Origin of the sequence: Nocardia sp. NPDC056064, from assembly GCF_042266925.1 — a bacterium.
GTDB lineage: Bacteria > Actinomycetota > Actinomycetes > Mycobacteriales > Mycobacteriaceae > Nocardia.
In genome coordinates this window covers 340224-395392 of sequence record NZ_JBHJWO010000002.1, presented here as the reverse complement: position 1 = coordinate 395392, position 55169 = coordinate 340224, and the positions used below count along the sequence as shown (strand labels likewise).

Here is a 55169-nt window from a genome sequence, read left to right as displayed (position 1 = left end):
GCTCATCGCCGAGGCGCACGATCGCGAGATCAAGGTCACGATGGATCTGGTACCCAATCACACCAGCGTCGAACATCCCTGGTTCACCGCGGCGCTGGAGGCCGCCCCCGGCAGCCCCGAACGGGCCCGCTACATCTTCCGCGACGGCCGCGGTCCCGACGGCGCCGAGCCGCCCAACAACTGGCCCAGCATCTTCGGTGGCCCGGCCTGGACCAGGGTCACCGAGGCCGACGGCACGCCCGGCCAGTGGTACCTGCACATCTTCGCCGCCGAACAGCCCGACCTGAACTGGGAGAATCCCGAGGTCGCCGACGACTTCGAGAAGACGCTGCGGTTCTGGCTAGACCGCGGCGTCGACGGGTTCCGCATCGACGTGGCGCACGGCATGGCCAAGCCCGCCGGGCTGCCCGACATGGCCGAGGTCACCACCCGGCTGCTGGTCAACGACGACGACGATCCGCGCTTCAACGACCCCGGCGTGCACGCCATCCACCGCCGCATCCGCACCGTGCTCGACGACTACCCGCACGCGGTGTCGATCGGTGAGGTGTGGGTCGAGGACAACATCCGCTTCGGCGAATACGTGCGCCCCGACGAACTGCACCTGGCCTTCAACTTCCGCCTGGCCGAGACCCCGTTCACCGCCGAGGGGGTGCGCGCCGCCATCACGCATTCGCTGGACGCGGTGAGTGCGGTGGGCGCCCCGCCGACCTGGACGCTGTCCAATCACGATGTCGAGCGCGAGGTGACCCGCTACGGCGGCGGCAAGGTCGGGGTGGCCAGGGCCAGGGCGATGATGATGGTGGAGCTGGCGCTGCCCGGCGCGGTCTTCGTCTACAACGGCGCCGAACTCGGCCTGCCGAACGTCGACGATCTGCCCGAGGAGGTCCTGCAGGACCCGGTGTGGGAGCGCTCCGGTCGCACCGAACGCGGTCGTGACGGCTGCCGGGTGCCGATTCCCTGGGAAGGCCGGACCCCGCCGTTCGGCTTCACCGAGGGCGCCGATTCCTGGCTGCCGATCCCCGCCGACTGGGCCGACCGCACGGTGGAATCCCAACTGGAGACACTGCATTCGACACTGTCGCTGTACCGGCTGGCCATCGACCTGCGCGGCACCCGGCCGGAATTCGCCGGCGACCGGATCGAGTGGTACGGCAGCCCCGACGGGGCCCTGGCCTTCCGCAGGCCGGGCGGGCTGATCTGTGTTCTCAACGCCACCGACGAACCGATCCAGCTGCCGCCGGGGGAGGTGCTGCTGGCCGCCGCGCCCGTCGTCGACGACCGGTTGCCCGCCAACGCGGCGGCCTGGCTGGTGTGAATCGGACAGGACACGCACGCCGAACCGATGACCGGAGGATGAACTACTACACAGCATCGTCTACCGTTGGACCGTGAGCATTCTCGAGACAGTGCTGATCTTCGTCGGCATCCCGGCCGCGATCTACTTCGCGATCGCGGGTTTGTCCTATCTCGGTAAGCCACTGCCCGGTGAGAAGCCGGCCCACTTCGCACTCGGGCAGAAGTGGACCCACTCGCCGGTGCTGTGGAGCGCTACCGACGAGGTGACCGCTGCTGCGGGTCACCACACCGCCGAGCCGCATGGCAGCCATGCGGCTCTCGAAGCCGCCGACGCGGCGCTGATCGGAGGCCGGGCAAGTGGCAAGTTCTGAGTGGCCCGCGGTGGTCGAGGCCGACCTGCCGCACGGTTCCGCGCTGACCAGCAGCGGCCGCGTCTCGGGTGTGCACGAGTCGGGCACCGTCTTCGACGAGGTGCCGTTCACCGACCGTGAGCGCATCATGCTCGACAACGCGCTCACCGAGGCGACCCGCGCGACCAAGGTGCGCTTCAACGTCTACCTGGGTGACCTGGGCGGCGACCCGGCCACCGGCGCCGACGAGCTGCTGCCGAACACGCCCGAGTCGGCCGACTCGGTGCTCATCGCCGTCTCGCCCAACCAGGGTGCGATCGAGGTGCGCTCGGGTGCGAACGTGGCCGAGCGGGCCAACGACCGCATCTGCCAGCTGGGCGTCACCGCCGCGCTGGCCTCGTTCCGCCAGGGCAACCTGATCGACGGCCTGATCTCGGCGGTGCGCGTGATGTCGGCCGCCATCGGCCGCTAGTTCCGCTGTTCCGCCACCCGGCGCGTTCACCTGCGAAGGTGAACGCGCCGTTGGTGTCTCGGCCGCCGGTGCGGCATCGAGTAGTCTGAGCGGCGGTTTACCGGCCGCGCGTGGCGGCCGGCGGTGGCGCTGGGGGGAAGATGCAGACAGGAATCGGTCGCGGGATCTCGGCGGTGGCGCTGGCCTGTGTGCTGGCCGGATGCGGGCAGGACGCGCCCGGCGTGGACGGGCCGGTGGCGGGTGCGCCGCGGGCGCAGTTCTACACCCCCACACCGGAATCGGTGCCGGGTGCGCGCGCGTCGGTGATCCGGGTCGAGCCGTTGACCGGAGCGCAGGCGGTGCCGGGGGCGCGCAACTATCTGGCGCTGTACCGCTCGGTGGACCGCACCGGCGCGACGGTCGCGGTGTCGGGCACGCTGGCCGTGCCCGAGGGCACGCCGCCCGCGGGTGGCTGGCCGTTGATCTCCTGGGCGCCCGGGACCAGCGGGGTCGCCGATGTGTGCGCGCCCTCGCGGTCGGAGGGTTCCTCGCCGAGTCGCGACGACCAGGCCCGCTGGATCGCCGCGGGCTATGCCGTGGCCAGGACCGACTACCAGGGCCTCGGCACCCCCGGTGACCACGGCTATCTGATCGGTGAGACCGAGCAGCGCGCGGTGGCCGATCTCGCCGTCGCCGCCCGCGCCATCGACGAGTCGGTGGGGTCGCGCTGGGTCGCCATGGGTCATTCGCAGGGCGGGCACGCGGCCCTGTTCGCCGCGAGCGCGTCGGCCGGGTGGGCACCGGACACGCCGCTGCTGGGTGCGGTCGCGCTGGCGCCGGTCTCGCATCTGGGCCAGCAGGTGCGGATGGCGAAGTGGACGGTGTCCAACCCGCTCGGCAAGGTCGGCGCGGGTGACCTGGCGGTGTACGTGCCGCTGCTGGTGCGCGGCGCGCAGACGGTCGTGCCCGTCGACCCGGGCCGGTTCCTCACCGAGCGGGCGGTGACGATGCTGCCCATCGCCGACTCCGAATGCAGTGCGGGCCTGCGTGACCGGAGCAAATGGGGCGGGCTGTCCACCAAGGACGTGTTCACCCGCGACGGCGACCTCTCGGCGCTGCTGGGGGTCCTCGACGACAACGATCCCAGCGGGCTCTCGTTCACCACCCCGGTGCTGGTGCTGCAGGGCCGCGACGACCTGACCGTGCTCCCGGCTTCGACCGACGCCATGGTCTCCGACCAGCAGAACAACGGCCAGGACGTGGACTACCGCAAGCTCGACGGCGTCGACCACAGCGAGATCGTGGCCGCCTCCTTCGCCGACGCCCTGGCCTGGGTGGACGCGCGGTTCGGCATCAGCCGCTGAGCCGGTTACGCCGAGAGCAGAAGAGCGCGGTGTTCGCGGGCCCGGGTCCCTACCCTCGGAGTATGGGCGAGCACAAGGGATTGCGTGTGATTCCGGGCCGACGCGAGCGGCGGCCGGAACCGCTGTGGCGCGAGGCGCTGGGCGAACACCTGCGCACGCTGCGACAGCAGCAGCGTTCCACCCTGGTGGACACCGCCGGACGGGCGGGGATCTCGCCACAGTACCTGTCCGAGGTGGAGCGTGGCCGCAAGGAGCCATCGAGCGAGATGATCGCCGCGCTGGCCGGTGCGCTGGGGACCTCGGTGGGTGAACTCGTCGGCCGGGTCGCCGAGACGATGCGCAGGCGCGCGGCCGTCCCCGCGGCGGTGGTGGTCGGCGGGGACCGCGCGATCGCCGCGCCGATGCCGATGGCGCCGCCGCGCGCGGTCGCCCCGAACGCGGTGTTGCTGGCCGCCTGAGCGGCCCTCTCAGTGCGCGTCGACCGAGTCGACGAGCCCGCGCAGCATGTCGACCAGGGCGTTGACCGGCATCTCCGGGTCGATCGCGCGCTGCACACCGAGGCCGATGCCGAGCGAGAGCATCTGCAGTGCCGCCTCTTCGGGCGAGGTCCGCAGGGTGACGCCCATCTGTTCGGTGTGGACCTGGATCAGGGAACCCAGCATCGCCGTGAGGGTGCGGCGGCGGGTGGCGAGTTCGGTGCGGACCTCCGGCAGGTGCCGGGTGCTGGTGGCGAATTCGACTTCCAGGGCCGTCCAGCCGACATCGCCGATGTTCTCGTCGGCCCAGCGGCCGAACCCGTCGATGCGCTCGCTCAGGGTGCCGGGTATCAGCACCGCCGCCGACAGTGACTCGGCGCGCTCCACGTGCACCACATCCAGCACGGCCAGCCCCAGCTCGTGCTTGGTGGCGAAGTTCGAGTAGACCGCGCCTTTGGAGAATCCGGCCGTCGCGGCCACCTTCTCCAGCGAGGTCACGTTGTAGCCGTCGGCCAGGAACAGCTGCTTGGCGGTCTCGACCAGCCGCTCGCGGGTGAGAGCGTGCGACTGCTTGCGCGACATCCTGGCCATGTGCGGGAGTTTAGCAAGTAGGGCTACCGCTGGAATTCAAATACCGTTAGTATCCGAATCATGACTACTCGACGTGGCCTCGCCATCGGATGCGGTGGCGTCCTCGGCTTCGCCTGGACCGCGGCCGCCCTCGCGGCGGTCGAACGCGCCCTCGACTGGGACGCGCGCACCGCCGAGGTCCTCATCGGCACCTCGGCCGGGGCGGAGATCGTCGCCGCGCTCGGCTCGGGCCGCACCCCCGCCGACCTGCTCGCCGCTCTCGACGCCGCCCCCGGCGCCGACCCGGTGCTCGCCCGGCACGTGGCGGTGGACCCCGGCAAGCTGCCCCCGCTCCCGCGCCTCGGGCTGCCCGGCCTCGGTCTGATCGGCGCGGGAGTCCGGCGCGGCTCGGCCTACACCGCGCTGGCCGGTCTGCTGCCGCTCGGCGGCGGTGACGCGGGCTGGCTGCGCGATTTCGGCCGGGCGCTGGCCGCCCCCGACGGCTGGGTGCGACACCCGGCCACCTGGTTGATCGCCGCCGACGCGGCTACCGGCGAACGCGTGGCCTTCGGTGCGGCGAGCTCGCTGCCGGCAGCCCGACCGGTCGCGGCGCAGTCCGCCGCCAGGGCTGCCGAGCCCGATGGCCGGATGCCCGCCGTCGCCCTCGGTGACGCCATCGCCGCGTCCTGGGCGATCCCCGGCTGGTTCCCGCCGGTGCGCATCGCCGATCGCGACTACGTCGACGGCGGCGCGGTCTCCTCGGTCTCGGCGGATCTGCTGGCTCCGCTGGAACTCGACGAGGTGGTCGTGATCGCCCCGATGACCTCGGCCGGTGGCGAGCCCGCCACCGGCGTTGACCGCGTCGAACGGCTGCTGCGCGCGCAGATGACCCGCGGTCTCGATCGCGAGATCGCCCAGCTGCGGGCGGCGGGCACCCGGGTGATCCGGGTCGAGCCCAGCGCCGTCGACCTGGCCGTGATGGGCCCGAATTTCATGGATATCGCGCGGCGCGCGGCGACGCTGGAGATCGCCCGCCGCACCGCACCCACCCGTGTCGCGGCGGCCGTCCGCGTGGCACACGAAGGAGTCACCCTGTGAGCAACCACCACGACGTGATCGTGATCGGCGCCGGTATCTCCGGTATCTGCGCGGCGATCAAACTGGCCGAGGCGGGCATCGACGACGTGCTGATCGTCGAGAAGGCCGAGACCTTCGGCGGCACCTGGCGCGCCAACACCTATCCGGGCTGCGCCTGCGATGTGCCCTCGGGGCTGTACTCGTTCTCCTTCGCGCCCAACAGCGAATGGTCGCGGCTGTTCGCGCCGCAGCCGGAGATCCTCGCCTACGTCGAGCGGGTGGCGCGCGAGCGCGGGCTGGCCGCGCGGACCCGCTTCGGTGTCGAGGTCACCGCCGCGCACTGGGCCGAGGACCGCTGGCGGCTGAGCACCAGCGACGGCGAGCTGACGGCGCGCTTCGTCGTCTCGGCCGCGGGCCCGTGGAACGAGCCGCGCTTCCCCGAGATCCCCGGCCTGGCCGAATTCCCCGGCGAGGTCTTCCACTCCGCGCGCTGGAACCACGACTACGACCTGCGCGGCAAGCGGGTCGCGGTGGTGGGCTCGGGTGCCTCGGCGGTGCAGTTCGTGCCCGCCATCGCGCCCGAGGTGGCCGAACTGCACCTGTTCCAGCGCACCGCGCAGTGGGTGCTGCCGAAGTTCGATCATCCGGTGCCCGAGGTGGAGAAGCGGGTGATGCGCCGGGTTCCGTTCGCGCACAAGGCGTTGCGCCGGATCGAGTACACGATCATGGAGGGGCTCGGTGTCGCGTTCCGGCATCCGCGCCCGCTCATGCAGACGGTGCAGGCCGTGGGCTCGGCGTATCTGCGCGCGGTGGTGCGTGATCCGGCGCTGCGCGCCAAGCTCACCCCCGACTATCTGCTCGGCTGCAAGCGGATCCTGTTCTCCAACAGCTACCTGCAGTCGCTGACCCGCCCCAATGTCGACGTGCACGCCACCGGCGTAGCCGAGTTCCGGGGCAGCACCGTCGTCGGGTCCGACGGCAGCACCGCCGAGGTCGACGCCGTCATCCTCGGCACCGGCTTCCACATCCTCGACACCCCGCTGGCCGACATCGTCTTCGGCGCCGACGGCCGCAGCATGGCCGAGCACTGGAAGGGCTCGCCGGAGGCGTACCTGGGCACGGTGACCACCGGTTTCCCCAACGCCTTCACCGTGCTCGGCCCCAGCCTCGGCACCGGTCATTCCTCGGCGTTCGCGATCCTGGAGGCCCAGGTGGACTACCTGGTGTCGGCGATCACCGGCGCCCGGCGCGCGGGCTGGTCGGTGCTCGACGTGCGCCCGCAGGTGCAGGCCGACTATGTCGACCAGGTGCAGGACGCGCTGGTGAGCACGGTCTACAACGCGGGCGGTTGCCAGAGCTACTACCTGGATGTCAACGGCCGCAACAGCTTCAGCTGGCCCTGGTCCACCGGCGAACTGACCCGCCGGGTGAGCGCCTTCGACCCCGCCGATTTCACCATCACCCACGAGGACAAGGACGCAGCATGAGCTACCCCCGGATCGACCTGAACGGTGCGCTCGTCGCGATCACCGGCGCCGCCCGCGGGATCGGCCTGGCCACCGCCAGGGATTTCGTCGCGGCGGGCGCCTACGTCGCGCTCGGTGACCTGGACGAGGCACTGGCCGTGCAGGCCGCCGCCGAGCTGGGTGACCGCGCGCTCGGCCACGCACTCGACGTCACCGACAAGACCTCCTACGCGACCTTCCTCGACGCCGCGGCCCGGTGGCGTGGCGGCCCGCTCGACGTGCTGGTCAACAACGCGGGCGTGATGCCCAACGGCGCGTTCCTCGACCAGTCCGACCGGATCGACCAGCTCACCATGGACGTCAACGTCTACGGCGTCATCCACGGCATGCGCCTGGCCCTGCCCGGCATGGTCGCGCGCGGCTACGGACATGTGGTGAACGTGGCCTCGCTGGCGGGCAAGTTCCCGCTCAAGGGCCTGGCCGTCTACAACGCGAGCAAGTTCGCCGTCGTCGGCCTGACCGCGGCGACGCGCCTCGAGATGGACGGCACCGGTGTCAGCGTGAGCGCGGTGCTGCCCTCGGCGGTGCGCACCGAGCTGAGCTCCGGCATCGACTACGGCATCCTGCCCGCCGTCGACCCGGAGGACATCGCCGCCGCCGTCGTGCGCACCGTCAGGACGCGGGCCGCCGAGACGGCCGTGCCGGGGTATGTCGGCCTGGCCGCCAATGCCGCCGGGCTGGTGCCCGAACCGGTGATGCGCGCGTTCCGCAAGGCCGCCCACGACGACGCCGCGATCACCCGCGTCGACGACAAGGTCCGCCGCGCCTACCTGGACCGCATCGAAAAGCAGTGAGGCTCACTCCCGTTCGTGCAGCACCCGGTCGACCAGCCCGTAGTCCAGTGCGGTCTCGGCCGTGAACACCCGGTCGCGGTCGGTATCGCGACGCAGGGTCTCCGGGCTCTGACCGGTGTGCTTCGACAGGATCGCCTCGATCGCCGCGCGCATGCGCACGATCTCGTCGGCCTGCAGGATCAGGTCCGGGATGGTGCCCTGACCACGGGTCGCGGGCTGGTGCAACACGATCCGTGTGTGCGGCAGCATGGCGCGATGCCCCGCGGCGCCCCCGGCCAGCAGGACGGCGCCGACCGCGATGGCCTGGCCGACACAGGTGGTGTGCACCGGCGCCTTGATGAAGCGCATGGTGTCGTAGACGGCGAGCATGGCCGACAGGTCGCCGCCCTCGCAGTTGATGTAGAGGCTGATCGGCTGGCCGGGGCTGTCGGACTCGAGATGCAGCAGTTGCGCGATGAGCGCGTTGGCGACCCCGGAGTCGATCGGGGTGCCGAGATAGACGATGCGTTCGCTGAGCAGGTGCGAGTAGATGTCGGTGATCCGCTCGCCCCCGCGATGCTGGGACACGACATTGGGGATCGTGTAGCTGGTCACGGTGCCTCCTCGGCTAGGTGGTGATACCGATGCGGTGACGGTGGGGGACGACCTGGTCGAAGGACTCGACGATGTGGTCGATGAAGCCGTAGTCCAGGGCCTGGGTGGCGGTGAACCAGCGGTCGTGCAGGGAGTCTTCGTAGACACGGTCGAAAGGCTGGCCGGTGTCGGCGGCGATCAGGCCGAGCACCGTGTCGACGGTGTAGCGCAGATCGTCGGCCTGCACCTCCACCTCCACCGCGCTGCCGCCGATGCCCGCCGAACCCTGGTGCATGAGGATGCGGGCGTGCGGCAGCGCGAAGCGGCGCCCCGGCGATCCCGAGGACAGCAGGAACTGCCCGGCGCTGCACGCCAATCCGAGCGCGAGGGTGGACACCTCGCACGGCACCAGGCGCATCACATCGCGGATCGCGAGCATCGAGGGCACCGAGCCGCCGGGGGAGTGGATCCACAGCGAGATCGGCGCCTCGGGGGATTGCGCGGCCAGGGTCAGCAGCTGGGTGATCAACAGCGTGCCGTTGTCGTCGTCGAGCGCGCCGTCGAGGACGAGAATCCGGCGGGCGAACAGTTGCTCGCGGGCCCGCCAGCTGAACATCGGGGTCTTGTCGTCGTGTGCCATGGCTCCACGGTGCCCCGCGCACAACAGAATTCGCCGCTCACGCTGCTCTCAGCAGATCCGCTGAGAGCAGCGTGAGCGGGTGGGTTCTACTTGGCGTCGAATTCCCGTGCGCGCAGGGAGCGTTCGATGCCCGCGCGGCCCTCGGAGACCAGGCGGTAGAGGGCGGGCGGGTGGTCGTCGGCGAGGAACTCGTCGGCCTTGGCCACCGCGTCCTCGCTGATCGCCCAGTGCGGGTACAGGCCGACGACGACGGTCTGGGCGACCTCGCTGGAGCGGCGCTCCCACACGGCGGGGATCTGGGCGAAGTACTTGTCCACGTACGGGGCCAGCAGCTCGCCCTGACCGGCCGGGGCGAACCCGCCGACGATGGCGCGGGCGGTGATGTTGGGCACCGAGTCGTCGCCCATCACGGTGTCCCACGCCTTCGCCTTGACCTCGGCGATCGGGCGCGCGGTGGCGGCGGCGGCCGCCTGCCGCTTGCCCGCGGCGGTGGGGTCACCGGCGAGTTCGGCGTCGATGGCGGGGGTGGGCAGCCCGTCGGCGTCGATCCGGCCCGCCGCGGCCAGCGCGGTGACGATGCGCCAGCGCAGGTCGGTGTCGACGGTGAGGCCGGCCAGCCCGGCGGCCGACGGGTCGGCGTCGAGCAGCGCGGTGAGCACCTCGGTGTGTCGCGGTGCCAGCTTCGCGCCGGTCAGGGCGTTGACGAAGGCGAGCTGATGATCCGACCCGGCCTCGGCCGCGCGGGCCAGCTCGAGCAGCCGGTCGGCGAAACCGGGCCAGCCCTGCTGCTCGGCCCATTCCGGATCGGCGTAGCTGCCGATGGCCGTGTTGGCCTGCATGAGCAGCCGCTGCACCACACCGATCTCGGTCTCGGCGCCGATCCCGCGCTGCACCAGCGCCACGAAATCGCGGGCCTTCATCTCGGCCTGGCGGGTCATCTCCCAGGCCGCCGACCAGGCCAGTGTGCGCGGCAGCGAGTCGGCGATGTCGCCGATGCGCCGCACCGCGACCTCCAGCGACTCCGGGTCCAGGCGCAGCGAGCAGTAGGTGAGGTCGTCGTCGTTGACCAGCACCAGCTGACCGCGCGGCGCCCCGACCAGCTCGGGCACCTCGGTGCGCGCGGCGGCGGCCAGGTCGAGTTCCACGCGCTGGGTGCGCACCAGCTTGCCGTCGACATCGTCGTAGACGCCGATCGCGATCCGGTGCACGCGGTGTTCCCCCGCGCCCGGCTCGGCGCCGTCCTGCACCACCGCGAAACTCTCGAAGGTGCCGTCGGCGGCCACGGTGAACTCCGGGCGCAGGATATTGAGGCCGGTGGTCTTGAGCCACTGCGCGCCCCAGTCCGACAGGTCGCGGCCCGAGGCCTTCTCCAGCGCGCGCAGCAGATCGTCGAACGTGGCGTTGCCGTAGGCGTGTTCGGCGAAGTAGTCGCGCAGCCCGGCCAGGAACGGCCGCAACCCGACATAGGCCACCAGCTGCTTGAGCACCGAGGCGCCCTTGGCGTAGGTGATGCCGTCGAAGTTCACCTCGACCGCGTGCAGGTCGGGGATGTCGGCGGCGATCGGGTGGGTCGAGGGCAGCTGGTCCTGGCGGTAGGCCCAGGACTTCTCGACGTTGGCGAACGTGGTCCAGGCGCTGGTGTATTCGGTGGCCTCGGCCTGGCACAGCACCGAGGCGAAGGTGGCGAACGACTCGTTGAGCCACAGGTCGTCCCACCACTTCATGGTGACCAGGTCGCCGAACCACATGTGCGCCATCTCGTGCAGCACGGTCTCGGCGCGGCGCTCGTAGGAGGCGCGGGTCACCTTGGACCGGAAGACGTAGTCCTCGAGGAAGGTGACCGCGCCCGCGTTCTCCATCGCGCCCGCGTTGAACTCCGGCACGAACAGCTGGTCGTACTTGCCGAAGGCATACGGCACGCCGAAGTTCTCGTGGTAGAAGGCGAAACCCTGCTTGGTCTCGGTGAACAGGCGCTCGGCGTCCATGTGGTCGGCCAGCGAGGCGCGGCAGAACAGGCCCAGCGGGATCTCGCCGTGCTCGTCGCGGTAGGAGTCGGTCCAGGTGGCGTACGGGCCCGCGATCATGGCGACCAGGTAGGTGCTCATCTTCGGCGTGGTGGCGAAGGTGTGGCGCACGACGGCGCCGACGCTGTGCTGCTGGGCGGTGGCGCCGTTGGACACCACCTGCCAGTCGGCGGGCGCGGTGGCCACGATGTCGAAGGTGGCCTTGAGGTCGGGCTGGTCGAAGCAGGCGAACATGCGCTTGGCGTCGGCGGTCTCGAACTGCGAGTACAGGTAGACCTTGTCGTCGGCCGGGTCGACGAAGCGGTGCAGGCCCTCACCGGTGTGCGAGTACTCGCAGTCGGCCTCGATCACCAGTTCGTTGTCGGCGGCCAGGTCCGGCAGCGCGATGCCGGTCGACTCGTCGTAGCCGCTGATGTCGAGCGGGTTGCCGTTGAGCACGGCCGAACGCACCTGCGCGGCCACCAGATCGACGAAGGTGCTCGCCCCGGCAGTCGCGGAGAAAGTGACGGTGGTCTTGGAACCGAAGGTGTCCGACACTTCCGACCCCGCGCCTCGCGGCTGGTCGGTGAGGTCGAGTTCGATCCGGTAGTTCCGCACGGCCACCGTGGCGGCGCGTTCGACCGCCTGGTCGCGGGTGAGATTCGGGGCGGACATAGATCTCCTTCGTCGTCGACGAACACGGCACGGGTCGTGCGTTCCGGTGGGCACCGGCGCGCACATCAGCGTCCACAATGCCACCTGCCGCCCACCGCCGCTCCCGGGTTCGCGCCGGACCCGGGAGCGGCCGCGCCAGCGCCGGGTCAGGCCACGGTGACGACCAGTTTTCCGAAGGTGCGGTCGGTGTCACCGAGGGCGTGTGCCTGCGTCACGTCGGCCAGCGGGAACACTCCGGCGATGGTGGGCGTGAGGGCGCCCGTGGCGAGGAGGTCGGCGATGGCGTTCATGCCCGCGTGGTCGGCCTCGACGAGCAGGGCGGCCACCCGCACGCCCTGCCGGTCGGCCGCGGCGCGTACTTCCTCGAAGCCGGTCGGCTTGATCGAGATCAGCAGCCCACCCGGGCGCAGCGTCGGCAGCGAGCGCAGGCAGGTCTCGACGCCGAGGGTGTCGAGCACGATGTCCACGTCGCGCACCGCCTCCGCGAAGTCGACGGTGCGGTAGTCGATGAGTTCGTCGGCGCCGAGAGCCCGCAGCTGTTCGTGCTTGGCGGCACTGGCCGTCCCGATCACATACGCGCCCCGCGCCTTCGCGATCTGCACCGCCAGATGACCCACCCCGCCCGCGGCGGCGTGGATCAGCACCCGCTGTCCCGCTTCGATCTTCGCGGTGTCGACCAGTGCCTGCCAGGCGGTGAGCGCGGCCAGCGGGGTCGCCCCGGCCACGACGTGATCGACGGATTGCGGCTTGCGGGCGAACGCTCTCGCCGGGCCGGTGACGTATTCCGCCATCGACCCGTGCCCGTAGGGATAGGGCAGCATGCCGAACACCTCGTCGCCCGGCGCGAACAGGGTGACGCCGAAGCCGACGGCCTCGACGACACCGGAGACATCCCAGCCCAGCACGAACGGCGGCGGGGGCAGGAACAGGCCGTCGAGCGCGCGGTGCTTCCAGTCGGTGGGGTTGAGCCCGGCCGCGTGTACCCGGACGAGCACTTCGCTCGGACCCGGAGTGGGGCGGGGCAGTTCGATCTCGCGCAGGACCTCGGGTCCGCCGAGTGTGTCCTGGCTGATGGCGCGCATGGTTTCGGTCATGGCGTAGACGGTGCCGGAATCCGGTCGCCCGGAAAATGGCAGAAATGTCATCATTCGATAGAATCATGCCATGCATCGCGTGGTGGTTCTGGCCCTCGACGGCGTCTATCCGTTCGAACTCGCGACGCCGCAACGGATCTTCGGCACCCTCACCGATCGCTACGAGGTGCTGACCTGCTCGGCCGACGGGCAGCCAGTGCGCACCAATGCCGACTTCCGGATCGTCGTCGAACACGGACCCGAACTGCTGAGCACCGCCGACACCGTGATCGTCCCCTCCTGCGACACCGCCGAGGCGCTGGCCGGGCTGAGCGCGTCCACCCGCGCCGCGCTCGCGCGCATCCGCCCCGGTGCCCGGATCGTCTCGATCTGCACCGGTGCGTTCGTGCTGGCCGCCGCGGGTCTGCTCGACGGCCGCCCCGCCGCCACGCACTGGCGCCTGGCCGACACGTTCCGGAAGCACTTCCCGCGGGTCCGGCTCGACGCCGATGTGCTGTTCGTCGACGACGGTGACGTGCTGACCTCGGCGGGCGCGGCCTCGGGCGTCGACCTGTGCCTGCACCTCGTGCGCGCCGACCACGGCAGCGCGGTGGCCAATCAGGTGGCGCGCCTGTGTGTGGTGCCGCCCTGGCGCGAGGGCGGCCAGGCCCAGTTCATCGACCAGCCCGTCCCCGATCCCGCCCAGGCGAGCACCGCCGCGACCCGGCACTGGGCCCTGGAGAACGTGGCACTGCCGCTCACGATCACCGAGCTCGCCGCCCACGCCCGCATGAGCCCACGCACCTTCGCCCGCCGCTTCGGCGACGAGGTCGGCATGAGCCCGGGCCGCTGGCTCACCCAGCAGCGGGTGGCCAGGGCCCGGCACCTGCTCGAGGCCAGCGAGTTGTCGGTCGAGCAGATCGCCGGGCGGGTCGGTTTCGCCACCGGAACCTCACTGCGCCAGCACTTCCAGGCGAGCGTCGGCGTGGCACCCCTGGCCTACCGCCGCACCTTCCGGCTCATCGAGGACGACCGCGCGACGGCCTGACCCCTCGACCCACCGCCGACAGTGGCTCGCCGGCGCACCCTCGGCGACGCGATCGTCGCCGCGCGACCGCTCCGCCGGGAAATGTGACCGGCCTCGCGTCGCGGTGACCAGGCCCGATCCGGCGCCGGGGTGGCCGGTAGAGTTCGCACAGACATCAGTCCGTATGCCCAGGATTCGGAGGCTCGACGTTGAAGCATGTGCACGCCGGGAAAGTTCGTGACCTCTACGAGGACGGCGACACCCTGCTGCTCGTTGCCTCCGACCGCGTGTCGGTCTACGACGTCGTGCTGCCCACCCCGATCCCGGACAAGGGCGCGCTGCTGACCCAGCTGTCGAACTGGTGGTTCGAGTACTTCACCGGCATCCCCAACCACGTGGTCTCGGCCACCGATGTGCCCGCCGAGTTCGCCGGGCGCGGTATCCGGGTCAAGCCACTGAAGATGGTGCAGGTCGAGTGCATCGCGCGCGGGTACCTGACCGGCTCGGGCCTCAAGGAGTACCAGCAGTCCGGCACCGTGTCGGGCATCGCGCTGCCGTCGGGCCTGCGCGACGGCGACAAGCTGCCCGAGCCGATCTTCACCCCGTCGACCAAGGCCGCCGAGGGCCACGACGAGGCGATCAGCTTCGCCGACGTGGTGAATCAGGAGGGCCGCGAGGTCGCCGAGAAGCTGCGCGATCTGACCCTCGAGATCTACGCGCGCGGTGCCGAGCACGCGGCCACGGCGGGCGTGATCGTCGCCGACACCAAGGTCGAATTCGGGTGGGACGGTGACGTGCTCACCCTCGGCGACGAGGTGCTCACCTCGGATTCCTCGCGCTTCTGGCCCGCCGACGAATGGGAGCCGGGCCGCCCCCAGCGCTCCTTCGACAAGCAGTTCGTGCGCGACTGGTCGACCTCCACCGGCTGGAACAAGGAGTACCCGGGCCCGGAGATCCCCGCCGACATCGTCGAGGCGACCCGTCGCAAGTACGAGGACGCCTACGAGCGCATCACCGGCAAGACCTGGACCGGTATCCCGGCCTGACCCCGTGCGCGGCGCCGGTCAGTGCACCGGCGCCGCGACGCCCTTCACCTCGCACACGTGCGCCATATGGGCGCTGCCCCACGCGCCCAGTGGCGCCAGCGCCGCGTTGAGTGAGACCCCGAGCTCGGTCAGGGAGTACTCGACCTTCGGCGGCACCTGCGGATAGATCTCGCGCCGCACGATCCCGTCGTGCTCGAGTTCGCGCAGCTGCTGGATCAGCATCTTCTCGGTGACCCCCGGTACCAGCCGTTTCAGCTCGCCGAAACGCTGGGTGCCGGTCGACAGCGCCCACAGGATCAGCGCCTTCCACTTGCCGCCCACCACGTCGAGCGCGGCATCGATACCGCAGGAATACGGCCGTTCTCGCTGCTTCACGCGCGCCTCACTTACCTTTTGGTGAGTATTGGACTTGATAGTCGGTACTTGTCGATTGTATCGCGCGGGGCGACCCTGGAAGGGCAGCACCGACCGGTGGTGCGCGCGACGGGACAAGGGGAAGACATGTCCGATTCGGTGACAGCACAGCGGGTTTCGGTCCTCGGGCTCGGCGCGATGGGTACCGCGCTGGCGCGGGCGCTGCTGGCCGCCGGGCACGAGGTGACCGTGTGGAACCGCACCGCCGCGCGGGCCGAGGCGCTGGTGGCCGAGGGCGCTACGGCGGCGGCGACGGCGGGAGAGGCGCTCACGGCGGCCGAGCTGGTGATCCTGTGCGTGCTCGACGACGCGGCCGTGCGCGAACACGTCGAACCCGCGCGCGAGCGGTTGCGCGGCCGGGTCGTGGTCAACCTGACCACCACCACGCCCGAACAGGCGCGCGCCCTCGGACGCTGGGCCGAAGAAGGGCGGATCGCGTGGATCGACGGCGGCATCATGGCGGTGCCGTCGATGATCGGCGGGCCCGGCGCCTTCGTGCTCTACAGCGGGGTGGCGGCCGCTTTCGAGCGGTTGCGGCCGGTGCTGGAGGTTTTCGGCCGCGCCGAGTTCGTCGGCACCGATCCCGGCGCCGCCGCCATGTACGACGTGTCGATCCTCGGCGGCATGTACGCCATGTTCGCCGCCTTCCGGCAGGGCGGCGCGATGGTGCGCACCACCGGCGGATCGGCGGCGCGACTGGCCGCGCTGATGGCGCCGTTCCTCCAGGCGATGACGCTGTCGCTCACCGAGCAGGCGGTCGGGATCGACACTCCCGAGCGATACGTCCAGGAGCAGAGCGACGAATTCACCGCTGCGGCCATCGACCTGATCGACAAGGCGGCCACCGAATCCGGCACGCCCACCGAGCTGTTCGGAGTCCTGCGCCGGGTTCTCACCGGCCTGTGAGAACCCGGCCGGGCGCGGCGACCGGAGATGGTCGCCGCGCCGGTGCGTGGCTCAGGCGTCGACGAGTTCGGTGGCGACGAACTCGTCGACGAAGCGCTCCGCTGTCGCGTCGAAGGCCGCGTAGTGGGCGGCCCTGGCATCGCCCTCGATCGCCGCGCCGATCACCAGATTGCCCTCGCTGTCGAGACTCTGCGGCTGGTCCTCGGCATCGGGCAGCAGGCCGACGCGCGAGTGCGCGAAACCGCTGTAGTAGGCCAGGCCCTCGCTGAGCTGGGCCTCCAGTACCTGGTGCATGCCGGAGATGATCTCGTCCGCGGCGGTGGCACCGGCCAGGCCGAGCCACAGGATGCGTTTGCCCGCCAGCCGGGGCTTGCTGCGGCCGTAGGCGAAGCCGTAGTTCCACACCCGGTCGATCCAGCCCTTGAGCAGGGCGGGCGTGCTCTGCCAGTAGACCGGGAACACCACGACCACCACCCGCGCGGCCAGGATGCGCGCCATATGGGCCTCGGCCTCGTCGGAGTACCGCTTGTCGCGGTCGCCCCAGTCGGGCTGGTCGGCCACGGTCATCCGGGGGTCGAAGTTCTCGGCGTGCAGATCGAGCAGGTCGACGGTGTAGCCCGCGGCGGCGAGCCTGCCGACCGCCAGCTGCGCGACATGCGCCGACAGCGAATCGGTGCGATGGTGAGCGAGCACGACAAGTGCTGTGCGCGAAGAGGATTCGATGGTGGACAGCGACTGCGACACGGTGGGACTCCTGCTGGTCTTGGGGGCGCGCTGCCCCGGTTCCTCCGAGTCAACCGGAAATCGCGTGGACGATCTATGGGTGATCATCTCCGTGCGATAGGAATTCGTCTACGGTGGTGGGTATGGATCCGTTGAGTTCGTTGCTGAGTGGAATCCGTGCCGACGGCTCGGTGGTGGCGCACGCCGTGCTGCGCGCCCCGTGGACGATCCGCTTCGCCGACGAGGCGCCGCTGATCATGGTCACCGTATTGCGGGGCCCCGGCGGCACTCTCGTGCTGGCCGACGGATCGCGCACCCGGCTGGTCCTCGGCGACACCGCGCTCGTGCAGGCCGGCGCCTCGTTCGAGTTGCTCGACGGCGACACCGCGCCCGGGAACCCGCGCCTGGAATACGAGCTGTCCTGCTTCGTCCCCCGCGGTTTCGGCGCGGCCGAACTCGCCTGCGCCACCCCGGAACTGGTCGAGGTGACCGGTGCCGGGTCGGAGACCTCGCTGATCGTCGGCGCCTACCGCGCCTCCGGGCGGCGCCACGAACGACTGCTGCGCGCCCTGCCCGCGGTGATGGTGGTCGGCGGCGACACCGACGTGTGCACCTGGCTCGAGGAGGCCGCCGCCGACGCGTTCCGCAATACCGCGGGCGCGCAGGCGCTGATGGACCGGCTGCTGGACTGGGCGCTGGTCTGCACCCTGCGCAGCTGGCTCACCGAGCAGGGCGAATTCGCGCCCGCCTGGTATCGCGGCATGGCCGACCCGGTGGTCGGACCGGCCCTGGAAGCCATCCACGCCAAGCCTTTCCAGCGCTGGACGGTCGCGAGCCTGGCCGCCGAGGCGCTGGTCTCGCGCGCCCTGTTCGCCAAGCGTTTCACCGAGGTGATGGGCGAGCCCCCGCTCACCTACCTCACCGAATGGCGGATGGCCGAGGCCGAGGAACTGCTCGCCGATCCCGCCCGCAGCGTCGCCCAGGTGGCCACCACCGTCGGCTACTCCGACCCCTTCGGCTTCAGCGCCGCCTTCAAACGCTCACGCGGACAGAGCCCCACCGAATTCCGCACCGCCGTGCGCGCGTGATCCGGAGGGGCGGAGCCGGAGACGACGCTGTGCGCGCGTGATCCGGAGAGGCGGGGCGGCGTGACTCCGCGCGCGCGGGTGTCGTGTCAGGCGTCGCCGTCGAGGTGGGTGGTGAGGCGGTCGAGGTGGGTGGTGAGGCGGTCGAGAAAAGGGCGCTGGCCGGTGACGAGTTTCTCGCGCGCGATCTCGGGGGTGAACCATTCGGCGCGGTCGATCTCCGGGAAGACGCCGGTGCGGCCGGAACGGGGCGGCCATTCCATCTCGAAGGTGCCTGGCACGATCGCGGCGGTGTCGAGCTCGCCCTCGACGGCCCACACGGTGACGGTCTTGCGGCTGCCGCCGCTGCCGTAGCGCACCTGGCCGAGGTCGGTCCAGTCACCGTCGGGGACGGGCAGGCCGAGTTCCTCGGTGAACTCGCGCGCGGCGGCCGCGCGGGGCTGCTCGTCCGGCTCGTATTCGCCCTTGGGGATCGACCACGCCGAGAGATCCTTCTTGGCCCACAGCGGTCCACCCATGTGCCCGAGCAGCACCTCGACCCCGTCGCCGCCGCGCCGGTAGAGCAGGACCCCCGCGCTGAATTTCTCCGCCATGGACCTCAGTCTGCCTCAGAGGCCGGGTCGAGACCGGCGACGAAACGGCCCAGCAGGCGGGCGAATTCGCCGCGTTCACGGGCCGACCAGCCCGTCATCGCGCGATCGAAGGCGCCGCGACGGCGATCGTGTGCCTGCGCGACGAGCGCTTTCCCGGCGTCGGTGAGTTCCAGCAGCGAGCGCCGCCCGTCGGTTTGATCGGCGACGCGGCGCACCAGCCCCCCGGCCACGGCCGTGGCGACCAGCTTGCTCGCGCGCGGCTGGTCGACCGCCAGCGCGGCGGCCACCGTCGAGACGGTCGGCTCGGTCGCGTCCTCGACCACATCGAGCACGTCGAACGCTTGCCCGCCCGGCTCGCCCGCACCCAGCGCGCGCCGCGTCTGCCGCCGCCGGATGGCGATCATCGCCCGTTCGATGCGCTCGACCTCGTCCACGCCGCCATGCTACCGTCGAACATATACATGCAAAAGAACATGTAATTGTCTGAGGATATGTAGGTGTCACCCATGACCGAACGCCGACTGATCGGCTACCAGGTGAAACGCCTGGACCAGCTGATCGAAGCCACCTTCGACCAGGCCACCGTCGAGTCGGGGATGACCCGCCGCGAATGGCAGGTCCTCAACACCCTCGTCCGCGCGCCCGCCGCCGCCGACACCCTCCAGGACGCGCTGCGCCCGTTCTGGGAGACCGATGCCGACTCCGTCGCCGCCCTGACCGGCGCGCTCATCGTCCGAGGCTGGCTCACCCGCGACGCCGACTCACGCTTCGCCGTCACCGAGGCGGGCGCCGCCGCTCACACGCGTGCCGCCCGTGCCGTCGCCGCCATCCGCGAACGCATGACCACAGGCATCTCCCGCGACGAATTCGACACCCTGACAACCACTCTCGCCCGCATGATCGGCAACCTGGAGTCCGCGCTGTGACGGCGCGACGCCGGTAGCCGACCGGCCCCGGTGCACCGTCGGGCAGCGCAGAAGGGCAGTGGTGTCCGAGGGTGCGGGTGTTTCCGGCGGTTCGGGAGACGCCTGTTCACCGGCCGCCGGTGTGTAGGTGGGCGGCGCGGAGCAGGAGGTAGTCGCGCTCCGGCGTGCTGGCGGTCTGCTGGGCGGCGCGGTGGTATTCGGTGACGGCGGCCGACGGGTCGCCCGCCATCTCGTACAGGTGGCCGCGCACGGCGGCGAGGCGGTGGGAGCGGGCGAGCGCGTCGGCGACGGTGTCGGTGAGGGTCAGACCGGCGGCGGGCCCGTGGACCATGGCGGTGGCGACGGCGCGGTTGAGGGTGATCATCGGGTTCGGGGTGAGGCGGTCGAGCAGGGTGTAGAGGGCGAGAACGCTCGGCCAGTCTGTGTCCTCGACGCGGGGTGCCTGGGCGTGCAGGCCCGCGATGGCGGCCTGGATCTGGTAGGGGCCGGTCAGGCCCGCGGGCATGGTCGCGGTGAGCAGACACAGGCCCTCGGTGATCCGGGCACGGTCCCAGCGGGAACGGTCCTGCTCTGGTAGCGGGATCAGCTCGCCGTGCGGGCCCGAGCGGGCGGCGCGGCGCGCGTCGGTGAGCAGCATGAGCGCGAGCAGACCGCCGACCTCGGTGTCGTGGGGGAGCAGCGTGTGCAGTGCGCGGGTGAGCCGGATCGCCTCGGCCGACAGGTCCGCCCGGTCCAGATCCTCGCCCGCGCTGCTGGTGTGCCCCTCGGTGAAGATCACATACAGCACCCGCAGCACCGAACCCAGCCGCGCGGGGTCGCTCGCGCCGTCGGCGAACGGCCGGGGCAGGCTCGCCAGCTTCTGCTTCGCCCGCGAAATACGCTGGCCCATGGTCGCTTCCGGGACAAGGAAGGCCGCCGCGATCTCGCCGGTGCGCAGGCCGCCCACCGCGCGCAGCGTCAAGGCCACCGCGCCCGCGGGCGGCAGGTCGGGATGACAGCACAGGAAGTACAGGTCGAGGGTGTCGTCGCGGGCGGTCGCCGCACCCGGCACCTCCCGCGCGAACACCGTGTTCTCCCGGCGCCGCCGCGCCACCTCCGCGCGCACCGCGTCGGCCATCCGCCGCTGGGCGACCTGGATCAGCCAGCCGCGCGGATTCTCCGGCCTGCCCTCGGTGTCCCACTGGGTGGCCGCGGCGAGCAGGGCGTCCTGCACCGCGTCCTCGGCCAGTTCGAAATCACCGAACCGGCGCACCAGCACACCGAGGACCTGCGGCGCGAGTTCACGAAGCAGATCCTCGGTGCGAGGCTCGCTCACGCTTCCGGAGCGCTCATGACCTGGCGCACCTCGATGTACTCACCGATCGGGGCGCCGCCGGGACCGGGCGCGGCCGAAGCCTGCGCGGCGATCTCGATCGCCCGCTCGGGGGAGTCGACATCGACGATCCAGTACCCGGCGAGGAACTCCTTGGTCTCCGGGAACGGCCCGTCGGTGACCACCGGCGCCGACCGTCCGTCGGAGTGCACGATCAGCGCCTGCTCGGGTCCCGCCAGGCCCTGTCCCTCGACCAGCTCGCCGGAGGCGGCCAGCTGCGCACCGAGCGCGCGCTGGAAATCGATGTGCGCGGCGATGTCCTCGGGCGCCCAGTCGGGCAGCGGACGATCACAGTAGGCGGCCTCGCCGTAGGTCTTGACCAGCATGAACTTCATGACTCCAGCTCCTGTTCCGTGGCGCCGGGGCGGCGCCTTCGACGAGTGGTCGGAGCCACCGCACCGGATTCGACAGACCCTCCGATCACAGGGGAACGTCGGGATTCGCGAGGCGCTCGGGGTCCACCGGCTCGGCCGACAGGATCAGCTGCTTGATCCGGTCGGTCACATCCCAGACGTTCACGTTCATGCCCGCCTTGACCCGGTTCCGCGGATCGAGCCAGAACGCGACGAACTCGCGTTCGGCGGGTTCCCCGCGCACCACCACGCGCACGTCGTCGCCGCGGCCGACATAGCCGGTGTACTCCATGCCCACGTCGTACTGGTCGCTGAAGAAGTAGGGGAGCCGGTCGTAGACGGCGGCTCTGCCGAGCATGGTCCGCGCGGCCACCGCGGGCTGGTTCAACGCGGTGGCCCAGTGCTCCACCCGCACGCGCCGGTTCAGCACCGGATGCTGCTGTTCGGCGATATCGCCGACGGCCACCACATCGGGGTCGCTGGTGCGCAGCGATTCGTCGACGAGCACGCCGCCGTCGTAGTCGAGCCCGGCCGCGATGGCCGATTCGATATTGGGCGCCGCGCCCACCGCCACCAGCACCGCCTGCGCGGGCACGACCGTGCCGTCACCGAGTTGCACGCCGGTCGCGTTGCCGTCATCGGTGAGGATGGCGTCGACGCCGATCCCGGTGCGCAGGTCCACGCCGTGCTCGCGGTGCACCTCGGCGTAGAAGGCGCCCATCTCCGGGCCGAGCGCACCCAGCAGCGGCAGCTCCGCCGACTCGACCACCGTGACGTCCACGCCCCTGGCCCTGGCCTGGGCGGCCACCTCCAGACCGATCCAGCCCGCGCCGATGATCACCAGCCGCTGATCGGCGCGCAGCACCCCGGCGATCACATCGGAATCGCCGATGGTGCGCAGGGTGTACACATTCGGCGCGTCGGCGCCGGGAATCGACAGCGTGCGCGGGCGCGAACCGGTGGCCAGCGCCAGCTTGTCGTAGGACAGGGTCGACTCGTCGGGCAGGGTGACGGTCCTGGCGCGCGCGTCGAACGCGGTGGCGGTGGTGCCCAGCCGCAGGTCGATGTGGTGATCGCGGTACCAGGCGGCCTGGTCGACGGTGAAATCGGGCAGCTGCTGGGTGCCCGCCAGATGCTGTTTGGACAGCGGTGGCCGCTCGTAGGGCAGGTTCTCCTCACCCGCCAGCACGGTCACCTGACCGTCGAAATCATTGGCACGCAAGGCCTCGGCGAGCTTGGCGGCGGCGAGCCCGCCACCGATGACGACGAAATGCTGGTTCGAGCTCATGAACGGACTCCTTCTCGCGGGCGACCGGACTCCTCGCCGACGAGCCTAATCCGCTCCGGCCGCCGGGGGAACGATTCCGGGGCGCGCGCGGTTGCACCTGTCGGCGGGCCCGTCTGCCCGCCGCCCGCTGACCCGAGAGGAAGACTCGTGAGCGATCAGGCCACGAAGGATGTCGTCGATTTCTGGTTCGATCCCCTGTGCCCCTGGTGCTGGATCACCTCCCGGTGGATCCTGGAAGTCGAGAAGGTGCGCGATATCGAGGCGCGCTTCCACGTGATGAGCCTGTCGGTGCTCAACGAGGGCAAGGACGACCTGCCCGAACGCTACGTCGACCTGATGGCCGCGGGCTGGGGCCCGGTGCGCGTCGCCATCGCCGCCGCCCAGAAGCACGGCGACGAGATCCTCTCGCCGCTCTACACCGCGCTGGGCACCCGCATCCACGACCGCCGCGCCGACTACGAGCGCGCGAGCACCCAGGAGACCCTGGCCGCCGTCGTCGCCGACGCCCTGGCCGAACTGGACCTGCCCGCCGAACTGGCCGAGGCCGCCGCCGTCACCGACTACGACGAGGCCCTGCGCGAGAGCCACCACGCGGGCATGGACAAGGTCGGCCCCGATGTGGGCACGCCGACCATCCACGTCAACGGGGTCGCCTTCTTCGGCCCGGTGCTCTCCCGGATTCCGCGCGGTGACGACGCGGGCCGGGTCTGGGACGGCGTGGTCGCCCTGGCCTCCTACCCCCACTTCTTCGAACTCAAGCGCACCCGCACCGAAGACCCTGTATTTGATTGAGCGCTGGCGCGCTCGAGTTCGCGCCCTTTGGGCGGTCCCGTCGATCAGGCACCGTGGCTTGCTCCTTCGTCGCGTACGCCACGGCACCTGATCGACGGGACGGGCGCGAACCGCCGCTGCGCGGCGGATCCCTCCTCGAGGTCGGGATGTGCGGGGCCAGGAGGGCGCCTCAGACCGGTTCTGGTGGGAGGGCCCGGGTCTTGGTGGTCAGTGGATAGCCGCCCGGGGGCGGGATCATGCCGGGGTGGGGTGGTTTCGGGCGCCAGAACATCGGGCCCGCCTTGCTGCGGTCGCGTAGGGCCCACATGCGCCAGGTGAGGACGGGGTGGCTGGCCATGGCGTTGACCAGCCAGACGAAGCCGCCCTTCTCCAGGGCGGCGCGGTCGGCCATCTCGTCGAAGCCGACCTCGGCGTTGAGGTACTTGCCCGCCGCGAGGGTGGCCATCGCGCCGGGGGCGCCCTGCGGACGGTTGCAGAAGCCGTGGTTGTCGGCGGTGTACTCCTGGGCGCGGATCAGGGAGGAGCCCAGGATCGGCAGCCACGGCGCGACGAACATGCCCAGCTGCCGCCAGTAGGAGACGTGACCGGCCGCGATGTGGCCGACCTCGTGGCCGATGATGAAGGCCAGCGCGTCGGGATCGCGGGCGGCGCCGCCGATCTCGAACAGGTCGCTGTAGACCACCACGAACCGGCGGAAACCGTGGCCGGAGGCGAAGGCGTTGATCTGGCCGTTGCCCAGGATCACGTACGCGTCGGGCACCTTGCGCATCCCGAACCGGGCGGCCGCCTCCTGCACCATCCGGTACCCCTCCGGGAACTGGCTGGGCGACATCTTCACGCCGTTGATCCGCTGGGTCGCGTAGTTCATGCCACGCCCGGCCCACAGCAGGATCGGCGCGAACAACAGCAGCAGCACGTACGGGCTGGTCAGCACCGAGCCGACCTCCTGGCCCTGGTCGTCGACCAGCGGCCCGGCCACCGCCTCGATCAGCAGCATCAGTAGCACCAGCAGGTAGGCGACCGAGGTCAGCATGATCACCACCACCAGCAGCGGGATCTCCCACGGATGCCGCGCGGGCATCCCGTACGGGGACAACCCGCGTGGCTGGTGCTGCGGCGGGATCGGCGGGCCCGGTGGGTGATAGCCGGGGAAGGGTGCGTAGCCGCCGGTCGGCTGGGCCACCGGCGGCGGTGGAGGACCTGCCGAAGGCGGGGAATGCGGTTCGTGCGGGTGCATGAAAACGACTCTAAGCGGCCTGACACAATCGCAGCCATGCGCGTTTACCTGGGTGCCGACCATGCCGGTTTCGAACTGAAGAATCACGTCAAGGCCCATCTGCAGGAGGCCGGACACGAGGTCGTCGATTGCGGCGCCCTCGAATACGACGCTCTCGACGACTACCCCGCCTTCTGCATCGAGGCCGCGCGCCGCACGGTCGCCGACCCGGGCAGCCTCGGGCTGGTCTTCGGCGGCAGCGGCAACGGCGAGCAGATCGCCGCCAACAAGGTCCCCGGCGCCCGCTGCGCGCTGGCCTGGAGCGTGGAGACGGCCAAGCTGGCGCGCGAGCACAACAACGCCCAGCTGATCGGCATCGGCGGCCGCATGCACACCACCGAGGAAGCCCTCGCCATCGTCGACGCGTTCCTGGGTCAGGCCTGGTCGGAGGAGCCGCGCCACCAGCGCCGCATCGACATCCTGGCCGACTACGAGAAGTCCGGCGAGGCCCCCGCGGTTCCCGCCTACTGAGCAAGGGACTTGCCTGAAGGACACACCCTCCACCGGATCGCCGGTCTGCATCAGCAGCGGTTCTCCGGTGGGGTGGTGCGGGTTTCGAGTCCGCAGGGGCGCTTCGCCGACGGCGCGGCGCTGGTGGACGGGCGGGTGCTCGAGCGGGCCGAAGCGGTCGGCAAGCACCTGCTGCATCACTACGAGGCGGGCCTGACCGTGCATGTGCACCTCGGGCTGTACGGCACGTTCAGCGAATCCGGGCTGCCGATGGGCGCGCCGGTCGGGCAGGTGCGGATGCGGATGATCGGCGCCGCCACCGAATTCGGCACCGACCTGCGCGGCCCCACCGCGTGCGAGGTCATGAACCCGGCCGAGGTGGACGCGCTGATCGCCCGGCTCGGCGCCGACCCGCTACGCCCCGACGCCGACCACGAGCGCGCGGGCGCGCGAATCCGCCGCTCCCGCAGGGCGATCGGCGCGCTGCTCATGGATCAGGGGCTGATCGCCGGGGTCGGCAATGTGTACCGCGCGGAAGTGCTGTTCCGGCACGGGATCTCGCCGTACCGGCCCGGCACGTCGATCTCCGCCGAGGAGTGGGACGCGCTGTGGGCCGACCTGGTCGAGCTCATGCCGATCGGTGTGGCGACCGGGCGTATGCACGTCGTCCGGCCCGAACACGACACCGGCGCACCGTCCTACGCGCAGGACCGTCCCCGCACCTACGTCTACCGGCGCCAGGGCGAGCCGTGCCGCGTCTGCGGAACACCGATCGCCCACGCGGTCATGGAGGGCCGAAACCTCTTCTGGTGCCCCACCTGTCAGCCACGCTGAGCGCACATCGACGGGATCGGTTGTGCCGGTAGGGATGTCCGCGTCCGCCGCCGGCGCGGGCGCGCTGTGCCATCATGTCGGCATGAGTTATCGGGGGAACATCAACGCGGGTCGTCCGGCGTACACACCGCACCAGCACGGGGCCACGGGGGACAGCCGCTATCCGTCGCCGCGGGTGCTGCGCAATGGAATCGCCAATGTCATCGACATCTTGGTGGCTCTCGGGACGGTCGTGGCCGTCTTTCTGGCAGTCCTGCTCACGCAGCGCGATCGGCTGAGCGATATCTATCTGCCGACCGTTGTGGGTGCGGCTGTTCTGCTGTTCGTCGTCACGCTGGCCAATGGGGTCCTACTCCCCGGCATCTGCGGCTCGACCATCGGTCAGCTGGCCACGGGTCTGGTCTGGATCCGTGGCGCCGACGGAACCTGGCCGAGCGCCACCGAACTGCGGCGGGCCTTCTTCAAGCACAGTGGCGCTTTTCGGATGGGTGGGGTCCAGCAGTATGCCCCGGAGCTGGCGGTGGTGCGTCGCCGCGACCTCGCGGCTCCCGCGATAGCCGCCGACCACGCGGCCTACACCGAACACTGACACCCACCGGAATAGGTTGAGCCGGACCGCGAAGTGCAGGCTTCGCGATCCGACTCAGCCCGCGACCGCCGTTCCCAGTTCGGGGTCGCCCGATTCGGCGAGGGCGAAACGCCGCCCGCCCGCGGATTTCGCCGAATACATCGCGCGGTCGGCGCGACGCAGCAGGTCGGTGAAATCGCACGTCTTTCCCGGCGCGCAGAACGCCGTGCCCACACTCGCCGACACCGGGACCGGGCCCGCGCTCGACCACACCGGGTCGCGCAGCGCCGCGACCACGCGGTGCGCCAGTTCGCCGAGGGTGTCGCGCCGCGGATTGGCCGCGACGACGAACTCGTCGCCGCCGTAGCGGCAGATCACCGTCTCCGGCGGGCACACCTCGCGCAGCCGGTTGGCCAGCTCGACGAGGACCTCGTCCCCGATCGCGTGCCCGTAGCCGTCGTTGATCTGCTTGAACCGGTCCAGGTCGACCACCAGCACGCCGACGCCACGGGTGGGGTCGGCCGCGAAGGCGCGGACCCGTTCCTGCAGCAGCGTGCGGTTGGCCAGGTCGGTGAGGGCGTCGTGGGTCGCCTCGTGGCGCAAGCGGTGCTGCAGCGCGGCGATCTCCTGGACGCGCAGCGACACTTTCGCCGAGATGTTCTGTTCCTGTTGCGCGAGCGCCCGTTCCTGCAGCGCCTGCGCGTAGCTGTCGATGGCCTGGCTGGCGACCAGCGGCCAGCGGGTGGCCACCAGCGAGCCGGGCACGCCGGAGGGGAAGCCGAGCAGCCAGCGGGTGGCGTGCGCCAGCATCCTGGTTCGTTCGAAGGGCGCCTCGGCCAGCCGGGCACCCAGCATCCGTGCCTGTGGCACCGGGAACGGTTCGGTCCTGGCCAGGTGCAGCAGGCGCTCGACGATCTCGACGAGAACCGGCTCCAGCTGGTGCGGCGCCGTGGACGATCCGGGTTCGGCACACACCGCGCGGGCCCAGGCGCGGGCCATCGCGGCGACCGGTGGCTCGATGTGGACAGTCATCGACATCACCGGCGGTCGGTGGCGACGGACATGCCACCTCGCTCGTTCGCACTGCTACGCGGTTGAGTCCACCGAGTTCGGTACACGCTCACCGCCCCCTTTCCAGATACCCCCGTCCGGCAAAAAGGATCCTAGCAAGCCACCCGAGACCGAAAAGTCGCGTTCTAGCACGCGTTACAGTCTCTCGCGAATGGCGATCGGGTATGACATCGCTGCAGCCGCTCTGGCGTTACACAGTTTCCGAAGAAATTTTCAGAGCACCCGAATGTGCAGCGTATAGCCCTGTTCTGGGTGGTGGACGTTGGGTCGCCATGGGTCCCTCCTCGCCGGGTCGCGCGCACTCTCATGGTGGCCTACTCGCCGCCCAGACGCGAGGTTTTCAAGGAAAATCATCCTGTTTAATCCCCCGGCGGAGCCGGCTCCGGTTTCCCGACGGCGCGCACCAACCATCGTGTCCGCGAAGAGGATTCGTAGCTAGGGTCATTAGGCCCTAATCGGGCATAGCGTCCGTGCCTGCGGGTACTCGTGCCGGGCGCGCGCCGCGGAGGGGGCCGGGGGGCCGGATTGGCATTTACCGCGCGGGGTTCGGTACAGTCGTGGCGCACACGACATCGTGGCGATCCCATCGATGTCGTATGCCTGCGGGTGTAGTTCAATGGTAGAACCTCAGCCTTCCAAGCTGATGGTGCGGGTTCGATTCCCGTCACCCGCTCAAACACGAATTTCCCTCGTCGGCGATCCCGCCCCGAGGCCTCGGGGTGTAGCGCAGCTTGGTAGCGCATCCGCTTTGGGAGCGGAGGGTCGCAGGTTCAAATCCTGTCACCCCGACCATCACCATCCGCCCAGCTCAGGGTCGTAGGAGATCGCATGACTGCCAGGGTCGCTGTTGTCACCGGAGCCGCGCGGGGTATCGGCGCCGCCGTCGCCCTCCGCCTCGCCGCCGACGGTTACGCCGTCGCCGTGCTCGATCTGGACGAGGCGGCCTGCGCGGGCACCGTCGCCGCGATCGAGGCCGCCGGGGGCAGTGCCCTCGCGGTGGGCGCGGATGTCAGCGACGAGGCCGCCGTCGCCGCCGCCGTCGAGCGGATCGCCACCGAACTGGGCGCGCCGGTCGCGCTGGTCAACAACGCGGGCGTGCTGCGCGACAACCTGCTGTTCAAGATGTCGGTCGCCGACTGGGACACCGTCATGAACGTGCACCTGCGCGGCGCCTTCCTGATGACGCGCGCGGTGCAGAAGTACATGGTCGAGGCGGGCTTCGGCCGCATCGTCAACCTGTCGAGCACCTCGGCGCTGGGCAATCGCGGCCAGGCCAACTACTCTGCCGCCAAGGCGGGCATGCAGGGCTTCACCAAGACCCTCGCCTTTGAACTGGGCAAGTTCGGTGTCACCGCCAACGCGATCGCCCCCGGCTTCATCGAGACCGAGATGACCGCGGCCACCGCGGCCCGCGTCGGCGCCGATTTCGAGGCGTTCAAGGCCGCGGCCGCCACGCAGATCCCGGTCGCCCGGGTCGGCAAGCCCGAGGACATCGCCCATGCCGCCTCGTTCTTCGCGAGCGAAGGCGCCGGGTTCGTCTCCGGCCAGGTCCTCTACGTGGCCGGCGGCCCGAAGGACTGATCCACCCCCGCGCGAGGGATTTTCGCGTTTCCCGGACAGCCCGGCCCGGCTCTTCTTACTGTGACCATCGGTAACGGTTCGCGGTGGTGGGAGTCGGTGTGCTGGGTAAGTGGTCCGTGGTCGTCGGTGCGTCGGTTCTGCTGACGGCGGTGCTCGCCCCCGGTGGGTCCTCGGCGGCGCCGCCGGGATGCGGTGACGCCGGCTGGGTCGGCAGCTGGATGGCCGCACCCTCGGATTCCTTCGGCGCGGTCGACCCGGGGCTGGTGCCACAGCTGTCGGTCTCGGATCAGACCTATCGGGTCGTGATCACCCCGCACCTCGGTGGCTCGGAACTGCGCGTACACCTGACCAATCGCACCCGGCCGCTGCCGATGGACGTGGCCCGGGTGACGGTCGCGACCTCGGCGGGCGGTGCGGCGGTGCGCCCCGAATCGCTGCGGGAGGTGACCTTCGGCGGCAGGACGGGCGTGACCCTGGCCCCGGGTGCCGACCTGGTGAGCGACCCGGTGGACCTGACCGTCGACGGGTTCACGCCGCTGGCGGTGAGCGTGCACCTGCCCGGATTCGCGGTGCTGCCGACCGAACACTTCAACGGCAATGCCACCAGTTACTACAGCCTGCCGTTCGCCGGTGACAGCACCGCCGAGCCCGTCGGCGAGCGGCTGCCGCTGCGGACCACCGCCGTGCCGCTGGTGTCGGGGCTGGATGTGCTGGCGCCCGGGGCGGCGGGGGCGATCGTCGCGTTCGGCGACTCGATCACCGACGGATACGTCTCGGCCAACTTCCTCGGGACACCGCAGGACGCGGGCGTCGTGGACCGGAATGTGCGCTACCCGGACTTCCTGCAGCGGCGGCTCGACGCGGCGGGCAAGCCGTTCGCGGTGCTCAACGCGGGGATCTCGGGCAACCGGGTGACCCGCGACGGGTTCATCCCGCAATTCGGTCCCGCGGCGGTGAGCCGGGTCGACCAGGACGTGATCGGCAAGGCCGGGGTCACCGACGTGATCGTGCTCGAGGGCATCAACGATCTGGGCATCCCGATCGGCGCGAGCTACGAGCAGATCGTCGCCGGTTACACGACGCTGATCGAACGGCTGCACGCCGCCGGGCTGACGGTGCACCTCGGCACCATCCTGCCCGCGAGCAATGCCCTCGCCGACGGCATGCTCACGCTCCCGTACTCGAATCCGGTGCGGCAGCGGATCAATGCCTGGATCCGGACGCAGAACCTGTCCGACAGCGTGGTGGATTTCGATGCGGCGCTGCGCGATCCGGCGAACCCGGACGTGCTCGATCCGCGCTTCGCCGGACCGGACAATCTGCATCCGAACGCGGCGGGATATCAGGCGATGGCCGCGGCGATCGACCTCGACGTCTTCGTGGGCTGCCGGTAGCGCTCAGGCGCAGCCGAAGCGGAAGTCGGCGCCCACCTCGGTGCCCGCGGCCACCTCGAGCCGGGCCGGTGCCCGGTCGTTGAGGCCGCAGCCGCCGGGCACTGTCGTCACCCGCGCCTCGTAGCAGCCGATCGGCAGGGCCACCGTGGCGCTGCCGTCCTTGCCGCTGACCAGGGTGGCGACCACCTGATCGGTGCCGCACGCGGTGACGGTGATCTCCGCGCGGTTCACCGGAATCGGCTCCAGGCCGGTGATCGCGCGGACGGTCAGGGTGCCCGAGCCGGGCGGCGCCGGATCGGCGGCCGCGGCACCGGCCACCGCCAGCGGACCGAGCGCGATCAGTGCGAGCAACGTACGGCGCATGAACCTCTCCTCACCAGCGAGTCGGGTCGTCCGGTGGTGATGGTAGGCGCCCGTCGCCCGGTCATGGCCGGTCCCGCGCCGGAGAACGCGTCGACGATTCGATGACGATCGCGGGCGCGGTGCGACGTCGACGGTGCCCGCGTGTGTCACCATCGGTCGGTGAGCTACGTCGTCGATCCGCGCGTCGATGCCTACATCGACGCGCTCCCGACCTGGCAGCAGGCGATCTGCCGCCAGGTGCGCGAGGTCGTCCATGCCATCGATCCGGCGGTCGAGGAAACGGTGAAGCGCCGGGTGCAGCCGTATTTCGTGCTCGACGGCAATATCTGCGCCCTGCTGGCCGCGAAGACGCACGTCAACATCTTCCTCTACGACGGCGCCATCGTGCCCGACCCCGACCACATCATCACCGGTGGCCACGACAACAAGACCGCGCGCACGGTCGCGGTCTACGAGGGGCAGACACTGAACGAACGCGCGCTGCGCACCATGCTGCAGCAGATCGTGGCCGACAACCGCGCCGGCGGCTGGCGCAAGATCAAGAAGGACCGCGGCGAGCTCTAACCGGTGGCGGGGGAGATCCCGGCCCGTTCGCTCCAGACCTGTTCGGCGGGCACCGACACGGTGGTCCGTTCCGGATAGCTCAGCGCCGACAGCGCGCCACCGAAGACGGCACCGGTGTCCAGGCACAGCGTGTTGTTGACCCAGCGCAGCGTGGTCGCGGGGGTGTGGCCGTAGGCGACCGTGGCGGCGCCGCGATAGTCCTCGGCCCAGTCGTAGCGCACCGGCAGGCCGTGCGCGTCGACCTCGCCGGTCGGGGCACCGTAGATCGCGAAGGCGCGGGCGCGCCCGGACCTGCTGCCGTGCAGGCTCTCCGGCAGACCGGCGTGCGCGACCACCAGGCGGCCGCCGTCGAGCAGATAGTGGCCGGGCAGGTCGCACAGGAAATCCTGTGCGGCGGAACGGAATTCCGGTTCCTCGTCGGCCAGCTGGGCCAGCGAGCGTTCCAGTCCGTGGGCGACGCGGACCGCGCGGCCGTCGAGGGCGCGGATGAGCTTGAACTCGTGGTTGCCCATCACGCATAGCGCCCGCCCGGCGGCGGACATGCCCATGACCAGGCGCAGGACACCGGGAGTGTCGGGGCCGCGGTCGACCAGATCGCCGACGAACACCGCGGTGCGCCCGTCGGGATGCACGGCGTCGACCGCGCGGCCCGCCGCGTCGCGCGCGATCTCGTAGCCGAGGGCGCCGAGCAGGGACTCGAGTTCGCTCCGGCAGCCGTGCACGTCGCCGATCACGTCGAACGGCCCGGTCAGGTCACGGCGATCGCGGGGGAGAGGGTCGGGGCGGCGGGGCTCGGTCATCGTCGCTCCATCGTGGCCCGGACCCCGACGCCGCCGCAAGCGGGTTCACCGCGCGGTGGGCACTCCCGGCTCGGGCCAGACCCAGTTCGCCACCACGGGGATGTCCTCGCCGTGCTCCCTGGTCCAGGTGCGCGCGATCAGCCGGGCGTCGACCATCTCCGCGCGCAGCCCGGCCGCACGCTCGCGCAGGCCGGGGACGCGGTCGATCACGTCGATGACCAGGTGGAACCGGTCCAGGTCGTTGAGCATCACCATGTCGAACGGGGTGGTGGTCGTGCCCTTCTCCTTGTAGCCGCGCACGTGCAGTTCGGCGTGGTTGGTGCGGCGGTAGGTGAGCCGGTGCACCAGCCACGGGTAGCCGTGGAAGGCGAAGATCACCGGGCGGTCGCGGGTGAACAGCGTGTCGAAGGTCGCATCGGGCAGGCCGTGCGGATGCTCGCCCGCGGGCAGCAGGCGCATCAGGTCGACCACATTGATCACCCGGATCCGCAAGTCGGGCAGGCGATCCCGCAGGATCGCGGCGGCGGCCAGGATCTCCAGGGTGGGGATGTCGCCCGCGCAGGCCAGCACCACGTCCGGCACCGTGCCGGGATCGTCGTTGTGGCCCGCCCACGGCCAGATGCCCACCCCGCGCGCGCAGTGCAGCGCGGCCTCGTCCACCGAGAGCCAGTCGGGCCCCGGCTGCTTGCCCGCGACCACCACATTGGCGTAGTGCAGCGAGCGCAGGCAGTGGTCGTAGGTGGACAGCAGGGTGTTGGCGTCCGGCGGCAGGTACACCCGCACGATTTCGGGACTCTTGTTGGCGACCACGTCGAGGAAGCCGGGGTCCTGGTGGGTGAAACCGTTGTGGTCCTGGCGCCAGACATGGGAGGTGAGCAGGTAGTTCAGGCTGGGGATGCGGCGGCGCCACGGCACCGCCAGACTCGCGTCGAGCCACTTGGCGTGCTGGTTGAACATGGCGTCGACGATGTGGATGAACGCCTCGTAGCAGGTGAACACGCCGTGGCGGCCGGTCAGCAGATAGCCCTCGAGCAGGCCCTGGCACAGATGCTCGGAGAGCACCTCGAGCGCGCGGCCGGTGGGGCTCAGCGCCACGTCCCAGCGGCCGACCTCGGCCTGCCAGTCGCGACCGGTCACCTCCAGGATGTCCTGGAGGCGGTTGCTGGCCAGCTCGTCGGGGGCCATGGTCAGGAAGTTGTGCGGATTGCGCGCGGTGACATCGCGCAGCCAGCCGCCGAGCACCCGGGTGGCCTCGTGCACGCCCTGGCCGGGCTGTTCGACGCGGACGCCGTACTCGCGCCAGTCCGGCAGGTCCAGCGCGCGCACCAGCAGGCCGCCGTTGGCCACCGGGTTCAGGCTCATCGGCGCCTCGGGGACCTGGTCGAGCACGATCGCGCGGGGGCGGCCGTGCTCGTCGAACAGCTCGTCGGGGCGGTAGGAACGCAGCCACTGCTCGAGGACCTCGCGGTGCCGGGCGTCGGTGCGGGCGGCGGGCAACGGCACCTGGTGGGCGCGGAAGGTGCCCTCGACACGTTCGCCGTCGACCACCGGCGGGCAGGTCCAGCCCTTCGGGGTGTGCAGCACGATCATCGGCAAGCGCGGGCGGGTGGTGTCGCCGTGCTCGCGGGCGGCGCGCTGGAAACCGGCGATGCGGTCGAGGCAGGTGTCCAGGGCGGTGGCCATGGCCTGGTGGACGGGCGCGGGATCGTCACCGGAGACGATCAGCGGCTCGTAGCCGTAGCCGCGCAGCAGCTCGACCAGCTCGCTCTCGGGGATGCGGGCCAGGATGGTCGGGTTGGCGATCTTGTACTCGTTGAGCGCCAGGATCGGGATCACCGCACCGTCGCGGGCGGCGTTGAGGAATTTGTTCGCGTGCCAGCTGGCCGCGAGCGGGCCGGTCTCGGCCTCGCCGTCACCGATCACGCAGAACACGGTGAGATCGGGATTGTCCAGGGCCGCGCCGTAGGCGTGCAGCAGGCTGTAGCCCAGTTCGCCGCCCTCGTGGAACGAGCCGGGCGTCTCGGGCGCGCAGTGGCTGGGCACCCCGCCGGGGAAGGAGAACTGGTGGAACAGCCTGCCCATGCCCTGGATGTCGCGGGGGATGTCGGGATACAGCACGGTGTAGGCGTCCTCGAGCCAGGCGCACGCGTTCGGCCCCGGACCGCCGTGACCGGGCCCCGCGACGAACACCGCGTCGAGCCCGCGCCGCCGGATCTGCCGATTCGCGTGCGCCCACACCAGATTCAGGCCCGGCACCGTGCCGAAATGCCCGAGCAGACGTGGCTTGATGTCGGTGGGTTCCAGCGGGGTGCGCAGCAGCGGATTGCGCATCAGATAGATCTGGCCGACCGCCAGATAGTTCGCCGCGCGCCACCACGCGTCCACCGCGACCAGCTCGTCGCGGTCCAGGGGACCCGGCGCGTCGCCGAGCACATACGGAGTCGGGGCGACGGTCTCGCCCTCGCCGCCGTCCACATTGTCGGCCGCGGTATCGATATCGCTGGTCTGGCTCATCGCGGGGCTCTCCTCGCGCTCGGCTGTGCCGCAGCGCCGTGCGCGCCGCCGGGGGACCTGCCGGGTGCCGCGCCGACCCTGCGCGGCACCCGGGTGGAGAAACGCAGCACCGAGCCTACCGCCGTGCCGGGTCGGCGCGCCGTACGCGCGGTCTATTACTGTGCGGGCCATGCATTCTCTCGGCAGGATCATCGGCATCGGACTCGTCGCGGCGGCCGCGGTCACCACCGCGGCCTGCGGCTCGGACTCGGAGTCGACCGGCTCGGCGCAGACCAGCGTCACCGCGGGCGGCACGCAGAGCAAGGGCCGTGAGTGCACGGCCGAGGACGTGAAGGTCGAGGGCGGCTACGGCGACGCCCCGCAGATCACCATCCCCGACGACTGCGATCCGCCCAAGACGCTGATCATCAAGGACCTCGTGCCCGGCAACGGGGCGGGCGCGGTGGCCGGACAGCCGCTGACCATGAACTACGCGCTGGTCACCTGGTCGGACAAGCAGACCCTCGACAGCTCGTTCCAGCGCGGCAAGCCCTTCCAGCTGACGCTGGGCGCGGGCCAGGTCATCGAGGGCTGGGACCAGGGTCTGCTCGGTGTGCAGCAGGGTGCGCGCCGGCTGCTGATCGTGCCGCCGGACCTCGGCTACGGCGCGGGCGGCAACGGCGTCCCGCCGAACGAGACGCTGGTCTTCGTCACCGACGCGGTGCAGGTCGGGCGCTAGCGCGCCGGTCGGGCAACCGCCGATTGCACGACCGCGAGGGCGGTCAACTACCCTGGTCGGGATGCGTACGCCGCACCCGGTCCCGGGGGCGACGTCCCATGCGGGGACACCACTGAACTACGAACCAAGGAGCATGTCCGTGAAGAGCACCGTCGAGCAGCTGAGCCCGACCCGGGTCCGGATCAACGTCGAGGTGCCCTTCGAGGAGCTGAAGCCCGACTTCGACAAGGCGTACAAGGCGCTGGCCCAGCAGGTCAAGATCCCCGGCTTCCGTCCCGGCAAGGCCCCGGCCAAGCTGATCGAGACCCGCGTCGGCCGCGGTGCCGTGCTCGAGCAGGTCGTCAACGACGCGCTGCCGGGCCGCTACGCCGAGGCCGTGCAGACCGCCGAGGTGAAGGTCATCGGCCAGCCCGAGATCGAGATCACCAAGATCGAGGACGGCGAAGAGCTGGCGTTCACCGCCGAGGTCGACGTGCGTCCCGAGATCACCCTGCCCGACTACTCGGGCATCGAGGTGACCGTCGATTCCTTCACCATCGAGGACGCCGACATCGAGCAGCAGCTCACCTCGCTGCGTCAGCGCTTCGGCACCCTCACCGGTGTCGAGCGCGCCGTGCAGGACGGCGACTTCGTCTCGATCGACCTCTCGGCCACCGTCGACGGCGAAGACGTCCCCGAGGCGGCCACCACCGGCCTGTCGCACGAGGTCGGTTCGGGTCAGCTGATCGAGGGCCTGGACGAGGCCGTCACCGGCCTGAAGGCCGGCGAGTCCAAGGAGTTCACCTCCACCCTGGTGGCCGGTGAGCACGCGGGCAAGGAAGCCGTCATCACCGTGACCGTGCAGACGGTCAAGGAGCGCGAGCTGCCCGAGGCCGACGACGAGTTCGCCCAGCTGGCCAGCGAATTCGACACCATCGACGAGCTCAAGGAAGACCTGAAGGGCCGCGTCGAGCGCGTCAAGAAGGTCGAGCAGGCCGGTCAGATCCGCGACAAGGTGCTCGAGACCCTGCTCGAGACCGTCGAGGTGCCGCTGCCCGAGGCCGTGGTCAAGGCCGAGGTCGACGCGGTGCTGCACGACGCCGTGCACGGCTTCGACCACGACGAGGCCAAGCTGGCCGAGGCGCTCGAGGCGCAGGGCTCCTCCCGCGAGGAGTTCGACAAGGACACCCAGGAAGCCGCCGAGAAGTCGGTGAAGACCCAGCTGCTGCTCGACGCCATCGCCGAGGCCGACAACACCCAGGTCGGCCAGCAGGAGCTGACCGAGCGGATCCTGTTCCAGGCCCAGCGTTACGGCATGTCGCCGGAGCAGTTCATCCAGCAGGTGCAGCAGGCGGGCCAGCTCGGCGCGGTCTTCGCCGACGTGCGCCGCGGCAAGGCGCTGGCCGGTGTGGTGACCCAGGTGAAGGTCACCGACTCCGAGGGCAACACCGTCGACACCGCCGAGATGTTCGGCGACGCCGACGATTCGGCCGAGGCCGTCGAGGCGGCTGCCGAATAAGTCTGGTAGGCGTGATTTGATTGCGCTGTGAGCGAAGAAGGGCGGTACCGGGAGTTCGGTGCCGCCCTGCTTCGTTAGTGTTTGAGACGACGAACCGTATGGCCGTTAGCAATCGGTGAGAAGAGAAGGCAGGTATCCGTGACAATCAACCAGGCAGGGGTCATGACAGCCGCTACTGCTGGTCTCAACCTCAGTGATTCCGTGTACGAGCGGCTGCTGCGCGAGCGCATCATCTTCCTTGGCACCCAGGTCGACGACGACATCGCGAACAAGCTGTGCGCGCAGATCCTGCTGCTCTCGGCCGAGGATCCGACCAAGGACATCTCCCTCTACATCAACTCGCCCGGTGGCTCGGTCACCGCGGGTATGGCGATCTACGACACCATGCAGTTCGCCGAATGCGACATCAAGACCGTCGCGATGGGTCTGGCCGCCTCGATGGGGCAGTTCCTGCTGACCGCGGGCACCCCGGGCAAGCGTTTCGCGCTGCCGCACACCCGGATCATGATGCACCAGCCGTCGGCGGGGATCGGTGGTTCGGCCGCCGACATCGCGATCATGGCCGAGCAGTTCGCGCACACCAAGCGTGAGCTCAACGAGCTGCAGGCGCAGCACACCGGCAAGTCCGTCGAGCAGGTCACCGAGGACGCGGACCGCGACCGCTGGTTCACGGCGAAGGAAGCCCTGGAGTACGGCTTCATCGACCACGTGGTCGCCCACGCGAACCAGGCGAAGTAGCGCCACCGCGCCCCACCCACTCGAGACAAGCTTGGAGACAAAGATGGCCAATCTGATCGACCCGCGCGGCCTCGGTGGCGCTGCCGCCGCCACCCCGCAGTCGCGCTATATCCTGCCGCAGTTCACCGAGCAGACGTCGTTCGGTATCAAGACCTCGGACCCGTACAACAAGCTGTTCGAGGAGCGCATCATCTTCCTGGGCAACCAGGTCGACGACGTCTCGGCCAACGACATCATGGCGCAGCTGCTGGTGCTGGAGTCCCAGGACCCCGACCGCGACATCACCATGTACATCAACTCGCCCGGTGGCTCGTTCACCGCGCTGATGGCGATCTACGACACCATGCAGTACGTGCGCCCCGACGTGGTGACCGTCTGCCTCGGCCAGGCCGCCTCGGCCGCCGCGGTGCTGCTGGCCGCGGGCGCCCCCGGCAAGCGCGCCGCGCTGCCCAACGCCCGCGTGCTGATCCACCAGCCGTCCTCGGGCGGGGTGCAGGGTCAGGTGTCCGACCTCGAGATCGCCGCGGCGGAGATCGAGCGGATGCGCCGCCTGATGGAGGTGACCCTCGCGCGCCACACCGGCCGGACCGAGGAGCAGATCCGCAAGGACACCGACCGCGACAAGATCCTCACCGCCGAAGAGGCCAAGGATTACGGCATCGTGGACCAGGTCTTCGACTACCGGAAGCTCAGCGGTCAGAAGTGACACGCCCGGGCCCGTCGCCGTATCTGGGCGGCGGGCCCACCTTTTTCCCGCGGGTCGGCTCACAATGGTGAGAACCCGCACAACAGCGAACAGAAACATGCGCGAGTTGTCGACCTCATTCGCGCACAGCAGGTACGGTCGACTCAGGGACCACTGCTCTGATTGACGGCACCGAAAACGAACTTTTTGGCCCAATCGGGGGACGACGGTCGCACTCGGACAAGGAAGTAGGGACCTACGAGATGGCGCGCATCGGAGACGGCGGCGATCTGCTCAAGTGCTCGTTCTGCGGAAAGAGCCAGAAGCAGGTCAAGAAGCTCATTGCGGGCCCCGGGGTCTATATCTGCGACGAGTGCATCGATCTCTGCAACGAGATCATCGAGGAGGAGCTCGCCGAGTCGAGCGAGGTCAAGCTCGACGAGCTGCCCAAGCCCTCGGAGATCCGGGACTTCCTGGAGAACTACGTCATCGGCCAGGACACGGCCAAGCGCACGCTCGCGGTGGCGGTCTACAACCACTACAAGCGCATCCAGGCCGGCGACAAGGGCCGCGACAGCCGTGGTGAGACCGTGGAGCTGGCCAAGTCCAACATCCTGATGCTGGGCCCCACCGGCTGCGGTAAGACCTACCTCGCGCAGACCCTGGCCAAGATGCTGAACGTGCCGTTCGCCATCGCCGACGCCACCGCGCTCACCGAGGCGGGCTACGTGGGCGAGGACGTCGAGAACATCCTGCTCAAGCTCATCCAGGCCGCCGACTACGACGTCAAGCGCGCCGAGACCGGCATCATCTACATCGACGAGGTCGACAAGATCGCCCGCAAGAGCGAGAACCCCTCGATCACCCGTGACGTCTCCGGCGAGGGCGTGCAGCAGGCGTTGCTGAAGATTCTGGAAGGCACCCAGGCGAGTGTGCCGCCGCAGGGCGGTCGCAAGCACCCGCACCAGGAGTTCATCCAGATCGACACCACCAATGTGCTGTTCATCGTGGCGGGCGCGTTCGCGGGCCTGGAGAAGATCATCTCCGACCGCACCGGCCACCGCGGGATCGGCTTCGGCGCCGAGGTCCGCTCCAAGGTGGAGGTCGACACCGACGACCACTTCGCCGACGTGATGCCCGAGGACCTGATCAAGTTCGGCCTGATCCCCGAGTTCATCGGCCGCCTGCCGGTCGTCGCCTCGGTGACCAACCTGGACAAGGAATCCCTGGTCAAGATCCTGTCGGAGCCGAAGAACGCGCTGGTCAAGCAGTATGTGCGGCTCTTCGAGATGGACGGGGTCGACCTCGAGTTCACCGATGACGCGCTCGAGGCCATCGCCGACCAGGCGATCCTGCGCGGCACCGGCGCCCGCGGCCTGCGCGCCATCCTCGAAGAGGTGCTGCAGCTGGCGATGTTCGACATCCCCAGCCGCGACGATGTCGCCAAGGTGGTCGTGAACGCCGACACCGTCAACGACAACGTCCTGCCCACCATCGTGCCGCGCAAGGCGCAGCGCACCGAGCGTCGCGAGAAGTCCGCCTAGGACCCGTCCGCGAACACGTCACAGGGCTCGTGCTCCGGCAGTTCGCCGGGCACGAGCCCTGTTCGTTGTGACCGTCAGTTCTCGCGGAACGCGGGGGCGGCCGCGAGCAGATCCTCCGCGTCGTCGGCCGGGATCTCGGCCGAGGCGCGGGCGATGGCGGTGCTGTAGCGGGCGCTGGCGGCGTTGTGGATCATCAGCGCCACACCGATCATCACCGGGGCCACGCCGTGCACGGCCGCGTCGTAGAGGTTGCCCTCGCTGAGGTGGGGATAGGTGTTGAGGGCGATGGTGAGGGTGAGCAGGAACAGCTCGGCGATCAGGACCTGGTTGCGGTTGCCCACTACGCCCCACTCGGAGACGCGGGTGGTGCCGACCATGATGATGATCAGGCAGACGCTGATCATCGCCTCCAGGCCGAAGCTGGCCCAGTAGAGCGGGTCACCGGGGCCGCCGGGGGCGATGTTGTGCTGGACGTTCACCGCCGACCACAGCATGCCCGCGATCACCACGCCCGACAGCGCGCGCAGCGACCAGGTGCGGTGCCGGTAGAGCGAGGCCAGCCGGGCGCGCGGGTCGGACTCGCGGCGCTGCGCGGCGATCGCCTTGCGGGCCAGCATCAGATCCGCCATCTCGGCGCGCTCGAGCTCGGCATTGGTGTCGCGCAGCCGGTCGGCGTGGGTGGAGGCCGCCTTGATCTGCTTCCAGCGCTGATCACGCTCGTAGGTGCGGATCTTCTCGGCCAGCTCGCGCTCGGCACGCAGCTCGTCCTCGGACAGCGCGTCGGTCAGAGCCGGGTCGGATTGGTAGGCGATGCGGCGTCTGGCCCGTTCCACCCGTTCCGGTAGGGCGACGACCTGGTCGTCGAGCGGGTGTTCCTCGCGCATCGCAACTCCACTAAGCAAAGGGTTCGCCGGGTCGCGTCATTCTTAGCGCATCGAGCGGCGGAGCACACATCCGCGGGCCGTGTCGCGCGACCCGCGCCGGGTGGGAAACCCTGTGGCGCACAACTGTGTAGCTGTCGGGTGGGCACTCGCCGGGGATACGGTGACGACCGGTGGTGGCCGGTCGCGCCCGGGGTCGAGGAGCGTCGTCGATCCTCCTGGTTCGCCGTTGAACCTTGATCCCGTGAAGTGCTTCTGCTGATGTGTCGTCTCAGACGGACGGGGTGTTACGCGGGTCACCTTTCGTCCGTTTGGTCCGTCTTGCAGGGCGTTCACCCATTACGACGGGCCGACCGCGCAAAACTCATCGGCGTATCCTCGCGGTGTGTCGGACTGGTGCTGCCGATCTCGTGCTGTTTACTCGGTCCGTCAATCAGATGTTCGAGTGACGAGTGGAAGCGGAGGAGACATGGCACTGCCTACGATGACCGCCGAACAGCGCACCGAGGCGTTGGCCAAAGCGGCTGCCGTGCGCAAGGCGCGCTCGGAACTGATCGGCAAGGTGAAGGAGGGCAAGGTCACCGTCGCCGATCTGCTCAAGAAAGCCGACAGCGATGATCTGGTCAAGAAGACCAAGGTCGCTGCCGTGATCAAGGCGCTGCCGGGCGTCGGCCCGGTGAAGGCGGCCAAGCTGATGGACCAGGCCGAGATCCCCGAGGATCGCCGCATCGGTGGCCTCGGTGCCCGGCAGCGCGCGGCGCTGCTCGACGCGCTCGAGGCCTGAGCCCGGTGTACTCCGACGCCCGTGGCACATCTCCCACGGGCGTCGGGACGGCTCGCCGTCAGACGCAGTAGGTCAGCAGGAAATCATTGATACGCAGGCGCCAGCCCGGTTGCAGCTCGATCGGGAGGGTGCCCACCCGGGACCATCGTTCGCTGTCGGGGGCGGCGAAGAAGGTGCCCGAGGTCGCGGGGGCTTCGCGGACGAACACCTTGCCACGGTCGGGGGCGACGAAGGCATGGACCCGCGAGACGAGCCGGTCGCGCTCGATCAGGATCGGTGTCGCGGCGGCGCTGCGCACCGAGTCGTCGCCGGAGGGATTGCGGCCGAGGACATAGGGGCGATCCAGCGGATAGCTGAGACCGTCCTCGGTGACCAGCGCGCCGCGCGGGCTGCTCGCCTTGCTCAGGGCCACCGGTTCGGCGCGGTCGGCGGTGCGCATCGCCTGGGACCAGGCCAGCGGTGCCGCGGTCGCCGGGGAATTGCGCGGGCCGGTGCTGACGGTGACGCCCTCGCCGGTGCCGGATCGGGTGCCCGCGCTCACCGTCGCGCTGTCGGGGCTGCCCGCCTCGGCGCGGCCCGAGGGAGCCTGCGGTGCGGGGAAACCCGAGGTGGCGGGCAGCGAGTCGGCGGTAGTGGGGCCGGCCTGGGCGTGCTGGGACTCTCCGGTGGTGGGCCGGTTGCCCGGTGAACGCGGGGATTCGCCGGTGGGCGGTCGGCCGCCGGGTGTGCCCGGGGATTCTCCGGTGGTCACCCGGCCGGACGGGGCGCGCAGGGCCTGGAAGCCGGTGGCCTCGGTCGGCGCGGGTTCGTCGATCGCGTCGACCCGGCGCGGGGCCGGATTGCGTTTGCGGCCCAGGGTGAGCACGAAGCCGTTGCCGTTGACGATGCCCGCGCGCAGGTCGGTGCGCGGGTTGGCGCTGGTGGGGTCGGCCATCTCGGCGCCGATGGCGATCCGGCGCACGGGTTCGCGGATGATCTCGTCGACCCAGGTGAAGGCGCGGTCGCCCGCGAGGCGGCGGTTGCCCTCGGCGCCGGAGATCTCGGCGATCACCGCGCCGCGCAACAGGATCAGCGTCCCGTCGCCGGTGGGCGCGAGGACGCCGAACGGTGGTGGTGCCGAGGCCCCGCCGAAGACGACACCGGCCAGGCGCTGGGCCAGCGCGGCGCCGGGTGCCGAGGCGGCGGTGCTGTGGGCGACGGTCTCGACCGCGCCGAGCAGACGATCGGTGGACGGGGTCTCCCCGGCCAGATAGAGGACGACGTCCCCGAAACGGGCGACGATCCCGGTCCCCGGCACGATGGCCACGGTGGACGAATGCGCATGCATCAACGCCTCCTTGTCGGACTGGCTGTAGCCAGCATAGGTGGATCGACCGGCCCGCGCGGCCGCTGAACGATCCGCGAACATCGTTCGTACCAAACGGCGTTCGGTGTCGACGTATGATCGGGCGCATGAATGCCGCACCCGTCAGTCGCCGGGCTCGTCCGGCGAAAGCACCGCTGAGTCGCGAGGTCGTGATCGACGCCGGTCTGCGCATCCTCGACACCGCCGGTCTGGCCGCGCTCACCATGCGCCGCGTCGCCAGGGAACTCGACACCGGCGCCGCCTCGCTCTACGTCTATGTCGCCAATCGCGACGATCTGATGACCGGCATGCTCGACCAGGTGCTGTCCACCGTGCCCGAGCCCGCCGACGGCGACTGGCGCGACCGGCTCACCGCCCTGGTCGAGAAGACCATCGACGCGCTCGGCAGGCACGAGGGACTGGCCCTGGTCGCCTTCGGCCGCCTGCCGACCACCGGCCACGCGCTCGGTGTGATCGAGCAGATGCTGGCGCTGCTGCGCGAAGGTGGCCTCGACCCGGCCACCGCGGCCTGGGCGGTCGATCTGATCCACCTGCACATCACCGCCGAGGCGGTCGATCAGGCGCAGGACGAAGGGGTCGCGGCCGGTGAGATCACCCGGCGCCTGGCCGAGCTCCCCGCCGAGCGGTTCCCGACCATCGTCGCGCTGCGGGAACACCTGCTCGACGACGACGCCGGAACCCGCGCCCGCTGGGCCCTGCGCGCCCTGCTCAACGGCGTGCTCGCGACCCCGGTGCCCGCGCGATGACGGGCCCCGCCGCGCAGACCGCCGCGCGCAGCGAGCCGGTGGGCGGTCCGGTCCGGCTCGCCACCAACGCCGAGATCACGCGGCTGCAGGAGATCGAGCGCCGCGCGGGCGCGCCGTTCGCCGAGATCGGCATGACGGCCGTGGCCGAGGACGAGCCGCCCGCCGCCGAGACGCTGGCCGAGTTCGTCGCCGCCGGACGGGCCTGGGTCTGGCCCGACGCGACCGGCCTGCCGATCGGCTACCTGGTGCTGAGCCTGGTCGACGGGCAGCCCCACATCGACCAGGTCTCGGTGGACCCCGATCACGCGGGCCTGCGCATCGGCAAACGCCTGATCGACCACGCGGTCACCTGGGCCAGGGCCCGCGGCCTGCGCGAACTCACCCTGACCACGTTCACCCAGGTCCCGTGGAACGGCCCGTACTACGAGCGCCTCGGCTTCGCCTACATCCCGGCCGCCGAGGAGCCCCCGGAACTCCGGGCCATCCGCGCCGCCGAAACCGCGCACGGCCTGGACGAATGGCCGCGTGCCTCCATGCGCGCCCACCTGGACGCGTGGGCGATGGGCTGACCGTTCGCCGCTGGCTCGGCGAGCGGCCGGCCGCCGAGCCCGGCGAACTGTCCCGCCGTGCCGGTCCGGGGTCCGAAGCGCATGAAGCGCATCGATGCCCCCTCGAGCAGGCTGCGCCGTTGCGGGTGTCAGCGTGGCGGGCGCGGGCCGCGTCGACGCCCGTTGAGCGGGCTACGCGTTGCGGGCGTCGGCGTGCCGGGCGAGCGCGGCTTCGGCGGCGGGTAGGGCCGCGGCGCGGTCTTCGGGGACCAGGCCGATCCGGGTGCGGCGGTCGAGGAGGTCGTCGACGGTGAGGGCGGCCTCGTGGGTGACGGCGAAGTCGAACTCGGCGGCGGTGACGTCCAGGCCGGGGGCGACCGGTTCGCGCAGGGCGGGGTCGGCGAGCCAGGCCGAGACGATCAGGCCGGCTTCGCTGCCGTAGCGCTCGATCAGCACCGGGGGTGCGTCGATGCGGTCGCGGGCCGCGCCGGAGACCGCGCCGACCAGCGGCAGCGCGGTGGTGCGGCACTGCGCGGCGGGCAGGTTCGCGGCGGAGACCGCGGCGTCGACGGCGTCCTGGGCCATCTGCCGGTAGGTGGTGAGCTTGCCGCCGACCACGGTGATCAGGCCGTCGGGGGAGGTCAGGACCGCGTGCTCGCGGGAGATGTCGGCGGTGCTGTCCTCGGCGGTCTTCAGCAGCGGGCGCAGGCCGGCGAAGCGGCCGCGGATGTCGGCGCGGGTGAGCGGTTCGCGCAGGGCGGTGTTGATGGTGTCGAGCAGGAAGTCGATCTCGGCCTCGGTGGGCTGGGGTTCGTCGGGGATCGGGCCGGGGGCGTCCTCGTCGGTCAGGCCCAGGTAGACGCGGCCGTGCGCGGCGGGCAGCGCGAAGACGAACCGGCTGATGCTGCCCGGCACGGGCACGGTCAGCGCCGCGCTGAGTCCGCCGAAGGCCGCGGCGTCGAACACCAGGTGGGTGCCGCGGCTGGGCCGCAGTTCGATGCTGTGGTCGACCTCGCCCGCCCACACCCCGGTCGCGTTGATCACCGCCCGCGCGCGCACCGTCAGCGTCTGGCCGCCGATCGTGTCGCGCAGGACGACCGTGTCGCCGGTCGCGGTGACGGCTTCGACCCTGGTCAGCACGGTGGCGCCCTGGGCGGCGGCGGTGCGGGCCAGCGCGACGACCAGACGGGCGTCGTCGACGAGCTGTCCGTCCCACGCCTGCAAGCCGCCGCGCAGACCCTCGCGGCGCACGGTCGGGGCCAGCCGCAGCGCCTCGGCGGCGGCGACCCGGCGGGAGCGGGGCAGGGTGTCGGCGGAGGTGCGCGCGGCGATCCGCAGTGCGTCGCCTGCGGCGAAACCGGCCCGGATCAGCGAACTCTGCGCGGTCTTGATGCCCGGCAGCAGCGGCACGAGCTGGGGGAGGGGACGCACCAGGTGCGGGGCGGTGGTGCGCAGCAGGATGCCGCGCTCGACGGCGCTCTCGTGCGCGATGCCCACGCGCCCGCTCGCCAGATAGCGCAGGCCGCCGTGCACCAGCTTCGAGCTCCAGCGGCTGGTGCCGAAGGCGAAGTCGTGGCGTTCCACCAGCAGGGTGCGCAGGCCGCGCGCGGCCGCGTCGAGGGCGACACCGGCACCGGTCACGCCCGCGCCGATCACCACCACATCGACCTCGGGACGATCGCCGAGGGCGGTCAGGTCGGCGGTGCGGCGGGCGGCGTCGAGGGCGGGGTGGGAATCAGGAGTCATCACAGTCCTTGTCGCGTGGCGGGGTCAGGTAACCCTCGATCGCCCTCGACAACTCGGCGTCGAACTCCGCACCGGCCAGCAGCGGCGCCACCGTGCCCGCCGACTGCACCGCCGACTGGGCCATGAGCAGCAGCATGGCCGCCATCTGCTCGGCGTCGCCGTCGCGGATGGACCCGTCGTCGTGGCCGAGCCGGATCGCGGTGGCGAACAGCTCGATCAGCGTGCGCTGATTGCGGCCCAGCCTGCCGAACACATAGGTCAGCATGAGGTCGGTGTCGGTGCGGAAGATCTTGGCGAACACCGCGTTCGACCGCACCGCGGCCGCCCCGTCGACGATGCCGCGCACCAGCCGGTCGCGGCCGAGGCCGCTGTCGGGCATGGTCCCGGCGACGATCGTGCGCAGCTCGCGCACGAGCAGTTCGGCGATCAGCGACCCGGTGTCGGGCCAGCGACGGTAGACCGTCGGCCTGCTGACCCCGGCCCGGCGCGCGACCTCGGTGAGCGTGGTGCGCCGCACCCCGAAATCGACGACGCAGGCCCGGGTGGCATCCAGAATCGCCATGTCGGTGGGCGAGAGCTGCTCGTCAGCGTGGGTCGCGAGGTCGATCATCGTGCTTCACCGCCGGTGGGTTCGACGGCGCCGGGGTGAGGCGCCGTGGTCGAGCTGGAACGCCCAAGGGTATCGAGCGGGCCAGCGGGGTTGCCGCCGTGAAACGGCGGCAGTGACATCCGACAGAGTTCGGACGCCGACTCGAGGACATATCGTTGTGGTTACTGCTTGACATCTTATGTCATTATGTAACGCATGGTCGAGACGCAAGAGGAAAAGTCCGGTCCCGCGACCGCGGCGCCGAGCATGGTGTGGGACGCCTGGGGCGTCCCCGCAGGACACCACCCCCTGTCCCCGCAGATTCGTGGCCTGCTCGCGCAGGTCTTCGGCATCTCCGGCGAACCGGCGCCGCGGCGTAGCGAGGCCGAGGTGCCGCTGCGCGCGAGCGCGCTCACCGCGGCCGACCGGACCGGTCTGAGCGCCATCGTCGGTGACGAACATCTCACCACCGACGACCTGGTCCGGCTGCGGCACGCGGGCGGCAAGAGCACCCCGGATCTGCTGCGCCGCCGGGCATCCGGACCGCAGGACGCCCCCGACGCCGTCGTGTACCCCGCCGACCACGCGCAGGTCCTCGCGCTGCTGCGCTACTGCGCCGAGCACGCCGTCGCGGTCGTCCCGTTCGGCGGCGGCACCAGCGTCGTCGGTGGAGTCGACCCGGTGCGCGGGCAGTTCGGCTCGGTCGTCGCGATCGACCTGCGCAGGCTCGACACCCTCACCGACGTGGACCCCGTCGCGGGCACCGCGACGCTGGGCGCCGGGCTCACCGGTCCGCAGGCCGAGCAACTGCTGGCCGGGCACGGGCTCTCGCTGGGCCATTTCCCGCAGAGTTTCGAGTTCGCGAGCATCGGCGGGTTCGCCGCGACCCGTTCCTCGGGGCAGGCGTCGGCAGGTTACGGCCGCTTCGACGACATGGTCCAGCGCCTGGTCGTCGCGACCCCGCAGGGCGCCCTCGACCTGGGCCGCGCCCCCGCCTCGGCGGCCGGACCGGACCTGCGGGAGCTGTTCGTCGGCTCCGAGGGCACCCTCGGCATCATCACCTCGGTCACCCTGCGGGTGCACCCGGTTCCCGCGACCACTGCGTATCAGGCCTGGTCGTTCCCCGATTTCGGCACCGGCGCCGCGGCCCTGCGCGCCGTGGTGCAGGCCGGTGCGGCCCCGACGGTGCTGCGCCTGTCCGACGAGGCCGAGACCGGCCTGAACCTGGCCCGCTCGAGCGATGTCGGTGGCACGCCGGTGGCGGGCTGCCTGGCCATCACCACCTACGAGGGCACCGAAGCCCACGTCGCGGCCCGCTCGCGCGAAGCCGCCGACCTGCTCACCGCCGCGGGCGGCACCGCGCTCGGCGAGGCGGCCGCCGAACAGTGGGAGCACGGCCGTTTCGCCGCGCCGTATCTGCGTGACGCCCTGCTCGACCTCGGTGTGCTGTGCGAGACCCTCGAGACCGCCACCACCTGGTCGAACCTGGACAACCTCAAGACCAAGGTCACCGGCGCGCTCACCGACGCGCTCGGCGCGCAGGGCACCCCCGCCCTGGTCATGTGCCACATCTCGCACACCTACCCGACCGGTGCCTCGCTGTACTTCACCGTCGTCGCCAAGCAGCTCGACGACCCGCTCGCGCAGTGGGCCGAGGCCAAGCGCGCCGCCGGTGACGCGATCGTCGTCGCGGGCGGCACCATCACCCACCACCACGCCGTCGGCGCCGACCACCGGCCGTGGATGACCGCCGAGGTCGGCGAGCTGGGCGTGCGTGTGCTGCGTGCGGTGAAACGCGAACTCGACCCCGCCGGGGTGCTCAATCCTGGAAAGCTGGTCCCGTGAACGAACATTCGGTGCGGCGCGTGCTCGTCGTGACCAATCCGCACTCCGGGATCGGCCGGGGCGAGGGCGTCGCGGGCGCGGTGCTCGACGGCCTGCTCGGCCACGGGGTCACGGTGACCGAGGTGCGCGAGGACAGTGCCGCCGAATCCGTCGAGCGGGTGCGCGCGGCGGTGTCGTCGGTGAGCGAACGTCCCGACGCGGTGGTCTGCGTCGGCGGCGACGGGCTGATGAACGCGCTGCTCCCCGCGCTCGCGCACAGCAGCGTCCCCCTGGCGCTCGTGCCCGCGGGCACCGGCAACGACCTGGCCAGGGAACTCGGCATCCCCGTCGACGACCCGCACGCGGCCACCGAGATCGTGCTGCGCGGCCGCTCGCGCACCATCGACCTGGGCCGCATCGAATCCCTGCACGAGACGCCCACCTGGTTCGCCACGGTCGTCGGCACCGGCTTCGACGCGCGGGTCACCCTGCGCGCCAACCAGATGCGCTACCCGCGCGGGCGGCTGCGCTACACCGTCGCCGCGGCCGCCGAACTGCTGCGCGGCTACACCCTGCCGTTCCGGATCGAACTGTCCGGCCTCGCACCGGACGCGCTCGACAATCCGCCGGGCACCCACACCGTCGTCGAGGTGGACGCGGTGATGGCCCCGATCGGCAACACCCGCACCTACGGCGGCGGCATGCTCGTGTGCCCCGAGGCGCTCGACGACGACGGCTATCTCGACATCACCGTGGTCGGCGCGGTCTCGCGACTCGCGATGGCCCGGCTGCTGCCCGCGCTGTCGGCGGGCAAGCGGATCGACCATCCCGCGACCAAGCGCTACCGGGCCCGCCGGATCACCGTCACCGCGCCCGACGGCTACGCCACCGCCGACGGCGAGCCCGCGGGCATGCTGCCGGTCACCGTGCAGGCCATGCCGGGCGCGCTCACGGTCATGGTGCCCTGAGGTCTCGCCGCCGCGTCCAGCTCAGGCCGCGTCGAAGACGATGCGCGTCACGGCGCTGAGCGTCGGCCGGTCGATGATCACCACCGAGCCCCCCGCCAGCGGGGTGGCGTCGCCGGTGGCCGGGGCGCCGGTGCGCGCGCCGAGCTCGCGCATCAGCCGTTCCCAGCGGCGGCAGTGGCCACGGAACGCCAGGCCGTTGACCCGGCGTCCCCGGGTCACCTGACCGTGCCTGGCCTGCGGCGCGGGCACATCGATGAGCACCATGTGCAGCTCGCGCCGCCCGTGCGCCGCCCAGCGGGTGATCAGCCTGCGGCTCCAGCCGAAGGTGGCGCAGTCGTGCACGGCGACCGGGCCGTCGGTGCCGCGCAGCGCGTCGCGGATCGCGCGGTAGTGCGCCACGTGCACCAGCGGCCGCCACAGCGCGTACGGCACCGATCCCAACCGGTGCCGGAGCCGGTTGCGGGAATGGTGGGAGTCGAGCACCAGCGCGCCTGCCGCCGAACGCACCGGTCCCTCGGCGTCCGGACCGGCCGCGAAGAAGCGATGGAGCGCGGTGGATTTGCCCGCGCCGGGCACCCCGGCGAAGACGAGCACGCTGGCGGCGGGGTAGCGGAGCTCGTCGACCTCGCCTGCCCGGAGATCGAGGAGGGCCACCGGGGCGACGGTGCGGGACGGCTGGTGCCGCGACGCCGGAGCGGCGGCGGAATCGAGCGGAGGTGTCACCCTCTCCAGGTTCCGCTGAAACGGACAATTCGGCAATCGGGGACGACCCTGAATTTTCACCGGAGGAGGTTGTCCGCCAACACTTTCCGCGTGTCGCACGGTGCGTCGATGGGACGAATCCCAACACCGCGCCGGGAAACTGAGAATTGCCTATGGATTCGGCTTACGGTGTCGAAACGTCGGTAGGGTCGACAGCAGTAGACGGAATCTTCGGTGTCCCTCATCCACCGAAGGTTCCGTCTCTGTTCTTGGAGCGCTGGCGCGCTCGAGTTCGCGGCCCCTCGGGTCCCGTCGATCAGGCGCCGTTGCTTGCTCCTTCGTCGCCTACGCAACGGCACCTGATCGACGGGACGGCCGCGAACCGCCGCTGCGCGGCGATCCCTCCTCGAGGTCGGGATGTGGTTGTCCGGCCCACAGTGAGGCGGGCGTAAACGTGGTTGGTGGAGCCCTTAGGATTGGTGGGTGACCAGCGCAGCCCCAGACAACTCGCGTAATCGTGCCGATGCCCTGCCCAAGAGCTGGAACCCCGGCGAGGTAGAGGCCGACCTGTACGAGGGCTGGGTAGCCGCTGGATATTTCGGCGCCGACGCGAGCAGCGGCAAGCCCGCCTACTCGATCGTGCTGCCGCCGCCGAACGTCACCGGCACCCTGCACATGGGTCACGCCCTGGACCACACGCTGATGGACACCCTCACCCGCCGCAAGCGGATGCAGGGCTACGAGGTGCTGTGGCTGCCGGGCATGGACCACGCGGGCATCGCCACCCAGAGCGTGGTGGAGAAGCAGCTCGCCGCCGACGGCAAGACCAAAGAGGAATTCGGCCGCGAGCTGTTCATCGACAAGGTGTGGGACTGGAAGCGCGAGTCCGGCGGCGCCATCCAGTGGCAGATGCGCGCGCTCGGTGACGGCGTGGACTGGAGCCGCGACCGCTTCACCATGGACGACACCCTCTCGCGTGCGGTGCGCACCATCTTCAAGCGCATGTTCGACGCGGGCCTGATCTACCGGGCCGAGCGCCTGGTGAACTGGTCGCCGGTGCTGAAGACCGGTATCTCCGACCTCGAGGTGGACTACAAGGACGTGGAGGGCGAGCTGGTCTCGCTGCGCTACGGCTCGCTCGACGACAGCGAACCGCACGTCGTGGTGGCCACCACCCGCGTGGAGACGATGCTCGGTGACACCGCCGTGGCCGTGCACCCCGACGACCCGCGCTACGCGGCGATGATCGGCACCACCGTCTACCACCCCATCACCGGCAGCCAGATCCCGATCATCGCCGACGACTACGTCGACCCGGAGTTCGGCACCGGCGCGGTGAAGATCACCCCCGCGCACGACCCCAACGACTTCGAGATGGGCCTGCGGCACAACCTGCCGATGCCCACGATCATGGACGAGGGCGGCCGGATCACCGGCACCGGAACCGAATTCGACGGCATGGACCGCTTCGAGGCGCGCGTGAAGGTGCGCGAGCGCCTGGCCGCCGAGGGCCGCGTGGTCACCGAGAAGCGGCCGTACGTGCACAGCGTCGGCCACTCCGAGCGCTCCGGCGAGCCGATCGAGCCGCGCCTGTCGATGCAGTGGTGGGTCAAGGTCGAGTCGCTGGCCAAGGCCGCCGGTGACGCCGTGCGCGACGGTGACGTGAAGATCCACCCGGCCAGCCAGGAACCGCGCTGGTTCGACTGGGTCGACAACATGCACGACTGGTGCATCTCGCGGCAGCTGTGGTGGGGCCACCGCATCCCGATCTGGTACGGCCCCGAGGGCGAGATCGTCTGTCTCGGCCCGGACGAGGAAGCCCCCGAGGGCTGGGTGCAGGACCCGGACGTGCTCGACACCTGGTTCTCCTCGGGCCTGTGGCCGTTCTCCACGATGGGCTGGCCCGAGGCCACCCCGGAACTGGCCGAGTTCTATCCGACCAGCGTGCTCGTCACCGGTTACGACATCCTGTTCTTCTGGGTGGCCCGGATGATGATGTTCGGCATGTTCGTCAGCGACGACCCGGTGCTCACCGTCGGCAAGGGCGGACAGAAGCAGGTGCCGTTCGAGGACGTCTTCCTGCACGGCCTCATCCGCGACCAGCACGGCAAGAAGATGTCGAAGTCGCGCGGCAACGGCATCGACCCGCTGGACTGGATCACCTCCTACGGCGCCGACGCGCTGCGCTTCACCCTGGCCCGCGGCGCCCAGCCCGGCGGCGACCTCTCGGTCGGCGAACCGCACGCGCTGGCCTCGCGCAGCTTCGTCACCAAGCTGTTCAACGCCACCAAGTTCGCCCTGATGAACGGCGCGCGCTCGGGCGAGCTGCCCCCGCGCGAGACGCTCACCGACACCGACCGCTGGATCGTCGACCGGCTCGACGAGGTGCGCGCCGAGGTCGACGCGGCCTTCGACGCCTACGAGTTCGGCAAGGCGTGCGAGGCGCTCTACCACTTCGCCTGGGACGAACTGTGCGACTGGTACCTGGAGCTGTCGAAGGTGCAGTTCGCCGAGTCCGACGCGCGCGCCGAGAGCACCGCGGTGGTGCTCGGCACCGTGCTCGACGCGGTGCTGCGCCTGCTGCACCCGGTGATCCCGTTCGTCACCGAGACCCTGTGGAAGGCGCTGACCGGCGGTGAGTCCGTCGTCGTGGCGCCGTGGCCCGCCGCGAGCGGGGTCGTCACCGACGCCGTCGCCGCCCAGCGTGTCGCCGACGCGCAGCGCCTGATCACCGAGATCCGCCGCTTCCGCAGCGACCAGGGCCTGGCCGACAAGCAGAAGGTGAAGGCCACCCTGGTCGGCCTGGACGAGGCGGGCCTGGCCGGTTTCGCCGCGCCGGTGGCCAACCTGGCCCGGCTCACCGAACCGGGCGAGGACTTCGCCACCACCGCCGAGGTGCAGGTGCGCCTGTCCGGCGCGACGGTCACCGTCCAGCTCGACACCTCCGGTGCCATCGACCTCGTCGCCGAGCGCCGCAGGTTGGAGAAGGACCTCGCGGTCGCCCAGAAGGACCTCGACCAGACCACCGCCAAGCTCGGCAACGCGGAGTTCCTGGCCAAGGCGCCCCAGCAGGTGGTCGACAAGATCACCGGCCGCCGCGACGTGGCCGCCGCCGAAGTCGCCCGCATCGGTGCCCGCCTCGCGGAGCTGAGCGCCAAGTGAGCGACACCGAGCCGGACCCGGAATTCGGGGGCGAGGACTACGAGGCGGCCCGGCTCGGTGGCGGTCCCTCCCCGGTCGAGCTGGCCGAGATGGCGCTGGTCGAAGCCGAGCTGGACAAGCGCTGGCCCGAGACCAAGATCGAGCCCTCGCTCACCCGGATCAGCACCCTGATGGACCTGCTGGGCAACCCGCAGCGCAACTACCCGGCCATCCACATCGCGGGCACCAACGGCAAGACCTCGGTGACCAGGATGATCGACGCGCTGCTCACCGCCCTGCACCGGCGCACCGGCCGGATCACCAGCCCGCACCTGCAGCTGGCCACCGAGCGGATCAGCATCGACAACGCCCCGATCAGCCCGGCCCGCTACGTGGAGACCTACCGCGAGCTCGAGCCCTACATCGCGATGATCGACCAGCAGTCCGCCGCGGCGGGCGGCCCGGCCATGAGCAAGTTCGAGGTGCTCACCGGCATGGCCTACGCGGCGTTCGCGGAGGCGCCGGTCGATGTGGCCGTGGTCGAGACCGGCATGGGCGGCACCTGGGACGCCACCAACGTCATCGACGGGCAGGTCGCGGTGATCACCCCGATCGGCCTCGACCACACCGAATACCTCGGCCCCGACCTCGAGTCGATCGCCAAGGAGAAGGCCGGGATCATCAAGCGCGCCCCCGAGCAGCTGATCCCGGTCGACACCGTCGCGGTGATCGCCCAGCAGGAGCCCGAGGTCATGGACGTGCTGCTGCGCCGTGCCGTGGCGGCCGACGCGGCGGTGGCGCGCGAGGGTTCGGAGTTCCGGCCGCTGGAACGCGCTGTCGCCGTCGGCGGGCAGCTGCTCACGTTGCAGGGCCTCGGCGGTGTGTACGACGAGATCTTCCTGCCGCTGCACGGCGAGCACCAGGCGCGCAATGCCGCGCTGGCGCTGGCCGCGGTGGAGGCGTTCTTCGGCGCCGGTGCTGAGCGTCAGCTCGACATCGACGCCGTGCGCGCCGGATTCGCGAGCGTCGCGAGCCCCGGCCGGATGGAACGCATGCGCAACGCGCCGACGATCTTCGTCGACGCCGCGCACAACCCCGCCGGCGCGCAGGCGCTGGCGAGCACGCTCACCTCCGAGTTCGACTTCCGCAAGCTGGTCGGCGTGGTCGCGGTGCTCGCCGAGAAGGACGCGGCGGGCATCCTCGACGCCCTCGAGCCGGTGTTCGACGAGATCGTGGTGACCAGCAACGGCTCGCCCCGGGCGATGGATGTCGACGCGCTGGCCGACCTGGCCGTGCAGCGCTTCGGCGACGAACGGGTGATCACCGCCGACACCCTGCCCGACGCGCTGGAATCGGCGATCGCGCTGGCCGAACAGGCCGGCGACGACGGCGATGTGATCTCGGGCGCGGGCGTGATCGTCACCGGGTCGGTGGTGACCGCGGGCGCCGCGCGCGCCCTGTTCGGAAAGGCTCCCTCATGAGCGAGGTCCCACCCCCGGCCACCGATCCCTGGAAGGGCCTGCGCGGCGTCATGGCGGGCACCCTGATCCTCGAGGCCATCGTGGTGCTGCTCGCGCTGCCGGTGGTCGCCGACGTCGGCGGCGGGGTCACCTGGTTCTCCGGCACCTACCTGGTGGTGCTGTCGGTGCTGATGATCCTGGGCGCCGGAGTGCAGCGCAAGCCGTGGGCGATCCCGTTCAACCTCGGCCTGCAGGTGCTGTTGCTGCTGGGCACCTTCATCCACCTCTCAATCGGCATCATCGGCCTGGTGTTCGTCGCGGTATGGGCCTTCATCCTCACGCTGCGCGCGGATGTCCAGCGCCGAATGGATGCCGGCCTCCTGCCGAGCCAGCGCATGAAACGCACGGAGTCCTGAGCGG

General features: G+C 70.7%; 55 protein-coding genes and 2 tRNA genes (1 of these 57 only partly in view). 35 read left to right on the top strand and 22 right to left on the bottom strand.

The features are described from left to right. The 5 genes from ACFC06_RS25680 to ACFC06_RS25660 form a co-directional block, all read left to right on the top strand. A protein-coding gene (locus ACFC06_RS25680) for a glycoside hydrolase family 13 protein (protein WP_375936769.1) crosses the window boundary here: on the top strand, positions 1–1318 show its 3' portion. The gene continues 287 nt to the left of window position 1, outside the view; the window shows 1318 of its 1605 coding nt (coding positions 288–1605); its start codon lies beyond the left edge, outside the window; the stop codon is at positions 1316–1318. A gap of 73 nt (positions 1319–1391) precedes the next feature. Further along, the gene (locus ACFC06_RS25675; RefSeq protein WP_278262942.1) at positions 1392–1670 is read left to right on the top strand and encodes a hypothetical protein; all 279 of its coding nucleotides are present in this window, start codon (positions 1392–1394) and stop codon (positions 1668–1670) included. Next, the gene (locus ACFC06_RS25670) at positions 1657–2121 is read left to right on the top strand and encodes a DUF5130 domain-containing protein (RefSeq protein ID WP_375936766.1); all 465 of its coding nucleotides are present in this window, start codon (positions 1657–1659) and stop codon (positions 2119–2121) included. Before ACFC06_RS25675 ends, ACFC06_RS25670 begins: the two co-directional genes overlap by 14 nt. Positions 2122–2261: 140 nt before the next feature. Next, positions 2262–3464 carry an alpha/beta hydrolase family protein gene (locus ACFC06_RS25665; protein ID WP_375936763.1) on the top strand — a complete coding sequence of 401 codons (1203 nt, stop codon included), beginning with the start codon at positions 2262–2264 and terminating at the stop codon, positions 3462–3464. 62 nt (positions 3465–3526) lie between these two features. After that, a complete protein-coding gene (locus ACFC06_RS25660; RefSeq protein WP_375936760.1) occupies positions 3527–3922 on the top strand; it encodes a helix-turn-helix domain-containing protein in 396 nt (131 codons plus the stop codon). Positions 3923–3931: 9 nt separating this feature from the next. On the opposite strand, the gene ACFC06_RS25655 is transcribed toward ACFC06_RS25660, so the two are convergent. Continuing rightward, entirely contained in the window at positions 3932–4531 is a 600-nt protein-coding gene (locus tag ACFC06_RS25655) for a TetR/AcrR family transcriptional regulator (RefSeq protein WP_375936757.1), read from the bottom strand. Positions 4532–4591: 60 nt separating this feature from the next. Here ACFC06_RS25655 and ACFC06_RS25650 point away from each other — a divergent pair, with 60 nt between their 5' ends. Genes ACFC06_RS25650 through ACFC06_RS25640 form a run of 3 tightly spaced genes read left to right on the top strand, consistent with a single transcriptional unit; the run spans position 4592 to position 7907 of the window. Continuing rightward, positions 4592–5608, top strand: a complete 1017-nt coding sequence (locus tag ACFC06_RS25650; protein WP_375936754.1) for a patatin-like phospholipase family protein — start codon at positions 4592–4594, stop codon at positions 5606–5608. Further along, entirely contained in the window at positions 5605–7074 is a 1470-nt protein-coding gene (locus tag ACFC06_RS25645; protein WP_375936751.1) for a flavin-containing monooxygenase, read from the top strand. Before ACFC06_RS25650 ends, ACFC06_RS25645 begins: the two co-directional genes overlap by 4 nt. Continuing rightward, positions 7071–7907: an SDR family oxidoreductase gene (locus ACFC06_RS25640; RefSeq protein WP_375936748.1), complete on the top strand. Its 837-nt coding sequence runs from the start codon at positions 7071–7073 to the stop codon at positions 7905–7907. The genes ACFC06_RS25645 and ACFC06_RS25640 overlap by 4 nt, the downstream gene beginning before the upstream one ends. Positions 7908–7910: 3 nt before the next feature. Here the strand turns inward: ACFC06_RS25640 and ACFC06_RS25635 are convergent, their stop codons facing one another. The 4 genes from ACFC06_RS25635 to ACFC06_RS25620 form a co-directional block, all read right to left on the bottom strand. Continuing rightward, positions 7911–8501, bottom strand: a complete 591-nt coding sequence (locus tag ACFC06_RS25635) for a ClpP family protease (RefSeq protein ID WP_375936745.1) — start codon at positions 8499–8501, stop codon at positions 7911–7913. A gap of 13 nt (positions 8502–8514) precedes the next feature. Continuing rightward, entirely contained in the window at positions 8515–9120 is a 606-nt protein-coding gene (locus ACFC06_RS25630; protein ID WP_375936742.1) for a ClpP family protease, read from the bottom strand. Positions 9121–9206: 86 nt separating this feature from the next. After that, positions 9207–11798, bottom strand: a complete 2592-nt coding sequence (gene pepN, locus ACFC06_RS25625; RefSeq protein ID WP_375936739.1) for an aminopeptidase N — start codon at positions 11796–11798, stop codon at positions 9207–9209. A 146-nt stretch (positions 11799–11944) separates the two neighbouring features. Further along, positions 11945–12892, bottom strand: a complete 948-nt coding sequence (locus tag ACFC06_RS25620) for an NADP-dependent oxidoreductase (RefSeq protein ID WP_375936737.1) — start codon at positions 12890–12892, stop codon at positions 11945–11947. A 70-nt stretch (positions 12893–12962) separates the two neighbouring features. Here ACFC06_RS25620 and ACFC06_RS25615 point away from each other — a divergent pair, with 70 nt between their 5' ends. Then, on the top strand, positions 12963–13919 hold the full coding sequence (locus ACFC06_RS25615; protein WP_375936734.1) for a GlxA family transcriptional regulator: 957 nt from the start codon (positions 12963–12965) through the stop codon (positions 13917–13919). A 188-nt stretch (positions 13920–14107) separates the two neighbouring features. Then, positions 14108–14944 carry a phosphoribosylaminoimidazolesuccinocarboxamide synthase gene (locus tag ACFC06_RS25610; RefSeq protein ID WP_375936731.1) on the top strand — a complete coding sequence of 279 codons (837 nt, stop codon included), beginning with the start codon at positions 14108–14110 and terminating at the stop codon, positions 14942–14944. An 18-nt stretch (positions 14945–14962) separates the two neighbouring features. Here ACFC06_RS25610 and ACFC06_RS25605 read toward each other — a convergent pair whose 3' ends face one another. Next, positions 14963–15319, bottom strand: a complete 357-nt coding sequence (locus ACFC06_RS25605) for a winged helix-turn-helix transcriptional regulator (RefSeq protein WP_375936729.1) — start codon at positions 15317–15319, stop codon at positions 14963–14965. A gap of 126 nt (positions 15320–15445) precedes the next feature. Between ACFC06_RS25605 and ACFC06_RS25600 the strand changes: the two genes are divergently transcribed. Beyond that, the gene (locus tag ACFC06_RS25600; protein ID WP_375936726.1) at positions 15446–16264 is read left to right on the top strand and encodes an NAD(P)-binding domain-containing protein; all 819 of its coding nucleotides are present in this window, start codon (positions 15446–15448) and stop codon (positions 16262–16264) included. A 51-nt stretch (positions 16265–16315) separates the two neighbouring features. Here the strand turns inward: ACFC06_RS25600 and ACFC06_RS25595 are convergent, their stop codons facing one another. Next, the gene (locus tag ACFC06_RS25595) at positions 16316–17008 is read right to left on the bottom strand and encodes an NAD(P)H oxidoreductase (RefSeq protein WP_375936723.1); all 693 of its coding nucleotides are present in this window, start codon (positions 17006–17008) and stop codon (positions 16316–16318) included. Between the two features lie 122 nt (positions 17009–17130). Between ACFC06_RS25595 and ACFC06_RS25590 the strand changes: the two genes are divergently transcribed. Continuing rightward, entirely contained in the window at positions 17131–18075 is a 945-nt protein-coding gene (locus ACFC06_RS25590) for an AraC family transcriptional regulator (protein WP_375936720.1), read from the top strand. A gap of 86 nt (positions 18076–18161) precedes the next feature. Here ACFC06_RS25590 and ACFC06_RS25585 read toward each other — a convergent pair whose 3' ends face one another. Both ACFC06_RS25585 and ACFC06_RS25580 read right to left on the bottom strand, forming a co-directional pair. Further along, positions 18162–18665 carry an NUDIX domain-containing protein gene (locus ACFC06_RS25585; RefSeq protein ID WP_375936717.1) on the bottom strand — a complete coding sequence of 168 codons (504 nt, stop codon included), beginning with the start codon at positions 18663–18665 and terminating at the stop codon, positions 18162–18164. A 5-nt stretch (positions 18666–18670) separates the two neighbouring features. Continuing rightward, on the bottom strand, positions 18671–19099 hold the full coding sequence (locus tag ACFC06_RS25580) for a MarR family winged helix-turn-helix transcriptional regulator (RefSeq protein ID WP_375936715.1): 429 nt from the start codon (positions 19097–19099) through the stop codon (positions 18671–18673). 72 nt (positions 19100–19171) lie between these two features. Here ACFC06_RS25580 and ACFC06_RS25575 point away from each other — a divergent pair, with 72 nt between their 5' ends. Beyond that, positions 19172–19591: a MarR family transcriptional regulator gene (locus ACFC06_RS25575; RefSeq protein ID WP_375936713.1), complete on the top strand. Its 420-nt coding sequence runs from the start codon at positions 19172–19174 to the stop codon at positions 19589–19591. A gap of 106 nt (positions 19592–19697) precedes the next feature. On the opposite strand, the gene ACFC06_RS25570 is transcribed toward ACFC06_RS25575, so the two are convergent. The 3 genes from ACFC06_RS25570 to ACFC06_RS25560 form a co-directional block, all read right to left on the bottom strand. Next, positions 19698–20906 carry an RNA polymerase sigma factor gene (locus ACFC06_RS25570; RefSeq protein WP_375936710.1) on the bottom strand — a complete coding sequence of 403 codons (1209 nt, stop codon included), beginning with the start codon at positions 20904–20906 and terminating at the stop codon, positions 19698–19700. Next, on the bottom strand, positions 20903–21298 hold the full coding sequence (locus tag ACFC06_RS25565) for a YciI family protein (protein ID WP_375936707.1): 396 nt from the start codon (positions 21296–21298) through the stop codon (positions 20903–20905). Before ACFC06_RS25565 ends, ACFC06_RS25570 begins: the two co-directional genes overlap by 4 nt. An 85-nt stretch (positions 21299–21383) precedes the next feature. Continuing rightward, positions 21384–22604: an NAD(P)/FAD-dependent oxidoreductase gene (locus tag ACFC06_RS25560; protein ID WP_375936704.1), complete on the bottom strand. Its 1221-nt coding sequence runs from the start codon at positions 22602–22604 to the stop codon at positions 21384–21386. Between the two features lie 147 nt (positions 22605–22751). Here ACFC06_RS25560 and ACFC06_RS25555 point away from each other — a divergent pair, with 147 nt between their 5' ends. Continuing rightward, a complete protein-coding gene (locus tag ACFC06_RS25555; RefSeq protein ID WP_375936701.1) occupies positions 22752–23396 on the top strand; it encodes a disulfide bond formation protein DsbA in 645 nt (214 codons plus the stop codon). Between the two features lie 169 nt (positions 23397–23565). On the opposite strand, the gene ACFC06_RS25550 is transcribed toward ACFC06_RS25555, so the two are convergent. Further along, a complete protein-coding gene (locus ACFC06_RS25550; protein WP_375937323.1) occupies positions 23566–24477 on the bottom strand; it encodes a M48 family metallopeptidase in 912 nt (303 codons plus the stop codon). A gap of 192 nt (positions 24478–24669) precedes the next feature. On the opposite strand from ACFC06_RS25550, the gene ACFC06_RS25545 reads away from it, so the two are divergent. From ACFC06_RS25545 to ACFC06_RS25535, 3 genes are read left to right on the top strand one after another with little or no spacing between them, the layout of a single operon-like run. After that, positions 24670–25143 (top strand): ribose-5-phosphate isomerase, encoded by a 474-nt coding sequence (locus ACFC06_RS25545; RefSeq protein ID WP_278262917.1) that lies wholly within the window; start codon positions 24670–24672, stop codon positions 25141–25143. A gap of 9 nt (positions 25144–25152) precedes the next feature. Further along, positions 25153–25956 (top strand): Fpg/Nei family DNA glycosylase, encoded by an 804-nt coding sequence (locus tag ACFC06_RS25540; protein ID WP_375936697.1) that lies wholly within the window; start codon positions 25153–25155, stop codon positions 25954–25956. A 34-nt stretch (positions 25957–25990) separates the two neighbouring features. Continuing rightward, positions 25991–26545, top strand: a complete 555-nt coding sequence (locus ACFC06_RS25535; protein ID WP_375936694.1) for a hypothetical protein — start codon at positions 25991–25993, stop codon at positions 26543–26545. Between the two features lie 54 nt (positions 26546–26599). Here the strand turns inward: ACFC06_RS25535 and ACFC06_RS25530 are convergent, their stop codons facing one another. Further along, entirely contained in the window at positions 26600–27556 is a 957-nt protein-coding gene (locus ACFC06_RS25530; protein WP_336083159.1) for a GGDEF domain-containing protein, read from the bottom strand. A 641-nt stretch (positions 27557–28197) separates the two neighbouring features. Between ACFC06_RS25530 and ACFC06_RS25525 the strand changes: the two genes are divergently transcribed. From ACFC06_RS25525 to ACFC06_RS25510, 4 genes are all read left to right on the top strand, one after another. Beyond that, positions 28198–28268: transfer RNA gene (locus tag ACFC06_RS25525), tRNA-Gly, on the top strand. Positions 28269–28310: 42 nt separating this feature from the next. After that, positions 28311–28387: transfer RNA gene (locus ACFC06_RS25520), tRNA-Pro, on the top strand. 36 nt (positions 28388–28423) lie between these two features. Then, positions 28424–29176 carry an SDR family oxidoreductase gene (locus ACFC06_RS25515; RefSeq protein WP_375936690.1) on the top strand — a complete coding sequence of 251 codons (753 nt, stop codon included), beginning with the start codon at positions 28424–28426 and terminating at the stop codon, positions 29174–29176. 86 nt (positions 29177–29262) lie between these two features. Beyond that, positions 29263–30570 carry a GDSL-type esterase/lipase family protein gene (locus tag ACFC06_RS25510; protein WP_375936687.1) on the top strand — a complete coding sequence of 436 codons (1308 nt, stop codon included), beginning with the start codon at positions 29263–29265 and terminating at the stop codon, positions 30568–30570. Positions 30571–30573: 3 nt separating this feature from the next. Here the strand turns inward: ACFC06_RS25510 and ACFC06_RS25505 are convergent, their stop codons facing one another. Next, positions 30574–30933 (bottom strand): hypothetical protein, encoded by a 360-nt coding sequence (locus ACFC06_RS25505; RefSeq protein ID WP_375936684.1) that lies wholly within the window; start codon positions 30931–30933, stop codon positions 30574–30576. 159 nt (positions 30934–31092) lie between these two features. Between ACFC06_RS25505 and ACFC06_RS25500 the strand changes: the two genes are divergently transcribed. Beyond that, on the top strand, positions 31093–31497 hold the full coding sequence (locus ACFC06_RS25500) for a DUF1801 domain-containing protein (protein WP_375936680.1): 405 nt from the start codon (positions 31093–31095) through the stop codon (positions 31495–31497). Here the strand turns inward: ACFC06_RS25500 and ACFC06_RS25495 are convergent. Together ACFC06_RS25495 and ACFC06_RS25490 are read right to left on the bottom strand one after the other, a co-directional pair. Beyond that, positions 31494–32297: a metallophosphoesterase gene (locus ACFC06_RS25495; RefSeq protein WP_375936677.1), complete on the bottom strand. Its 804-nt coding sequence runs from the start codon at positions 32295–32297 to the stop codon at positions 31494–31496. The genes ACFC06_RS25500 and ACFC06_RS25495 overlap by 4 nt on opposite strands. A gap of 45 nt (positions 32298–32342) precedes the next feature. Further along, positions 32343–34811, bottom strand: a complete 2469-nt coding sequence (locus ACFC06_RS25490; RefSeq protein ID WP_375936674.1) for a phosphoketolase — start codon at positions 34809–34811, stop codon at positions 32343–32345. A gap of 169 nt (positions 34812–34980) precedes the next feature. Here ACFC06_RS25490 and ACFC06_RS25485 point away from each other — a divergent pair, with 169 nt between their 5' ends. From ACFC06_RS25485 to clpX, 5 genes are all read left to right on the top strand, one after another. Continuing rightward, positions 34981–35529, top strand: a complete 549-nt coding sequence (locus tag ACFC06_RS25485; RefSeq protein WP_375936671.1) for an FKBP-type peptidyl-prolyl cis-trans isomerase — start codon at positions 34981–34983, stop codon at positions 35527–35529. A gap of 139 nt (positions 35530–35668) precedes the next feature. Next, positions 35669–37027 carry a trigger factor gene (gene tig, locus ACFC06_RS25480; RefSeq protein ID WP_375936668.1) on the top strand — a complete coding sequence of 453 codons (1359 nt, stop codon included), beginning with the start codon at positions 35669–35671 and terminating at the stop codon, positions 37025–37027. Positions 37028–37189: 162 nt separating this feature from the next. Beyond that, positions 37190–37765 (top strand): ATP-dependent Clp protease proteolytic subunit, encoded by a 576-nt coding sequence (locus ACFC06_RS25475; protein WP_110039492.1) that lies wholly within the window; start codon positions 37190–37192, stop codon positions 37763–37765. A gap of 43 nt (positions 37766–37808) precedes the next feature. Further along, complete coding sequence (locus ACFC06_RS25470; RefSeq protein ID WP_375936665.1) at positions 37809–38471, top strand: ATP-dependent Clp protease proteolytic subunit; 663 nt, start codon at positions 37809–37811, stop codon at positions 38469–38471. A gap of 242 nt (positions 38472–38713) precedes the next feature. Beyond that, the gene (clpX, locus tag ACFC06_RS25465) at positions 38714–39994 is read left to right on the top strand and encodes an ATP-dependent Clp protease ATP-binding subunit ClpX (protein WP_375936662.1); all 1281 of its coding nucleotides are present in this window, start codon (positions 38714–38716) and stop codon (positions 39992–39994) included. Between the two features lie 74 nt (positions 39995–40068). Here clpX and ACFC06_RS25460 read toward each other — a convergent pair whose 3' ends face one another. Continuing rightward, positions 40069–40878, bottom strand: a complete 810-nt coding sequence (locus ACFC06_RS25460; protein WP_375936660.1) for a hypothetical protein — start codon at positions 40876–40878, stop codon at positions 40069–40071. 466 nt (positions 40879–41344) lie between these two features. Here ACFC06_RS25460 and mihF point away from each other — a divergent pair, with 466 nt between their 5' ends. Next, a complete protein-coding gene (gene mihF, locus ACFC06_RS25455; RefSeq protein ID WP_019045768.1) occupies positions 41345–41659 on the top strand; it encodes an integration host factor, actinobacterial type in 315 nt (104 codons plus the stop codon). Between the two features lie 58 nt (positions 41660–41717). On the opposite strand, the gene ACFC06_RS25450 is transcribed toward mihF, so the two are convergent. Continuing rightward, the gene (locus ACFC06_RS25450) at positions 41718–42986 is read right to left on the bottom strand and encodes a hypothetical protein (protein ID WP_375936657.1); all 1269 of its coding nucleotides are present in this window, start codon (positions 42984–42986) and stop codon (positions 41718–41720) included. 125 nt (positions 42987–43111) lie between these two features. Here ACFC06_RS25450 and ACFC06_RS25445 point away from each other — a divergent pair, with 125 nt between their 5' ends. Further along, a complete protein-coding gene (locus ACFC06_RS25445; protein WP_375936654.1) occupies positions 43112–43771 on the top strand; it encodes a TetR/AcrR family transcriptional regulator in 660 nt (219 codons plus the stop codon). After that, the gene (locus ACFC06_RS25440) at positions 43768–44340 is read left to right on the top strand and encodes a GNAT family N-acetyltransferase (protein ID WP_375936651.1); all 573 of its coding nucleotides are present in this window, start codon (positions 43768–43770) and stop codon (positions 44338–44340) included. Before ACFC06_RS25445 ends, ACFC06_RS25440 begins: the two co-directional genes overlap by 4 nt. A gap of 171 nt (positions 44341–44511) precedes the next feature. Here the strand turns inward: ACFC06_RS25440 and ACFC06_RS25435 are convergent, their stop codons facing one another. Together ACFC06_RS25435 and ACFC06_RS25430 are read right to left on the bottom strand one after the other, a co-directional pair. Continuing rightward, the gene (locus ACFC06_RS25435; RefSeq protein WP_375936648.1) at positions 44512–46065 is read right to left on the bottom strand and encodes an FAD-dependent oxidoreductase; all 1554 of its coding nucleotides are present in this window, start codon (positions 46063–46065) and stop codon (positions 44512–44514) included. Further along, positions 46055–46675, bottom strand: coding sequence for a TetR/AcrR family transcriptional regulator (locus ACFC06_RS25430; protein ID WP_375936646.1), 621 nt, complete (start codon positions 46673–46675; stop codon positions 46055–46057). Before ACFC06_RS25430 ends, ACFC06_RS25435 begins: the two co-directional genes overlap by 11 nt. Before the next feature lie 195 nt (positions 46676–46870). Here ACFC06_RS25430 and ACFC06_RS25425 point away from each other — a divergent pair, with 195 nt between their 5' ends. Both ACFC06_RS25425 and ACFC06_RS25420 read left to right on the top strand, forming a co-directional pair. Then, positions 46871–48499: an FAD-binding oxidoreductase gene (locus ACFC06_RS25425; protein ID WP_375936643.1), complete on the top strand. Its 1629-nt coding sequence runs from the start codon at positions 46871–46873 to the stop codon at positions 48497–48499. Next, complete coding sequence (locus tag ACFC06_RS25420) at positions 48496–49446, top strand: diacylglycerol kinase family protein (protein ID WP_375936640.1); 951 nt, start codon at positions 48496–48498, stop codon at positions 49444–49446. Before ACFC06_RS25425 ends, ACFC06_RS25420 begins: the two co-directional genes overlap by 4 nt. 21 nt (positions 49447–49467) lie before the next feature. Here ACFC06_RS25420 and ACFC06_RS25415 read toward each other — a convergent pair whose 3' ends face one another. Next, positions 49468–50169: an AAA family ATPase gene (locus ACFC06_RS25415; RefSeq protein WP_375936637.1), complete on the bottom strand. Its 702-nt coding sequence runs from the start codon at positions 50167–50169 to the stop codon at positions 49468–49470. Between the two features lie 462 nt (positions 50170–50631). Here ACFC06_RS25415 and ACFC06_RS25410 point away from each other — a divergent pair, with 462 nt between their 5' ends. The 3 genes from ACFC06_RS25410 (at position 50632) to ACFC06_RS25400 (ending at position 55165) form a co-directional block, all read left to right on the top strand. Then, positions 50632–53310, top strand: a complete 2679-nt coding sequence (locus ACFC06_RS25410; RefSeq protein WP_375936634.1) for a valine--tRNA ligase — start codon at positions 50632–50634, stop codon at positions 53308–53310. A gap of 89 nt (positions 53311–53399) precedes the next feature. Beyond that, the gene (locus ACFC06_RS25405; RefSeq protein ID WP_375937320.1) at positions 53400–54770 is read left to right on the top strand and encodes a bifunctional folylpolyglutamate synthase/dihydrofolate synthase; all 1371 of its coding nucleotides are present in this window, start codon (positions 53400–53402) and stop codon (positions 54768–54770) included. Beyond that, positions 54767–55165, top strand: coding sequence for a DUF4233 domain-containing protein (locus ACFC06_RS25400; RefSeq protein ID WP_375936631.1), 399 nt, complete (start codon positions 54767–54769; stop codon positions 55163–55165). Before ACFC06_RS25405 ends, ACFC06_RS25400 begins: the two co-directional genes overlap by 4 nt. Positions 55166–55169: the final 4 nt, after the last annotated feature.

What these genes read in the sequence shown, in the direction of transcription:
- ACFC06_RS25665 (WP_375936763.1), top strand. Translation starts at nt 2,262, where the DNA reads ATGCAGACAGGAATCGGTCGCGGGATCTCGGCGGTGGCGCTGGCCTGT.
- ACFC06_RS25650 (WP_375936754.1), top strand. Translation starts at nt 4,592, where the DNA reads ATGACTACTCGACGTGGCCTCGCCATCGGATGCGGTGGCGTCCTCGGC.
- ACFC06_RS25655 (WP_375936757.1), bottom strand. Translation starts at nt 4,531, where the DNA reads ATGGCCAGGATGTCGCGCAAGCAGTCGCACGCTCTCACCCGCGAGCGG.
- ACFC06_RS25450 (WP_375936657.1), bottom strand. Translation starts at nt 42,986, where the DNA reads ATGCATGCGCATTCGTCCACCGTGGCCATCGTGCCGGGGACCGGGATC.
- clpX (WP_375936662.1), top strand. Translation starts at nt 38,714, where the DNA reads ATGGCGCGCATCGGAGACGGCGGCGATCTGCTCAAGTGCTCGTTCTGC.
- ACFC06_RS25615 (WP_375936734.1), top strand. Translation starts at nt 12,963, where the DNA reads ATGCATCGCGTGGTGGTTCTGGCCCTCGACGGCGTCTATCCGTTCGAA.
- ACFC06_RS25640 (WP_375936748.1), top strand. Translation starts at nt 7,071, where the DNA reads ATGAGCTACCCCCGGATCGACCTGAACGGTGCGCTCGTCGCGATCACC.
- ACFC06_RS25590 (WP_375936720.1), top strand. Translation starts at nt 17,131, where the DNA reads ATGGATCCGTTGAGTTCGTTGCTGAGTGGAATCCGTGCCGACGGCTCG.
- ACFC06_RS25515 (WP_375936690.1), top strand. Translation starts at nt 28,424, where the DNA reads ATGACTGCCAGGGTCGCTGTTGTCACCGGAGCCGCGCGGGGTATCGGC.
- ACFC06_RS25490 (WP_375936674.1), bottom strand. Translation starts at nt 34,811, where the DNA reads ATGAGCCAGACCAGCGATATCGATACCGCGGCCGACAATGTGGACGGC.
- ACFC06_RS25505 (WP_375936684.1), bottom strand. Translation starts at nt 30,933, where the DNA reads ATGCGCCGTACGTTGCTCGCACTGATCGCGCTCGGTCCGCTGGCGGTG.
- ACFC06_RS25405 (WP_375937320.1), top strand. Translation starts at nt 53,400, where the DNA reads ATGGCGCTGGTCGAAGCCGAGCTGGACAAGCGCTGGCCCGAGACCAAG.
- ACFC06_RS25550 (WP_375937323.1), bottom strand. Translation starts at nt 24,477, where the DNA reads ATGCCCGCGCGGCATCCGTGGGAGATCCCGCTGCTGGTGGTGGTGATC.
- ACFC06_RS25560 (WP_375936704.1), bottom strand. Translation starts at nt 22,604, where the DNA reads ATGAGCTCGAACCAGCATTTCGTCGTCATCGGTGGCGGGCTCGCCGCC.
- ACFC06_RS25435 (WP_375936648.1), bottom strand. Translation starts at nt 46,065, where the DNA reads ATGACTCCTGATTCCCACCCCGCCCTCGACGCCGCCCGCCGCACCGCC.
- ACFC06_RS25485 (WP_375936671.1), top strand. Translation starts at nt 34,981, where the DNA reads ATGCATTCTCTCGGCAGGATCATCGGCATCGGACTCGTCGCGGCGGCC.
- ACFC06_RS25425 (WP_375936643.1), top strand. Translation starts at nt 46,871, where the DNA reads ATGGTCGAGACGCAAGAGGAAAAGTCCGGTCCCGCGACCGCGGCGCCG.
- ACFC06_RS25470 (WP_375936665.1), top strand. Translation starts at nt 37,809, where the DNA reads ATGGCCAATCTGATCGACCCGCGCGGCCTCGGTGGCGCTGCCGCCGCC.
- ACFC06_RS25495 (WP_375936677.1), bottom strand. Translation starts at nt 32,297, where the DNA reads ATGACCGAGCCCCGCCGCCCCGACCCTCTCCCCCGCGATCGCCGTGAC.
- ACFC06_RS25530 (WP_336083159.1), bottom strand. Translation starts at nt 27,556, where the DNA reads ATGACTGTCCACATCGAGCCACCGGTCGCCGCGATGGCCCGCGCCTGG.
- ACFC06_RS25630 (WP_375936742.1), bottom strand. Translation starts at nt 9,120, where the DNA reads ATGGCACACGACGACAAGACCCCGATGTTCAGCTGGCGGGCCCGCGAG.
- ACFC06_RS25440 (WP_375936651.1), top strand. Translation starts at nt 43,768, where the DNA reads ATGACGGGCCCCGCCGCGCAGACCGCCGCGCGCAGCGAGCCGGTGGGC.
- ACFC06_RS25600 (WP_375936726.1), top strand. Translation starts at nt 15,446, where the DNA reads ATGTCCGATTCGGTGACAGCACAGCGGGTTTCGGTCCTCGGGCTCGGC.
- ACFC06_RS25660 (WP_375936760.1), top strand. Translation starts at nt 3,527, where the DNA reads ATGGGCGAGCACAAGGGATTGCGTGTGATTCCGGGCCGACGCGAGCGG.
- ACFC06_RS25535 (WP_375936694.1), top strand. Translation starts at nt 25,991, where the DNA reads ATGTCCGCGTCCGCCGCCGGCGCGGGCGCGCTGTGCCATCATGTCGGC.
- mihF (WP_019045768.1), top strand. Translation starts at nt 41,345, where the DNA reads ATGGCACTGCCTACGATGACCGCCGAACAGCGCACCGAGGCGTTGGCC.
- ACFC06_RS25445 (WP_375936654.1), top strand. Translation starts at nt 43,112, where the DNA reads ATGAATGCCGCACCCGTCAGTCGCCGGGCTCGTCCGGCGAAAGCACCG.
- ACFC06_RS25585 (WP_375936717.1), bottom strand. Translation starts at nt 18,665, where the DNA reads ATGGCGGAGAAATTCAGCGCGGGGGTCCTGCTCTACCGGCGCGGCGGC.
- ACFC06_RS25620 (WP_375936737.1), bottom strand. Translation starts at nt 12,892, where the DNA reads ATGACCGAAACCATGCGCGCCATCAGCCAGGACACACTCGGCGGACCC.
- pepN (WP_375936739.1), bottom strand. Translation starts at nt 11,798, where the DNA reads ATGTCCGCCCCGAATCTCACCCGCGACCAGGCGGTCGAACGCGCCGCC.
- ACFC06_RS25575 (WP_375936713.1), top strand. Translation starts at nt 19,172, where the DNA reads ATGACCGAACGCCGACTGATCGGCTACCAGGTGAAACGCCTGGACCAG.
- ACFC06_RS25545 (WP_278262917.1), top strand. Translation starts at nt 24,670, where the DNA reads ATGCGCGTTTACCTGGGTGCCGACCATGCCGGTTTCGAACTGAAGAAT.
- ACFC06_RS25430 (WP_375936646.1), bottom strand. Translation starts at nt 46,675, where the DNA reads ATGATCGACCTCGCGACCCACGCTGACGAGCAGCTCTCGCCCACCGAC.
- ACFC06_RS25460 (WP_375936660.1), bottom strand. Translation starts at nt 40,878, where the DNA reads ATGCGCGAGGAACACCCGCTCGACGACCAGGTCGTCGCCCTACCGGAA.
- ACFC06_RS25475 (WP_110039492.1), top strand. Translation starts at nt 37,190, where the DNA reads ATGACAGCCGCTACTGCTGGTCTCAACCTCAGTGATTCCGTGTACGAG.
- ACFC06_RS25565 (WP_375936707.1), bottom strand. Translation starts at nt 21,298, where the DNA reads ATGAAGTTCATGCTGGTCAAGACCTACGGCGAGGCCGCCTACTGTGAT.
- ACFC06_RS25400 (WP_375936631.1), top strand. Translation starts at nt 54,767, where the DNA reads ATGAGCGAGGTCCCACCCCCGGCCACCGATCCCTGGAAGGGCCTGCGC.